Genomic DNA, 57,671 nt, shown 5'->3' with positions numbered 1-57,671 from the left:
GTTCGGGAAAGATTTTAATTGACGGAGCACTTGAGAGAAAGAGTATTGCGACAGGAAAGGTAAGTAATGTGGCAATACTTTCAAGCGGTGCTTCATACAGTGCGGATATGGAAAAAACTGTAAGAGATACCGCATATACTGCAATGCTTTTTTCACTGCCGGAATATAAACTCAAGCTGCCTGAAGATTTTAACAGAGAAAATTACAGTGAGAAGTACTATATAATAGAAGGAAATACTATAAAAAAGACTGATAAAAAGATTGAATTAAGAGAAGTCTGGGCAAAGGAAAGTGATATAGAGAGTATATTTGTAAACGGTGCTCTAAGCGATGCCATGATCAATTCTTTGCTGCTATCAAATGCCAAACTTGAGGGAAAACGACTTGTATTTTTTGACGGTTCAAGAATTTTGATAAAATATGAAAATTTTGAAAAACTCAGACAAAGAGGTTTGATATTTTCATGTATTGAGGCAATAAATATAGTGGCGATTACAATAAATCCTTTTTCAGCCTACGGACATCACTATGACAGTGAAAAATTTCTGGAATATATGCAAAAGTGTACAGATTTACCGGTTATAAATATTGAAAGCAAGCATAGGGGGTAGCATGGAATTTTGGCAAAGAGAAAATATCGGCTTTGAATATATAAAAAGCAAGATGTTGCCTGCCACTCCTTTCGGAGCGGAGCTTATAAAAAACATAACTCCGTTTGGAAGGGGTGAAGAGGATTTACTGAATGAAGAACTTGAAAATCTGAATAAACTGTATCAAAAATATGATACCGTCAAATCAGATGTTAATGCCATAAGAAGAATTTTTATGCAAATAAAAGATGTGAGGGGCTCCGTTAAATTCGGCAGAGATAATACATTGTCTGATATAGAGCTCTTTGAGATAAAAACACTTTTGATGCATATGGAAAAACTTAAACCTCTTATCGAAAGAGTATCAAAAGAAATAGGATTAACAGGTTTTAATATAGAGTCTGTAAGTGAGGCGGTGGATATACTTGATCCCGATAAAAGAAGAATACCTACATTTGCAATCTATGACGACTATTCGGATGAACTGAAAGCAATCAGAAGAAAAAAACGTGATATAGAAATTAAAATGCAGGAGAGCGATAAAGCTTTCGAAGAACTTAAGGAAAAAAGACTTGCCGCAACTGTGGAGGAAGAAAGAGAAGAAAGAAAGATAAGAGAAGTTCTTTCTGCAAACTTAAGGCCGTATTTTGACAATGTAATAAAGAATATAGATGTAATCGGAAGATTTGATTTACTTTTGGAAAAATACAGAGCGGCAAAACTCTATCCCTCCTGTCTTCCGAAGATTACGGAGGATATACTTATACTGGAAGATACGATAAATCCTTATATATGTGATATACTTGAAGAAAAGGGACTGAAATTCACACCGGTAAGCATAGATATGACAATAGGAACAACAGTACTTACAGGTGCAAATATGGGCGGAAAGAGTGTTACATTAAAGACGGTAGCGCTTAATACATATCTTGCATTATGTGGATTCTTTGCATATGCAAATGTTGCAAGTATTCCTTTATTTGATGAAATAGTTATAATATCCGAAGAGTCACAGTCGGTAGATAAGGGATTATCAAGCTTCGGCGCACAGATAGTGGAGCTTAAAAATCTTTTGAATGAGATAGAAGGTAAATATATATTTGCAATATTGGATGAGTTTGCAAGAGGAACAAATCCTAAGGAAGGTGAGAGTATAGTAAGAGGACTTGTAGCTCTTTTAAATAAAAAAAGAGCAATAAGTCTTTTGGTAACACATTTTGATCATGTTGCGGAGCTTTCAGGAAGTCACTATCAGGTAAGGGGCTTACAGGGAGCTTCGGAAGAGAGAATATACAAAGCACTTCTTACAAAATCAAGTGATGATGCAAAAATCACGGCGATAGCGGAGTTTATGAACTACGGTATTTTCAAAGTAAAAAAGCAGGCACAGCCTCCGAAAGAAGCACTGATGATTTGCAGACTTTTGGGATTGCAGGAAGAAATTATGGATATTTTAGTTGAAATTAATTAGAAAGGCAGGCTTATGCCACTTACTGTAAGAGACATCATTGAGAACAACTTCTTCCCGGGAACGGAACTTATAACAGGAAGAGAGAGTGCGGGAAATATAATCAGCTGGGTAAATGTTCAGGAAATTTTGGACTCCGTTGATATGGTTGGAAGCGGTGAACTTCTTATAACGACCGGATTTGATCTGGCCGACTATACAAGATATTTTAATTTAATAAAGAGACTGAAAGCCAAGGGAGTGGTCGGGCTTATGGTACAGACAGGATATTATGTTGAGAGTATACCTGTTTACATACTTGAGTCTGCCAGAAAATATAAATTTCCGGTACTTGAATTGCCTGCAAGTTTTTCCTTTTCGGAAGTTTTAAAGACATTGATAAGTGAAATAAACAGAGAGTCGGTACTCGGAAATCAAAGCTATCTGGACTATAATTATTTTTACCCGAAGCTGAAAAAGAAACTTAAAGAAAGTCTCCTTCGAGGCATCGGAAATGAAAATGAGATTGCAGTTTTGACGGTTTCGTCGGTAAATGTATATAATGAAGTAGGACCTGATATAAAGGAGGCCTTTGAAAATATAAATTCTTTGGTGGTATTCAGCTGTGATACATATATTTGTCATTTTGAAAAGGGAGTACAAATGACATTTTGTATAGGTCTTGAGAGTATGACAAAGCTTAAGGATTTGTTGGCTGAAATACAGGTATTACTTATAAGACTCTCAAATAAGATAGGATTGAATCTTTTTGTTGCGGCAGATATGCTTTCAGATGACAACGGACTTGACATTTCGATGAAGCATTGTATGGAGGCGCTTCAAACCTTGCACAGTGTAAGAGCCATACGTGGTACATGCCTGTATGATCATATGTCGTTTCTTAAAAAGTTATATTCAATATACAGAACAAATACACTCTATTCAAAGGAGAATAAGGTATTAAGGCTGCTCCTTGATAAAGACAGAGAGTCGGACAGTGATTATATAAAGACTATAAGATTTTTCCTGGAGGAAAACGGAAATGTAACAAGAGCCGCCAAAAGACTTTTTATACACAGGCATACCCTTATAAATCGAATGGACAGTATTAAGGATTTGACGGGCTTTAACTTTGATGATTACTATGAGAGACTGGATTTGTCCATGGCCTTGATACTTAATGATTATTTTGATTGATATTTTAAGAGGATAAAGATATAGATTACATAAGAAAATACATGTGGTCTATATCTTTTTTTGTGCAAATATACATTTTGTCCACTAACTTGTATTTTTTTATATACATTTAGTCAGTAATAAAAATATTAATTTTATTGTAATATACATACATAAAAAAGGATAAGAAGACTTATCTACGTGAGGAGGAAAAATATGGTTAAATCAACTATCAGACTTCGTATGAGCGCTCATGATGCACATTATGGCGGTGAATTGGTGGACGGAGCAAGAATGCTTGGTTTATTCGGAGATGTGGCAACAGAGCTTTTGATTATCAATGACGGTGACGAGGGACTTTTCAAAGCTTATGACAGTGTAGAGTTTTTGGCACCTGTTCATGCAGGAGATTTCATCGAAGCAACAGGTGAGATAGTTTCTGTAGGAAATACATCAAGAAAGATGGTATTTGAGGCAAGAAAAGTTATTACACCGAGAACAGATATAAATGATTCCGCATGTGATGTTTTGGAAGAGCCTGTAGTTGTATGCAGAGCAAGCGGAACCTGTGTAGTATTAAAAGACAGACAAAGAAACAATAAATAGAGAATATATTATGGATAAACTTATTATTACGGCATGTATATGCGGTGCCGAGGTTACAAAGGAACAAAACCCGAATGTGCCTTATACTGTGGAAGAGATTGTAAGAGAAGCAAAGTCCGCTTATGATGCGGGAGCAGCTATTATACATCTTCATGTAAGAGAGGATGACGGCACTCCTACACAGAGCGCGGAAAGATTTAAAGAATGTATTGACGCTATAAAGAAAGAATTACCTGATGTTATCATTCAGCCTTCAACAGGCGGAGCGGTGGGAATGAGCAATGAAGAGAGGCTGGCACCTACCTTGCTTCGTCCGGAGATGGCAACACTTGATTGCGGAACATGTAATTTCGGCGGAGACGATATCTTTGTAAACACTGAAAATACAATTATAGAATTTGCTAACAGAATGAATGAGCTTGGTATCAAACCTGAAGTTGAGGTATTTGACAAGGGAATGGTGGATATGGCCATACGCCTCAATAAAAAAGGAATTATAAAATCACCTATGCATTTTGATTTTGTAATGGGCGTAAACGGCGGTATCTCGGGAACTGCAAGAGATTTAAACTTTATGGTTGAGAGTATACCTGCAGGCTCCACATGGACAGCATCGGGAGTCGGCAGAGCGGAATTTCCTATGGTGACCATGGCTATACTTATGGGCGGCAATGCAAGAGTGGGATTTGAAGATAATGTATATCTAAGTAAAGGTGTTATGGCAAAGTCAAACGGTGAACTTGTAGAAAAGGTCGTAAGACTTGCAAAGGAGCTTGGCAGAGAGATAGCAACACCGGCTGAAGCAAGAGAAATATTGGGTTTGAAATAATGGAGGACTTATGTTAAAGGGAAACAAGTACGGTATTCACAGAGTTATTGAACCACAGGGAGTTTTAACTCAGGCGGCAAAGAAGATAGACAATGATATGACAAAGAGATATTCAAATGAGATTATCTGTGATGTTATTTCATTAAATATTGACTCCGCATCATTTACACAGATTGAAGAAGCTTGCAATAAAGATGTTGAGAAAATCGGACAGATGATTCTTGATATAGTAAATGAAAGAGGAAAAATGCAAAATCCTGTAACCGGTTCAGGCGGTATGTTTATAGGAACAGTAAGCTATATCGGTGAAGAGCTTGATACTGATATCAAGGTTGGAGATAAGATTGCATCTTTGGTATCACTTTCAATGACACCTTTAAAGATTGATAAGATAAAGGCTATTCATCCTGAAATCGACAGAGTGGATATCGAAGGACAGGCAGTATTATTTGAAAGTGCATTATATGCAAAACTTCCTGAAGATCTTCCTGAGCCGCTTGCACTTGCAGCTTTGGATGTAGCAGGAGCTCCTGCACAGACAGCAAAGCTTGTACAGTCGGGACAGAGTGTACTGGTACTTGGAGGAGCCGGAAAGAGCGGAATGCTTGTTTGCTATGAGGCAATGAAGAGAGTAGGACCTACAGGTAAGGTAGTTGCTATGGACTACAGCAAAGAAGGTGTGGAAGAGTTAAAGAAGATGGGACTTTGCCATGAAGCATTCCTGGCAAGTGCCGCACTTCCTGTAGAAGTACTTGATAAGGCTTTGGAGCTTAATGACGGAAGAGAATATGATGTTTCAATATGCTGCGTAAATGTAAATAACTGTGAGATGAGCGCGATCCTTCCTGTTCGTGACGGCGGATGTGTATACTTCTTCTCAATGGCTACAAGCTTTACAAAGGCTGCACTGGGAGCAGAGGGTGTAGGAAAAGATATTGATATGATCATAGGAAACGGATATACAAAGGGACATGACAAGATAACATTGCAGGAAATTCGTGAAAATCCGGCAATCAGAGAAGTTTTTGAGAAAAAATACGTGTAATTTACAGTATGTAAGGGGAAATAAAGATGAGAAACAGTAGAGAAAACGGATTGTTCGTAGACGTTCCCGATAATGAGTGGAACGACTGGAAATGGCAGCTTAGAAACAGAATAACAAATGTAGAGAGTTTAAAAAAGTATGTAAAGCTTACAGAAAAAGAAGAAGAAGGTGTAAAGAGATGTCTGGAAAACCTTAGAATGGCTATCACACCATACTATCTTTCACTTATCGATCTTGAGGATGAGAACGACCCTGTAAGAAAGCAGGCAATACCTACAGTATCCGAGCTTCATATAGCTGAAGCGGATCTTGCGGATCCTTTACATGAGGATACGGATTCACCTGTACACGGTCTTACACACAGATATCCCGACAGAGTTTTATTCCTTGTAACAGACCAGTGCTCCATGTATTGCAGACATTGTACAAGAAGAAGATTTGCAGGACAAAACGATACAAGTGTACCTACATCACAGGTGGATGCATGTCTTGACTATATCAGAAGACATCCTGAGGTAAGAGATGTACTGCTCTCAGGCGGTGATGCACTGCTTATCAGCGATGAAAAGCTTGAATACATTATCTCAGAGCTTAGAAAGATAGAGCATGTTGAGATAGTAAGAATCGGTTCAAGAACACCTGTTGTTATGCCGCAAAGAATTACACCTGAGCTTGTAAATATGCTAAAGATGTATCATCCGATCTGGCTCAATACACATTTCAATCATCCGAGCGAAATTACAAAAGAGTCCGCAGAGGCTTGTGCAAGACTTGCTGATGCAGGTATTCCTCTTGGAAACCAGACAGTACTTTTGGCAGGAGTAAATGACTGCGTACATATAATGACCGACCTCGTTCATGAGCTTGTAAAGATAAGAGTAAGACCTTACTACATTTATCAATGTGACCTTTCACAGGGACTTGAGCATTTCAGAACACCTGTATCAAAGGGTATCGAGATAATAGAAGGACTTAGAGGTCATACTTCAGGATACTGTGTACCTACATTCGTAGTTGATGCACCGGGAGGTGGCGGAAAGACACCTGTTATGCCGAATTATGTTATTTCACAGAGCCCCGGAAAGGTTATACTCAGAAACTATGAAGGTGTTATCACAACATATACGGAGCCTGAGCATTATAAGAACAATTGCAATTGTGATATTTGCAGGGGAAAGAAAGAAAAGCATTTAGGAGGAGTGGCAGCTCTTGAACAGGGACTTGCCATGACAATTGAACCGGCTGATTTGGCCAGATTCAGAAGATCACATGATAAGAAATAGGAGATATACACATGAGTAAACTTGGACTTGATAAAAGTTTAATCTCTAAAGCCAGAAGCAGTGCTAAGAATGTTGCACTGGATGTCCAAGCCTTTATTGATGATCATACTACAGTAGCTGTAGAGAGAACGGTATGCAGACTTTTGGGGATTGACGGAGTAAACAGCGTGGAAGTACCGCTGCCAAATGTGGTGGTTGATCACCTTGTAGAAAATAAACTTCTTCCGATGGGTGCGGCATTTATGCTTGGAAACGCAATGCTTGAACTGTCACTTTCGCCTATTGAGATAGCACAGGGGATTGATAAGGGTGAGATAGATTTATCAAAACTTAAGATTCATTCATCTAAAGAGATAGAAGAAGCAATTGCACCTGTAGCAAAAGCTATGGTGGAAAGAATCCAAAAAAATGTCGACAAGAGAAATGAATATCTCGGAAAATTTGGAGACAAGGTAGGACCTTATATATATCTTATAGTTGCGACAGGAAATATATATGAGGATATAACACAGGCCGTGGCTGCGGCAAAGCAGGGTGCAGACATAATCGCCGTTATAAGAACTACAGGACAGAGCCTTCTTGACTATGTTCCATACGGTGCCACTACCGAAGGATTCGGTGGAACATATGCGACACAGGAAAACTTCAGACTGATGAGAAAAGCTTTGGATGAGGTTGGAGAGAAAGAAAACAGATATATCAGACTTTGCAACTACTGTTCAGGACTTTGTATGCCTGAGATAGCCGCAATGGGTGCGATGGAAAGACTTGATGTAATGCTCAATGACGCACTCTACGGAATTCTTTTCAGAGATATAAATATGCAAAGAACTCTGGTTGACCAGTATTTTTCAAGAGTTATAAACGGATTTGCAGGAGTTATTATAAATACCGGTGAGGACAACTACCTTACTACGGCAGATGCTATAGAAGAAGCACATACAGTACTTGCATCACAGTTTTTAAATGAGCAGTTTGCTATAGAAGCAGGTCTTCCGCCTGCACAGCAGGGACTTGGACATGCTTTTGAGATATCACCTGATGCTGAAAACGGATTTTTATTTGAGCTGGCACAGGCACAGATGGCAAGAGAAATCTTCCCGAAGGCACCTCTTAAGTACATGCCTCCTACAAAGTTTATGACAGGAAATATTTTCCGTGGTCATGTACAGGATGCACTCTTTAATATGGTAACCATACTTACAAGTCAAAAGATACATCTTCTGGGAATGATGACAGAGGCTATACATACACCGTTTATGTCCGACAGAGCACTTGCAATAGAGAATGCACAGTATATCTTCAGAACAATGAAGGACTTTGGAGATGAGATAGAGTTTAAAGAGGACGGTATTATAAGAAACAGAGCAAATGAAGTTTTAAATAAGGCGGCAACACTGCTCTCAGAGATAGAAACAAACGGACTGTTTGCTACACTTGAAAAGGGAACTTTTGCGGATATAAAGAGACCTTTTAACGGAGGTAAGGGATTAGACGGAGTAGTTGTTAAAGATAATGTATACTTCAACCCATTTATTCCTCTTATGAAAAAGGAGGTGAAAGATGAGTAGCGGTTTATATAATCTTAATAAGGTTGAGTTTGATAAGACTCTGGACCTTACAAAGCTTAAAGCCTATGGAGATACCATGAATGACGGCAAGGTTCAGATCAGTTTCACACTTCCTGTCAAGAACGATGAGAGAGGTGAAGAAGCTGCAAGAATACTTGCAAAGAAGATGGGACTTTCAGATGTGAATATCGCACACAGAATGTCACTTGATGTTGAGTTTACATTTTACGTGGTTTATGGTAGTCTGGTACATAGTGTCGATTATACAAATATTCATGTACAAACTGTCGAAGAGGAGACTATGAGCATGGAGGAAGTTAATGAATTCATCAAAGAAAACTTCCACAGAAAAATAGTAGTGGTAGGAGCTTCTACCGGTACCGATGCTCATACTGTAGGTATAGATGCTATAATGAACAGAAAAGGATTTGCCGGACATTACGGACTTGAAAGATATGAGATGATCGAAGCTTATAACCTCGGTTCACAGGTTACAAACGAGGAGTTCATAGAGAAGGCAAGAGAGTTAAAGGCAGATGTACTTCTGGTTTCACAGACGGTTACACAAAAAGATATTCATATAAAGAATCTTACAAATCTTGTGGAGCTTTTGGAAGCCGAAGAGCTTAGAGATAAATATGTACTTATCTGCGGAGGTGCAAGAATCACACATGAGCTGGCTAAAGAGCTCGGCTATGATGCAGGATTCGGAACAGGTAAGTTTGCAGACGATGTAGCTACATTTGCGGTTACTGAGATGTTAAGAAGAGGCTTAGGTAAGTAAAGGAGATTTTATGACAGGACTTGTTCATGTATACGAAGGCGACGGTAAAGGAAAGACAACTGCGGCGGTAGGCTTGGCAGTAAGATGTGCAGGTAGTGGCAGAAAAGTCCTGTTTTCACAATTTTTAAAAAGTGATACTTCAAACGAGCTTAAGGTTTTAAAAAATATAGAAAACATTGAACTGTATACAAAGAAAAACAGTTTCGGTTTTACATTCAATATGACTGATGAAGAAAAGGTTCTTGCTAAAGAGTTTTTCACCAATCATTTAAAAGAAATTATTCATCTGGCTATCGATAAGCAGTTTGATATGGTAGTAATGGATGAGATAATAGATGCTTATAACCTTAATATGGTGGAGCATGATGTACTCACAGATTTTTTAAAATCCCGCCCGAAAAATCTGGAAGTGGTTATGACCGGAAGAAATCCTAAGGATGAGATAGTAGAACTTGCTGATTATCTGACACACTTTCAAAAGGTAAAGCATCCGTTTGACAAGGGTATAAGAGCCCGTGTCGGTATAGAAATGTAAAGAGAGGAAAAGGTATGAATAGTGGTAATGACACTTATAATCCCGGGTTTTTTAGAAATAAAAAATCATACTTGCTATGTTTAGCGATTTTCATTTTAGTTATGTGTCCGATGATAGTGTACGGAGCGGAAGCTGAAGCACCGAAGCCTGCGCTGTACGCAACATTCTGGTCACTTGTACCACCACTTGTAGCTATTGTACTTGCTCTTATAAGTAAAGAAGTATATAGCTCACTTGCAATCGGAGTTATATTCGGAGGTCTTTTGGCATCAGGATTTAACTTTGAAGGAACAATGAAGACCATTTTTGAAAAAGGATTTGTTTCAGTTTTATCAAGTGCCTATAATGTAGGTATTTTGATCTTCCTTGTTATTTTGGGAATGGTTGTTGCTCTTATGAATAAGACCGGCGGCTCTGATGCTTTCGGTAAATGGGCATCAAAAAGAATTAAGACCAGAGTGGGAGCACAGCTTACATCCATTCTTCTCGGCTGTCTTATATTCATCGACGACTATTTCAACTGTCTTACAGTAGGTAGCGTTATGAGACCTGTTACAGATAAGCACCAGGTTTCAAGAGCAAAGCTCGCTTATTTGATAGATGCTACAGCTGCTCCTGTATGTATTATTTCACCTATTTCATCCTGGGCTGCTGCCGTTACAGGATTCGTTGACGGTGAAGACGGATTTGCACTCTTTGTAAAGGCAATTCCTTTTAACTATTACGCACTCCTTACAATCGTAATGATGCTTGTTATTACACTTTGGAAGTTTGACTTCGGTCCTATGAAACTCCATGAAGAGAATGCAATGAAGGGCGATCTCTTTACAACAGGAGAAGAGAAGTTTGAAGACCTTGACAGAGGAGAGCATAAAGACGGTAATCTTATAGATATGCTTTTCCCTATCGTTTCATTGATTATTTGTTGTGTTATCGGAATGCTCTATACAGGTGGAATATTCAGCGGTGCGGGCATCGTTGAAGCTTTCTCAAACTGTGACGCTTCAGTAGGACTTTCAATGGGTAGCTTTATAGCACTTATTATCACATTGGTATTCTACATTGTAAGAAGATCACTTAAGTTCTCAGAATGTATGGATTGTTTACCTGCAGGATTTAAGGCAATGGTACCTGCAATTCTTATCCTTACATTTGCATGGTCATTAAAGTCTATCACAGATGTACTTGGAGCAAAGGAATTTGTTGCTACAATGATGGAGCACTCTGCAGCAGGAATGCAATTACTCCTTCCGGCAATCATATTTGTAGTAGCTGTATGTCTGGCTTTCTCAACAGGAACATCATGGGGAACATTCGGTATCCTTATACCTATAGTTGTTGCCGTATTTGCAGGAAAAGATTCACAGATGATGATCATTTCAATCTCAGCATGTATGGCAGGTGCTGTTTGTGGTGATCACTGCTCACCTATATCAGATACTACCATCATGGCGAGTGCAGGAGCACAGTCAAATCATATCAACCATGTAAATACACAGTTACCATATGCAATGTTGGTTGCAGCGGTATCATTCGTAAGCTATATAATAGCGGCTTTTGTAAAGAATGTCGTTATATCACTTATAATAGCTGTAGCATTGATGGTTGGAGTACTCTTTATAATAAAGAAAGTTACATATAAAGAAGATTCAGTAAAAGCTGTTTAATTAATATGAAGGCACTCCCGACCGAAAGGTCGGGAGTGTTTTTTAATTTTATATTAATATAAAGAGCATAATATTGACATAAAAAACATGCCTGTATATAATCGGCATATAAAGTTTGTTGAAAAGAAATATTATAAAATAGTCCTTTGTGTGAAAAATGTAGGTATGTGTAAGTAAGGACAAAATAAAGATCCAAAGTATATAATTGTATTCTATAGTTTTATAAACTATTAGAAAATATATTTTTTAGCTGTATCACTTTCTTTTTCATAGATATCTAAGTAGTGACTTGTTTTAGTTACTAAGTAAGATATAGGCATGAATAAGTAAGGCAGGTAGGGCTGAAAGGAGTACTTATGAAGAAACTATTTTTATTAACAGCTGCTTTTTCTGTGATTATGTGCTTTAATGCATTTGCTTTTACGTCAAGCAATCCTGATGTCACAATAAAAAGTGGAGATACGGGAAGGACTTACACTTGGACCTCACCGCTTGGAACAGAGATAACCATGCCGGTTATTACGAAAGATGCTGTTCTTAGTATGAATAGAGGTGACTCAGATTATATGGATACATATTTCTATGATCCTTCAGGGGCAATTAATAAAGAAAATAATGTTGTTATGTTTAACTACAAAAAATCAGCTTTTGCGTATTCTACATTGCTTCTGGAAAGAGCAACAGAGTATTCACCACTTACAATACGCAGTTATAATATTGGTGATCCTACATTAAAATTAAATAGAAGTCCATATAAAGGATATACAGGACAGGATGTTATAATATCTTTTTCCAAGTATTCAGGTAGTAACCAGGTACTCGGATATGATTTTGAGGGAAGCTACTTCAATGAAAAAAATGCAAATAGAGTGGGTTACTTTTATGTAGATATGGGTTCATCTACAAATACATCATCTCAGGGTTGGGAAAACACTGATAGAGGATGGAAATATAAAGAGTCTAACGGAAGCTATGTAACTAATACATGGAAACAGGTTGACGGTATATGGTACTTCTTTGACGGAGAAGGGCATATTGCTACAAGTTGGAGACAAATAGACGGAGCATGGTACTTCTTTAATGCAAGCGGAGCAATGCTTACAGGTTGGGTACAGTCAGGAAATGATTGGTACTATATGAGCCCGTCAGGAGCAATGCTAAGCAATACCACTACCGCAGACGGCTATAGACTTGATGCTTCAGGAAGATGGGTAAAATAATTATATACCTTATATTTAGGTGAAATATAAAATTATCGGGAGCAGGAGAAGAAAAGCTTCTCCTGCTCTTTTAATATAATCGGGAGGAAGCCGTTTAGGCGAAATTAAGAAGATGAAAAATGTAAAAAAAATGTTGCTTATTGGTGTATTGGCCACAGCAAGTATTATCGGAAGCGGATGTGGTAAGTCTGATACAAGTACAGGAAGTACTGCAACCGGTGAAACTACTGCAAAAGAAAGTAAGGTTGAAGAAACTACACAAAAGCCTGCAAAGAAAAAAGAATTTGAATATGGTAAGACGCTTGGGACTATAGGCGGAATGGATCTTATGGCAGACCGTGAGTTTCCTAAGGCTGGGTATTTTCCTGCAGGTGCCGGTAGTATATTAGGCTTTGAAGAGAATAAGGGTGAACTTGCTTCCTGTTCTTATCAACGTGAATGTACTGATAAAACATCTGCGGAAGAAATATGGCATGTAGAATACAGTGAGGATCTGGAAAAAATACCTGGAATATTAAAAGGGTTGAAGGGTGTATGGGAGGATTTTTTAGCTGATGGAAGAATGTTTTACATGTACTCTGCACAGCAATATGAAGTGATTGTAGATAATACTGAAAAGGTTACCTATAACGGTGTAGATTTTATAAAGGAGGAAGGCCATATAGATGTAACAAAAAAGGATCCTTCCGATACTGATCACCCTGAACTGGTAAGGGGCAGATATATAGCATATTATTATTTCAGTCCTAAGGGTGCCGGTTCAAATCCTGCCGATGACCTTAATGGCTATGGAATGGGAATGGCAATATGGTGTTTAAGACCTGTAGATATGTCGGATGAAGCTGAAGCAAAGACTATGGAAGAGAACTATGAAAAGCTGAAAAAATCAACAACAGCTTCCATGGAGACATTGATAAGCTTAGATGAGTACTGGAAGATTCATAAAAAAGCCTATTAAAATATTCCGGATAAATAGTCTTGATTTAAACAGTTTTATCTGACCACACTAAGGAGCAAACATACTTATGATTTTTTTGCGGCGTATATAGCACTTCTAAGTATGATGAATGTATACAGGGCATATACTTGTATACAAAATGCTATAGATCAGACTGCAAAGCAGGTGTCCGAATATGCTTATATAGCAAAGAAACTTGGAGTACATAATATAAAATAAAAATATCCTGACAAATACAAGGCATTATAGCTTTGTGGTTTTGTCAGGATATTTTTTAAATAACATTTTGTAATATTCTCATAAATTGATAGTTTAGATTATAATTCAAAACTTTTCTTTTGAAATCTATATTATAGGATTTAATATAAATAAACAAATCAGTGGGTGATTGTAAATCAAAAGCAATATACTCAAAGTTTTCTCTCAAATCTCTGTCAGACTGTTTAGATAATTTTATTTCATATATCATAGACCATAATCTTTTCGAATGTCTGCAAAGACTTCATTCACATTTTTCGTTCTTCCGGCTTGCATATCCGCATATCCTTTTTCCAATTCATCATTGAAATGTGATTCTGCCTTTAAATTCTCCTCATAACTCTTATCCGCATCAAGTCCGAAAGCTTTAAAAACCTTTCTTTTGAGTTCTATGTGATCGGGATTTTTCAAATCAGGTACATTCTTTTTATTGTATTTCTCCCAGAACGGAGAATTGGATTTTGCTTCGATACATTCTTTTAATTTATAAGTATCTATTACAAAACCGATGCCTTCTCTTCTAAGAGTCTGAGGACCTATGTTTAATTCCTTGATAAGCTTCAGATAATCGGACAGAGGAATTTCTTTATAAATAAGTCCATACTGCAAATATGCAATATCGGGATCTGTAGCGCTTATACTTTCGCTGACTGAAATAAACATATCATTTTCTTCCGGACTCAAAGGTAAATTTCCTAAAATAACGGCTTCACCATAGTAAAAAATATTATCCATAACAGCCTGTGAAGGCAGAGCATGGCACTTTGATAATTCTGCCAAATCAATATTTTTAGTATCACTTATCTTATGATAGACTTTGATTATTAAAGGCTTTCCCATAAGATGTGCTAAGCCGTAATTTTTATTTTTCTTGAAATTTTCATCCTTGTGCAGCTTGGCGACATCAAGTAAAATTCTGCCAAATCCCCACTCTCTTCTTGAGAGTTTAAAAGCAAAGAAATCACCTTCTTTGAATTTGCAATGTTTTCTTTTTGTGTTTTTAAATTCTTCTATTTCTTTTAAATCTTCTTCAGTAGTTTCCTCTATCCATTTATCCAGCCATTTTTTCAGATCATCAATTGTGATATTTTCACTTTCCGGAAAACTTTCCGAATAGTAAGTCCTTTGTGTGGTATAATTTGCAATAATTACCTGAGCTGTAGAAAAGGTAAAATAAGTTCCAAATGGTGAAAAAGATTGAACTGCGGTATAATTAAACTTTTTGATTTTACCTCTTTTAGTTTTTGGAAGTATCATTGTACGGTTTTCTGCCGTCTTTTCATTTAGTTCAGATTCATGATAATAGTTTTCACTGACTGTTATCTCTTTTTTAATAGTATCACCTTCAAAATAGTGATAAATATTGTCATCAAACTTTACAAGTTCCCAGTGCTCTTCTACAGGAATAAGTCCAAGATATTTTCTTTGTTCATTAGTAAGTTCAAATATTAATTTCATTTCATCCTCCGTATTTACCTGTATTATAGCATATTAATAGATTGTAGAATGCAAAATAGGCAATATAAAAACGCTCAACAATGTAATTGTATAGCATAATTTACTGTACTAATCTAGCGTTACATGTCAAAAATTATTAAGGTTTCCTTACGCCGGAGCGTAGTTTTTTAGAAGTTAGCACCAAAATTTACAATATATTTTTATATAGTATAGACAATGAATTAAGGTATGAGAAAAAAACATTCACAAAGATGAGTAAGCTATATTGACACTAAACCGTTAGGCCGATATAATCGTGGCATAAAGTTTTTTGCAAATTGTAGTTATTACGTAGAATGGATTAGATATAATTGTATATTATGTTTAAAGGAGAGCAGCATGAACGATTTGGAACGAAAAGCTTTTTTATATCAAGCGAGAGAATACATATCTAAATATTTCGATTAAGCAGGTTAAAGGACGAAGAGCTTTATTCAAAAATAGAAAAGCTGGTCAGTGAGCAATTGGGCGATGTCTATATTTCAATCAGAGAAAGAGTAAATTTAACAGATGAGCTTTATTCATCAATAAGAGGTCTGGGGCTTCTTGATATGATCATAAAGGATGATGATATTACGGAGGTCATGATAAACGGTACAGACGAGATTTTCATTGAGAGAAACGGAAAGATTGAAAGATTAAATCAGAGTTTTGACAGCCAAAGAAAACTGGAAGATATAATACAGCGTATTGTAGGAAGAGCCGGTAGAGAGGTAAATCAATCAAATCCTATTGTAGATACAAGGCTTCCGGACGGATCAAGAGTGAGCGTGGTTTTACCTCCGGTAGCATTAAAAGGGCCTACTTTAACTATTCGTAAATTCTCAAAGACACCTATGACGGTGGAGCAACTCATAAAATATAAATCCATTACACCACAAATAGCCAAGGTTTTAGAAACATTGGTAAAAGCAAAATACAATATATTTATAAGCGGAGGCACAGGAAGCGGTAAAACCACTTTTCTAAATGCCTTATCAAACTATATCCCGAAGACGGAAAGAGTAATCACGATAGAAGACTCTGCAGAACTTCAAATAGTCGGTATAGAAAATCTTGTAAAACTTGAGACTAGGAATTCAAACTCTTCAGGAAAGGGAATGATTACAATCAGAGATCTTATAAAGACATCTCTAAGAATGAGACCTGAAAGGATAATAGTCGGTGAGGTAAGAGGTGCCGAGACACTTGATATGTTGCAGGCAATGAATACCGGACATGCCGGTTCACTTTCCACAGGACATGCCAATTCTACAAAAGATATGCTTAGCAGAATGGAGACTATGGTACTTATGGGTGCTGAAGGTCTACCTCTTGAAGCTATAAGGCAGCAGATATCTTCGGCGGTGGATATAATTATACATCTTTCAAGGCTTAGAGATCATAGTAGAAAGACTATGGAAATATCGGAGGTTATGGGATTAAAAGACGGTGAGATAGAACTGAATCCCCTGTATGTATTTGAGGAAAGTGAAGAAAGCACCATGGATAAGGTGGTAGGTGAGCTTAAGAGAACAAAGAATCCTTTAAAGAATACATTCAAACTAAAGCTCATGGGATATAAAGGAGTTATTTAATGATAAAAAGAATACTGAAGAGTAAGTCGGATACTTATATAGAAAATCACGGTCTTATGGGAAATGCCGATGACTATCATGTATATCACATGAGATTGGTAGATTATCTTGTCGGATTTTCAATTGGTTTTGCACTTGGTTTTGTAGTAATAATGGTCTTCTTTAGAATATTTGGCGTTTCTTTAATATCGGGAATTATCTGTGGAATCCCTGCTATACATTTTTTTAGAAAATACAGAAAAGAAAAAAGGCAAAGAGACTTGCTTGTTGAGTTTAGAGATCTGCTTGAGGCACTTACAACATCTTATTCTTCCGGAAAGAATACTATGGAGGCATTTGCGGAAAGTTATCAAGATTTACTAAGTCTTTACGGTGAAAAATCCGATATTGTAAATGAAACCAGAATAATAATAGCCGGGATGACAAATAATATAATTATCGAAGACTTACTAAAGGACTTTGCGGACAGATGCGGACTTGATGATGTTGCAAGCTTTGCGGCTACATTTGAGTCGGGACTTAGACAGGGCGGAGATATCAAGCAGGTTGTATGGGACAGCAGAAAGATAATCAATGACAAGATAGAAATTGAGATGGAAATAAAGACCATTCTTACTGAAAAGGAAAATGAATTAAACATTATGATGGTAATGCCTATTGTAATAATGATTGCACTTAGCGGAATGGGAACTATGTCAGCGGCGGCAAATACGGTTTTTACAGTAATGGTAAAGATATTTGCAATAGGATTGTTTGCAGGGGCCTATATGATGGGAAGAAGAATAGTGAATATAAGGATGTAAAAATATGATAGTAATGATATTGGTAACAATATTTGCATTGTTTGTACTTTACTTACATTTAAGATTCAGTAAAAAGTTTAAAGATGTATTATCGGGAATACCTGAGGGTGAGTATCCGTTGTCTGACATATATTATATCGGATTTGGACTTATGGAGCTGATACATTTTGATATGAACAGTAAAAATTCAAGAGGAAAGATCAAGCTTATTTCGGAAATATACGGAAAACAATACGGACCTTATTATTTTTATATACTGCGAGGCGGACAGATTACATTTGGAATAGTGCTAACTTTACTTATGTTTATGATAACGGGAATAAGCGGAAATTTTAAACTGGTAATAGCCGGAGTGGCGGTAAGCGCAATGATGATATGGTATTTGGATGAATTGTTAAATGACAAGATAAACTCAAGAAGGGATGAGCTTTTAAGGGATTATCCGGGAATGCTCTCAAAGCTTACATTGCTTGTAAATGCAGGTGTGCCTATAAGAGAGGCATGGATGAAGGTGGCAGCTACAAATGAAGGTATTTTATATCAGGAAATGCGAAACACCGCCTTGGAGCTGAGTAATGGAATTCAAGAGGTGGAAGCTTATAAGACTTTCGGAGAGAGATGCTCTATAAAGTCTCTTAGAAAGTTTTCAACGATGATGATACAGAATCTGCAAAAAGGAAGCGGTGAAGTGGTTGTTTTTCTTAGAGATATGAGCAATGAAGCTTGGGAAGAGAAAAAGCATGAAGTAAAAAGAAAGGGTGAAAAGGCAAGCAGTAAATTGATAATGCCGATAGGTCTTATATTTTTAGGAGTACTCATTTTGATAATGGTGCCTATGTTTGCCGGTCTCAGATTTTGATGTTTGAGCTGAAAGTCGACTAAAGCTTTTACATAACTAAAACTTTCAAAGAGAGGAGAAACAAGATGGAAAAAATGTTTGAACTTATTGATCTGTTTTTTATTACACAGACAATGAAACTTAACGGAGCTGTTGAAGCTTTTAAGAAAGAAGAGCGTGGAGCATCCGATATGGTTGCGGTTATGGTACTTATAGTTATCATAATAGCACTTGCAACTTTATTTCACGACAGGCTAAAGGATATAGTCGGTCAAATATTGGATAAACTTAGCGGTTTCGTCAGTACTAACAGTACACCATAAAATATTTAGCTGAGGAGGAGATATGCGAGGTGAAAACAATCGTGGTACTTTGATGGTAGAAGCGGCAATAATATATCCTTTATTCATATTTACTATAATTGCAATGCTTATCTTGGGGCTTTTAAAGCTTGAGCAGACTTTGGTACAGTTTGCCGGTGCAAAGATTGCTTCGCAAGCCGCAAGAGACGGAGCATATCCGGGATACGAAAAATATCTAGCGCCGATAAGTAGCGGTATAGATATAGACGTAATGAGTTTTCCGGGTACGGACGGAGTTGACAGTTATTATAAGGAGAGAGAACTCTACGCAGGTTTTTTCAGAAGTAAGGATGAAATCGGAGACGGTTTTGAAGAAAAACTGAATACGCTTTTATATAAATATACCATGGTTAGCGGTTTGAGTGTAGATTCCGATATAGAGTTCACCGGAATAATAACACCTACAGTAAAAGTCAATATCAAGTACGGCATTAAATTGCCTGCCGGATTGGGTAAGGCACTTAAAAGTGTAGGTGTTCCGGAAAAAATTGAGCTTAAGGAATCAAGTTATGCATTCTCCTCCAATGCAACGGAATTTGTCAGAGACATCGATCTGGGAGCGGATCTAATAGATTTCCTTTTAGAGAGATTCAACTTAAAGGAAAGGGTCGATGTCTATGTAAATAAATTAAAGACATTAAGAGATAAACTGGGTGGAACAGGCAGGTGACAATATGAAAATCTTTTATAACAAACATGGTTCACTGACCATATTTATGTCACTTATCTTAACAGTGGTTATAATATTTACCACTGTTTTGGTTGATGGTGGCAGAATAATACTTGCCGGAAATATAGTATCGGGTGCCGGAGATATGGCACTCAATGCAGGATTGACATATTATAATTCGGTATTACAGGATACATACGGACTGTTTGCCATTTCTAAGAATATGACTGAGTTACGAAATAATCTGGAAGTATATTTTGATGCTACATTAAAAAGCAACGGCCTGCATGATCAAGGCCTGGTAAAAGAGCTTGTTGATATTGCATTATCAGGAAGCGGTGGAAACGAAATTTCAGATATTATGCAAATGAAGCTGACTGACGGAAGTTTTGAGGTAAGTCAGGCGGCAGGTGCAAATCTTTCCAATGCAAATGTGCTTAGGGCACAGGTGCTTGATTATATGAAATTCAGAGCACCGGCGGTGATAGGGTATGGATTTTTAGAGAAGATGAATATCTTAAAATCATTACCTGACCAACAAAAGGTATTGGAAAATAAAAGAGATTATGAAAAAAAACTAAAGGACATTCAAGATCTTTGCTTAAGAATATATGCTCTTTCAAGAGAATATGAGGATTATTTGATAAATCCGACAGGAAATTTTAAGACTCCAAAGGAGATAAAGGATGATATTTATGTCTTGGGAGACAATAATTTTCAATATGCCACAAGAGATGCACTGGCATATGTACAGGTGGAAAAGCTGTCAAAACTTGAACAGGATAAATATTGGCATAGCAGTAACAATGATGCACAGGGTGGTGATATTCATTATTCAATGGAAAATTTTGAAAATGATATAAGTGAATTGAAAACAGACTTTCATATGGTTACAAGTTCTTTGTCATATGGAGATTGGATGTCAACGCCAAGAGGGAATGCCACTTTAGAGTACAATAGATTCGGCAATTATGTGAATTATTATAATCGGTATAAGACTGAGGTATATGAATTTCAAACTGTAGTTAAAAGGTTTAATCTTGCACAGGAGCATTACGAAAGTGAGAAAATAAGAATAAACGGTGAAATTGCAAGATATATAAGTAAAAGTGATGAAGAGAATGACTACAGCTCGGAAATTACAAGATTAGAAAATGAATTAAGTGAGTTGGAAGATGATTGGAAAAATATCAAGGAATGGTATGATAAAAAGTTTGTAGGTGATTGGGCACAAACAGGCGTAAATGAGATTGTACCTGACAATTACGGCAGTTCGGAACTCTCAAGCGCACCTCTAGGTCCAAACTATAATGTAAACAATTTGAGAGATAAGTACATGAAAGATCTTAGAAATGATATTAAACTTCTTGCTACACCTCAAATGAGGACTGCAAGAGAGTACTATCTGTGGTTTACAGGGCTTAAGGAGAAAGCTGAAGGTGTTCGAGGTGAGCTGTTAAAACTTAAAACATCGGCTAAGGAACTGAAAGATATAGCCAATAACTGGGATATCAATATCGGCAATATGGCGGAGTCGGGTGTAAAAAATGATATGCGTCAGGACTATAATACCAAGACAAAGGCTGTTATTGAAGGTTATGTCACTGAAATGACAAAAATATTTGAGAGATCTATAGATTATTCAAATAAGGTTATAGCAAATCTTGAAAAATATGAATATGCGGGAATACATCCGGCTACTTCAGATGATACGGATGACGGTTGGGTAAACAGCATAATATCATATGTATCCGGATTGACAAACACGGATACATTGACTACAAACAGTGAAATTGAGTCAAAGCAGGAAGCATTACATACATTGGGAGCTTATATTCCTACAGAAGACAGCAGACTTGTATTCCTGGATTTTGAGAACAGTATTCCTTCCAAGATACAAAAGGTGGTTGAAACTACCGAAGAGGAAAAGGGATATAAAGTAGTTGATTCAGAATTTGGATATATAAATCCAAGACTGCGAAACTATATTGGAGTAGAGTGCTATGATATGGATTCAGTAACTTCCGGTATGACAGATACAGACGGAAAGTACTATGTAGATCCGCTTTTTGCATTTCTTGAAAGAAACAGTGTTGCGACAAAACCTGAAGGTGATTCGGAGCAGAAAAACAAGAGAGATGAGATGATTAACGGCTCACATGTTGATAATACTCCGGAACCTGTGCAAATAAGTCCGGTAAGAATAGCTGATGTAATGAATATAGGTGCTCAGGCGGCACAGATAATGAATTCAAATACAATGGAAACACTTCAAAGCGGTGGTGATAAGAAATTGGCTGACAATGCTTTGAAGGCCTCAAAAGAAGCTGTTTCGGGATTTGACAGAATCGGAGACATATTGGTAGGTGGAAGAGATAAGCTTTATCTTATGGCATATACCACTACAATGTTCAGCTGCTATACAACAAACAGGGAAGAGGGCGGTATCACAAATGAAAAGACTTTGTCGGGAGTGCCTTTCAGTGAAAAGAACAATGAAGCTTACAGAGCTGAGCAGGAGTATATACTTCTTGGTAATCCTAAATTGAATGAAAATGTGTCCGGTGTACAAACAAGAATATTCGGTATAAGACTTTTGTTAAATTTAATATATGCGTATACAAGTGACAGTGCTCTAAGAAATGAGACATTTGCAATGGCTACGGCTATTGCAGGCTGGACAGGATTCGGAGTTCCGATAGTTCAGAATGTATTACTGATTGCGGCGGCATTGACTGAAAGTGCGTTGGATATCAATGACTTGGTGTCGGGAAAGTCGGTACCGCTTTATAAAAATCCGAATGTATGGAGATCAAGATTCAGCGGTATGGCTCAAGCTGTTGCACAGACTGCGGCGAGTCAGCTTTATAAGAAGATGAATGAGTATACGGATGATATGAAAGAGGATTTTAATGATACTTTGGATATATATGTGACAGATATGGTGGACACATCTACTGAAACGATTATTACATCCATTCAAACTCCAATACAGGAAAAGATAGTGTGGTGTGTAGCTCAAGTTGGTGATGCAAGAGACGGGTTGGAAGACAGACTTAGAGCGGCAATCAAAGATACCTTTGATCAAATGCAGGCCGATATAGAAGCTGAGGTAGATACGGGAGGCTTGGTAGCTAAGGCTAAACTTGAGGCATTTAAGGCTATAAATACCGGTGAAAATCAGGATGAACTTGTGAGCTATATTATGGACGCTATGGGTATTACAAAGGATAATATTAATGAAGTAACGGAAAATGTAAATAATAATATACAAAGGTTTTTTGAAGAAAGAAAAAAAAGATTAGAGAATAAAATAAATTCTGTAATAGATAAAAGTAAACTTAAAGAAAAGTTGAAAACAAGTGTTGGGGACGCTTTGGATGCTGCTAACAGTAATGCACAGGAAGCAATAAATAACAAGATAAATGAGTTCAATAAAGAATTTGAAGGTGCAGGTGGAGATGCTCTTAGTATAGGAGGGGGAAAGGATAAACTTGAGCTGAACGGTTTTGATAAGACGAAGGCAAGCACTTTTAATATGAGCTACAGAGATTATCTTATGGTTTTTCTGGCTATACAGTATTTATTGGATGAGCAGAGTGTGATTTGTAGAATGGGGAATCTGATACAGACAAATGCAAGTAAGGAAGGTTCACTCTACTACGCAGGAGAGGGATTTTCCATGCAGGAAGCCACAGTTCTTTTACAGGTAGAAGCTAAGACACAGATAAAACCTGTATTTATACATTTGGATGCTTTTAATTTAAAAAACGAAAAATTCAATTTAAAAGGGGAATTTGGATATCCTATAGATTATAAAGGTGTATTGGGATATTAAAAGGAGGTTGGCTATATGCCGGAAAAGATTATGCAGAATATAAAGAGAATTGTATTTATAGGAATATTAGCTACAGCAAGTATTATCGGAAGTGGATGTAAAAAGTCCGATACAGTAGCAGGCAGTGCGACAAGTGTTGAAAGTACGGCTAATGAGAGTAAGGTTGAAGAAACTACAAAATCACAGACAAAGAAAAAAACATTTAAAAGAGCAGAAACACTTGGGACTATAGGTTGGATAGACTTGGAAGATGATGAAAGCTTTCCAAAAGCCGGTTTTATACCTACAGGTGGACTTACACTTGGATTCGATGAAAATAAAGGTGAGCTTGCATCATGCTTTTTTGATAGAACATGTGTACAAAAATCTGATGCAGAAGAAATCTGGTATATAGATTATAGCGAGGATCTTAATGAGATACCTAGTTTACTAAAAGGTCTTACAAGCATTTGGGATTCTTTTTTAGAGGATAGAAGAATGTACTTTATGTTTTCTTCACAGCAATATGAAGTGGTAGTAGATAATACAGAGAAGGTTACCTATGGTGGTGTTGACTTTATAAAAGAAGAAGGACATATAGACGTAACGAGAAAGGACCCTGCTAATACAAATTATCCGGAACTGATAAGAGGAGGATATATTGCTTACTACTATTTCAGTCCTAAAGATGCAGGACAGTTGGAATCCGATACTATGCAAGGCTATGGAATGGGAATGGCGGTATGGGGTGTAAGACCTGTTGATATGTCAGATGCAGAAGAAGCCAAGACTATGGAAGAAAACTATGAAAAGCTTAAAAAGGCTGCGGAATCTTCTATGAAAACTTTTTCAAGTCAAGAAGAATATAGGAGTTTGGGTAAGTAGATTAAATATACTCCTTCAAAATGACCACACTAAGGAGCAAACTAATGGATAGATACAGGCAAAGAGGTTTTATTACGGTAGAAGCAAGTCTTATACTTATGATTTTTATTTCATCGTATATTGCCATTTTAAGTATGATTAATGTTTACAGGGCATATACAAGTATACAAAATGCTATAGATCAAACTGCGAAGCAGGTGTCCGAGTATGCTTATATAGCAAAGAAACTTGGAGTACACAATATAGGACAGGGTGTATCGAGTGAGGCGGGTGAATTTACCGATAAAACAAAGAAAATGCTTAATACCGTACAGGTGTTTTTCAATGCCAGTGCAAACGGTCTGGAAAATGCAACTGATGTGACTTCAAATATATTGGATGAAGGAACAGAGCAATATCCTGAAGATATATTATCTCAAATGAACAGTGTGGGACAGAGTGCACAGGAGATATATGATGCAGGACAGGCCATGCATACTTCCGTTACCGACTATTTTTCTGATGAAAAAGCAATTTTTAACGGAATATTGGCGGTTATAAAAGACGGTGCATATGATGCTGTGAAGTTGGCTGTTGCAATGCCTATAAGCAGAGCCGTTACAAATAAGTACTTACAGAGTTTTCCAAACGGATATTTGGAAAAGTTGGGAGTACAGGGTGGAAAAAACGGGATAAACTATTGGGGCTCGAGTTTCTTTCTGGATATGCAAAGCATTGAAATAAGTGCCACATATAAGATGAGAATACCGTTACCGTTTATAGATAAATTTGATTTTATATTGAAAAATACCGCATCCACCAGAGCTTGGATTGGAGACGGAAGCTTTAATGAGCCCAATGAGGCCGGAGGAGCCGTTGCAGGTGCGGCACTTGAAGACGGTGCTGATGAAATACCGGGTGAAGAAGACAATTTTGATAATGTAACTCCGGCAGTAACACCGAGCAACAGGCTGAATATACCGGCTTCAGTGTGGGATAAGAGTACCAAAGATAGAGGCGAGGAGATAAGCAATTACAATAATACAGTTGTAAAGAGAAATCTGGATTCAAGTATATACAAAAGTATAAGTATTTTTAATGAAGAAGAGAGATATATAGCCAGAACTCATAGTATGGATACCGATTTAATAGAGTATCAGGACGGTAAGAAATTTTTAAGTGCTATAAAAAAAGATATGAAAAGACTTAAAAACTTCAGTTGGGAAGGTGATATTACATCTGATAAATATAATAAAAAGTATTATTATCTGGTGGTAAAAAACAAAGAATTGAGCATTGATCAGCAAAAGGCAATAATCCTTGCAATGGAATATGCAAGAGAAAACGGCATGGAGTTGAAATTATATACGACAGAATAGGAGATACAGGTGATGGTGAACTTGATTTTTTGCGTAGTTTTTATGTTGATAACATATGCTGTTACACTGTATATGTACAAGAAAAGGTATGGCAATATTTATTCAAGGCAAAATGTATTTTTGATAATTACATATTTGATTATAGGAATTGCTATAGGCATCTTATATAGGATATATGCTTATGATATTTTTAAATCATTTAAGGCTTTGACTGTGATATCCGTCTCCTTAATAATTGCAGGAATTGATTACAGAGAAAAGATAATACCGAATGAGGCGGTTGTATTTATATTGGGAATTTCCTGTATATTTATTTTGATAAATGTATTTACAAATACAATTGAGGCATTGGCTATATTTATAGATTCTGCTGTAGCAATGATTATCGGTAGTGGACTTTTTGCCATAAGTAAGGCAATCAGTAAAAACGGTGTCGGAATGGGGGATATAAAGCTTGTAGGAGCATTGGGATTTTACTTGAGAACTTATACTTTGATGGGAGTATTGATAGTATCACTTGTATCCATTGCATTATACGGTCTGTTTAAGGTGTTTACCAAAAAAGCAACTACAAAGGATGAAATACCTTTTGCACCTTTTATTGCTTTCAGTGTAACCGCTTGTATGTTACTGGGATTTTAGGAGCTGTATATGACAATGAAAAAAATATTGGTACCTGTAATAATCTTACTGTTGGTACTTGGCTGGGGAAATATAATAGGCGGCAACGCAAGTGAACGTAAAAAATACAATGAATACATGTCAAAAGCCAAAGCTTTGGATGAAAAAGAAATTTATATAGATGCTCTTGATCAGTATAAAAAAGCACTTGAATTTACCAAAGATAAGCTTCCGGTGGAAGAGGCAATTCTTGATGATTATCTCAATTTAAAGAAATATAAGGACTTTGAAAAGCAGGGAAGTATGATCTTGGAAAATTATAATTATCCGAGAGTAATTACAAAAAAGGTCATCGATTACTATATGGAAAGAAAGCAAAGTGCCAATGCTCTAAAAGTTGCAAATGCTTATCTGGAAAGACAACCTAATGATGGTGATTTTTTGGAATTGCAGGGTAAGCTTAGAGGAATATATACCGAAATTTACTTTGCCGGAGCTTCTATAGATGAGTACTATAACGGATTTTATGTATTCACAAATGATGATAAAAAGGGCCTGATGAAGTCGGACGGCAGTGAAAAGATAAAGTCTCAATATGATGATATATTACCATATGGTAAGGAGCCCAATTATGCCGCCGTTTGTAAAGACGGTGATTGGTACTATATAGAAAAAAACGGATACAAGAAGCTTTTGCCTGACTTTAAAGTGGATTCACTTGGTGTATTTGGAAACAAGCTGGCTCCTTATAAGACAGGAGAAAAGTATTCTTATATAGACGAGTATGCAAAAAAAGCCACCGAGTTGACTTATGATTTTGCAGGGGGATTTGCAAATAAGAGGGCTGCGGTAAAAAAAGAAGGCAAATGGGCTGTTATCAAAAATGATTTTTCACAGGTTACTGATTTTATATATGATGATGTGATAATGGATGACTTCGGATTTGCGACTTCACAGAATGTATATATTGCAAAGCTTGACGGTAAGTATCATATTTTTGATTTGGACGGAAATATGAAGGGAAGCGAAAGCTTTGATGATGCAAAAGCATTTGTATCGGATGATATGGCAGCAGTTAAAATGAATAATAAATGGTGTTTTGCAAATAAGAACGGTGAAGTTGAGTTAATGACCGAATATAAGAATGCAAAATCTTTTTCAAACGGTTTTGCTGCCGTATATGACGGGAAAAAGTGGGGATATATTAATAAAAAAGCCACAGTAGTTATTGATTTCGGGTTTAGTGAAGCAGGATGCTTTAACAGTAGCGGTGTGGCAGCTGTGAAGAAGGAAACTTGGAAATTTATTAAGCTTGTAGAATAGGAGGTTTTTAATGAAAATCAGACTGGCTTTAATAGACACAGATGAGGATTACAGAAAAAGATTGTCGGATTTTTATATTAAAAATTATCAGGACAGAATAGAAATATTGACATTTTCTTCAGTAGATTCATTTGAAAATAACAGAGGTAACAAGTCTATAGATGTTATGCTTGTATCTGAAAATATAGAAGATGACTTATCATCATACAGTGAAAAGATGAGTATGGCATACCTCTCTGACAGGGATTTGATAGAGAGAAAAAACAATATAAGGACAATCAATAAATTCAAGAAGCCTGAAAATATATATAAGGAAATATTGAATGTATTGGCAGACGGTTCAAACGGTGATATTGCATATAAATTTAATGACGGAAATAATACTTTGGTTGAGGTGTTTATGCCGGTAAACGGAGGGGCGGGAGCTACTTCTCTTGCCATAGCCTATGCAAAGAGATTGGCAAGGCGAGGAATACCGACACTCTATTTGAATTTTGAAATACTTAATTCATCCGATATTTTCTTAAACGGAGAGGGAAATGTCGGCTTTGATGAAATCATATATGCAATAAAGAGTAAAAAGCAAAGTGTTTCATTAAAGATAGAAAGCAGTGTTTTAAAGACAAGTGAAGGGCTGAATTTCTTCAATAAATCAAGGACGGCTCTGGATATGCTTGAACTTAGTGATGAAGATATATCGGTACTTATTAAAGAAATAAAGGGAATGGGTAAGTACAGACATATAATTATAGACTGTAATTTCGATCCCGGAAGCAGATTGAATACTTTTTCAAAGTTTGCATATAAGATAGTGTTTGTTTTCGATGATACAAAGCAGGGAATCAAGAAAATGTCCGAGTTAAATGAGGCATTACATATTATGGAAAATAATGGAGCTATTGATATAACAAATAAAATAACTCTTATATGCAATAAGGTAAAAGATATTAATAATATTTCAATTCCACAAAACTTGTCTGTAAGAGACTTTGTAAAAAATTATAGTGCAGATGGCAATGATTTGACTGAGATACTGTCAAAGGTTTCATTTTTGGAAAATTTGAGATAGGAGGCCCATATGTTTAAGAGTAATGAGACTGAAAAGGATATTGAGCTTATATATTATGTTGCTGAAAATGAAAAAATTGATAATGTAAGCATAGGTATAATGAGAAATAATGATATTAAAGGCTTGCTTCCCATAGATATAATCATGCATGATTCAATGACGGAGTTTAAATATAAAACTGAAAAGTTAAAAAATCTGGATGAATATTTGAGCGAAGAACTCACAAAGGAAGATTTGCTGAATGTATTTGAGAACATTTGTAAAGCTTTAACGGATATAGAAGAATATATGCTTGGTGAAGCACAGTTGGTTTTGGAAAATAAATATATTTTTACAGACAACGGAAATATAAAAATGATACTTCTGCCTTTGTATGACAGAAGAAATAATTTAAGCATACTCGAATTCTTTAAAAATTTACTGCTTTATATGATGGTTAAAAATAATAAGGCTGCAAATTTTGCGGCAGATGTAAGTAGGCAACTCTCAGATGAAGAATCATTTTCTATCGAAAAATTCTTACAATTAATATCCCAAATAAAACAAAAAAAACATATTGAAAACTTCGATATCATAAAGCCGGAAATCAAATCCGAGTTTAAAGAAAGAAGGGTATACAATATTGAGGAGCAACTCGAACAGTTAACTCTTGATAATACCGGTTACAGCAGCGGAACACAGATTCCGGTAAATATGCAATCCCATGTAAATACTTTCAATTCTGTTAATAATAAACCCCTATCAAATATTGAATTGGATATGAAACCGGTAAATTCAGAAAAGAAAAAGGGGTTGTTTAGCTTTGGAAAGGTTGAAAAGAAAGAGGAAATTTCAAAAACTCGGGAAAATGATTACCATAAACAAAGCAGTTTTCTTATTCCGGGTAGAGAAGAACCGGTAAATATAGCTACAGTCAGCCGTAAAGAATCCAATGAAAAAAAAGGATTTTCTCTTTTTGGGAAAAAGAAGGAAAAAGAAGTTTACGTTGTTGATAACAAGACGGAAGCATCAAAATTACACTCAAATAATTTTGCGGAAACAACTGTTTTACAAAATTCAGACCGCTTTGCTGAGACGACATTACTTGGACTTTCTGTAAACGTATTAAACGCATTTCTGATATGGAAGAGAACAGGTGAAAAAATTCTTATAGATAAGTCAAGCTTTAGAATCGGAAGAGAAAAAAGCTATGTTGATTTTTGTATAAATGACAATTCTTCAGTCGGTAGGAATCATGCGGAAATTGTAAGAAAAGACGGATCATTTTTTATAAGAGACTTGAAGTCACTGAATTTTACAATGGTAAACGGTGAAAAAGTATCATCAAGTGTTGAAGTTGAACTTTGGGATAATGACATTATAAGTTTATCAAATGAAGAATTTGAATTTCACATGGTATAAAATATGAATTATTTTTTGGCGGCACAAACCGAAGTCGGATTAAAAAAGAGTTGTAATCAGGACAGTGTAATATTAAAGAGAGCCAAATTTAAAGGTGAGGAAGTCTGTATAGGCATAATTTGTGACGGAATGGGTGGACTTTCCTGTGGTGAGTTGGCCAGCAAGAGCATAGCGGAAGCATTTTCAGACTGGTTTTTGTACAGTTACAGTAAATATGAAAATATCTGGGATGAAAGCAGAATGAGGGAAGATATAGGAAGTATCATAAGTTCTGAAAATGAGGGATTGCTCTATTATGGGAAAGAGCATGGAATATATCTCGGTACAACAATAACAGCTTTTCTTTTGGCGGGAAACAGATTTTTTGTATGGCATGTAGGAGACAGCAGATTATATAAAATATCTTCATCTAAAATAGAGAGACTTACAAATGACCATACAGTTATTGCAAAAGAGGTGGCAGAGGGAAGACTTACAGAAAAAGAAGCAAAAAATGATCCGAAAAGAAATGTACTTTTGCAATGTATCGGAGCATCAGAACGGGTAAAGCCTGATATGTTTTGCGGAGAAGTGAAAAAAGGCGATATTTTACTGCTTTGCAGCGACGGATTCAGGCATGAGATATCTGAAAAAGAGATGTTGAGTTTACTTGGCAGATGCGAAAGTAATAAACTTAATGAGATGATTAAGAGGCTGATATCATTGAATCTTAGGAGAAATGAACAGGATAATATATCGGCGGCATTGGTCAAAGTTCAATAATAGGGGTAATATGTTGGAAATAGGCAGCCTTTTAGACGGAAAGTATAAGATTTTAAATAAAATCGGACAGGGCGGTATGAGTGTTGTTTATTTGGCGATGAATGAAAAGGCAAATAAACAATGGGCCATAAAGGAGATGCGAAAAGAGAAAAACAAAAATTATGAGATTATGAAACAAAGTCTTATAACTGAAACGAATCTCTTGAAAGAATTAAAGCATCCTTACCTGCCAAGTATCGCAGATATAATTGAAAATGACGATACCATAATAATAGTAATGGATTATGTGGAGGGTAGGCCTTTATCCGATATTTTGTCTGAGGAAGGAGTTATAGAAGAAGATAAAGTGGCGGATTATGCAATACAGCTTTGTGATGTGCTGGATTACTTGCATTCGCAGAATCCTCCGATAATATACAGAGATTTGAAGCCGGCAAATATTATGTTAAGACCTGACGGTAAAATCACTTTGATAGATTTCGGAACGGCAAGAAAATACAACTACGACAGTGTATCGGATACAACCTGCCTCGGTACTATAGGGTATGCCGCACCTGAGCAGTTTGCGGGAGAGACTTTAAGACAAACAGATGCCAGGACGGATATATATAATCTTGGTGCAACTATGTATCATCTTCTTACCGGTGTGAATCCTTCAGAGCCGCCATATGAGCTTTATCCGATAAGAAGATGGGATGAGAGTTTGTCAAACGGTCTTGAAAAGATAATTCTCAGAGCCACAAGAAAAGATCCTGACAAAAGATTTAACGATTGTAAAGAAATGTCATATGCACTGCAACATTTCAGAGATTTGGATGATTCATACATAGCAACACAAAAAAAGAAAATATATTTGTTTGCGGTAAGCCTTATTCTCTCTTTTACATTTTTCTCTATGGCTATTGTTGTAAACGGAATGGAGAAAAGGGAAATCTCAAAGGTATATAACAATTATTTATCTGAAGCGGCTCTTAAAATTGCTTCAGCAGGAAGTGAGAATGTAGTTGATTCTGATATTTTAAAACTTTTCCGAGATGCGATAAATATATCCCCAAACAGTACGGAAGCATATATAAGAATGCTTGATTATTACTGTGATCTTGGGCAGACAAGGAACGGACTTATGGCGATTTCTGCAATGATTGCATCGGGAACAGGTGATTTGGGTAATAATGACGATCTTATGATGAGAATGGGACAGATTTATTTTCTCGGCAACAGTAAGGATACAGAGTTTGATATTGACTATGGAACGGCCGCAAGATATTTTGACAAAGTAAATATAAAGAAATATCCACAGGCAAAATATTATTCTTCTTTAGCAAGATCCTTATCGGAAATAGGTACGGACTGGAACATTATAGTCAAAGATATGAAAAATGTTGATGAGTACCTGAATACAGAAGTAAATGAGGAAGAAAAGGTCGAAATATATATTACATTGTCAAAGATTTACAGAGCAAATGCTTTTGCCATACAGAAGGTGGGTGAAAAACCTTTTGATAAAGCGATAGAACTTTTAAATAAAGCCGGTGAGATATTAAACAGCTCCTATATAGACAAGGATTTAAAAGAAAAATATTTACCGGAATTGTATTTCGGATTTGCGGATGCCTACTATAGAAGAGCAAATATTGAACCGGATGAAAAAGAATCAAGAAATGATTTATATGAAGCAGTATCATATTATGAAAGATTTCTGATATTCGCTACGCCTGAACAGACGGTTTTATTTAAAAACAGGGTAGGAGATATTCATAGATCTCTTGGGGAATACAAAAGGGCAGCTGAAGAGTACGAAGATATTATAGAAAAATATCCTGAAGATGCTACGGCTTATATAAGTCTTGCGACTATGTTGTTGATAGATATGAAAGACGTGAATACATCAGCTATGATTTATATGAAGGCGGGGGAATTACCTGATATAGAATTTAATTCCAACTTCGTTTCTTTAAAGAATAAATTGAAAAATATCGGAGGTATCTGATGCATAGAATACTATATTTTAGCGGGTTTTTTTCAGGTGTCATCATGTTGTTTATAAGTATTTTGTTGTGGTTTAAAATGGGAGTAAGAAAGGCATTTAGTGATATTTTAAGTTATGGTTCAAAGAAAAAGTGGGTAGTGGATCAGAAGATGCAAAACACAACCATGCCTCTTAGAAAAATAAACTCAAGGAAATTACCGGCAAAAAGAGGAACACATGATTTCGTTAAAAATAATAAAGATATGGATGAAACAATTCTTTTAGAAAATTATCATGGTCAGATTCTAAATAATCACAATAAAAATACAAATTTTGAAATTATCGAAGAAATTAATTTAATTGCGGGAGGCAGATAGTATTATGAATATTAGAGGCATAGAAAAAAAGTTAATTGCAGTAATCATTTGTTTTTGTTTTTTATTTCAAATTATTTTCAGATCTTTTATTATTGATTCCATGGCAGAGTCTACAAACATTTTGATAGGATTGATTTTCAGAGACGGTGAAGGATACCATATCAGGAATGTTTCATCATTCTTAGATTCGGAAGGGAAGTTAACCCTGCCTACACCAAAAGATTTGGGTGATACAAATGATGAAAGTTATTTTAACTGGAGTCCTGTTTTGGTAGAAAATTCTTTTGAAAATATAAAGAATGTTATTTTAAACAGTGGGAATATTGAGATAGAAGATTATGATGTTTCAAGACCTCCGACTCTTGCTACATCATCTGTTGCGACTTCTTCAATTGCAACATATTCAAACACAAATAGAGATGATTTGGTAATCAGAACAGGCTTTTCAAATTTAAGTGATACTGAAAGTAGAAATGCAAGTATTACTCTTTATAGAAGCAATGTATACTTTGAGATAGGACGCAGTGTACAGATCACAAGGACAAACAGCTTAAACACGGTTAATACAGATATGAGAAGGTTTGTTTCAAAAAACGGTAATAAGAATCAGATATTCTTTTTGGCGGCTCAGCCTGTTATAGAGCCCGAAGTACCACATGAAGTACATGAAAATATACAGCTTACAGAAAGATCGAGAATGTCAAACAGCATTACTGTAGTTACCATAGATACGAACAGGAGCAATACGGAAGATACAGGTGCAGGAAGAACAGATAGTGCCCGAAGAACGGATAGCGTCGGCAGTAATGTAAATACCGACAGAAATATATCCGGTTCAGTGATAAGAAATAATATTACACACAGAGATATTGTAGATAATAATACAAGCCAAACTACTGAGACGGAAATACAAGACACGCCTCAACCTGTTCAAACAGGAGAAGTAACAGATGTATCAAATGAAGTGCCGCAATTTTTCCAACCTGTCGGAAATGGAAATGCCGTAAGCGAAAGAACAGATACCGGTAGAAGTATAAATAATGTCAGACATACGGTAAGCATAAACAGAGATATAGTAAATAACAGGGTGAACGGATTCTTGAATACAAGATCGACATATGTAAATGTTGACGACAACGACTTTAATGAGAATAATTATTCGGTATCGGTTTACAAAAACGTGAATGGAAAAGAAGTACTGTCAAATACAAAATATACCTGGAGTTCGGACGGTGTAAATCACAGAGCCAATATAGTGTTTGATGATGACGGAGAGTACAGAATCACAGTTGTTAAAAACAATCCGGGTTCAGAGTCGGAACGAGTAAGATTTGAAGAAAAACTTAATGTTGATGCTACAGCACCGTATATTACTATTACCGGAGTGGAAGATTTGACTGCCAATGCAAGAACAGTTTCACCTGTAGTAAAATACAACGATGTAAATATAGATTTACTAAAGTCAAAGATTACTCTTACAGCCGTAGCGGACGGAAAGTCAAGAGACCTTATATATAAGGCAAGGAAACAGGACGGCGGATATATATTAAATCTTGATCCTATATATATTGACGACAATTATATACTTACCGTAACCATATATGATATGGCAGGAAATGTTACCGAGAAGAAGGTGAATTTCTCGGTAAATAAAAAAGGTGCTACATTTAAGTTTAAGCCTGAAGAACTTGTAGGACAGTATACAAACAAGCCTTTTAAACCCGGTATTGAGGTATGGAACACCGATGAAATTTCTATTGTGTCGGCAACTATAAACGGAATGGATGAGCCGTTTGAGTTTGTAAACGGTGAGTTAAAGTTCTTAAAATCAATAGATAAAGACGGAAAATATACTTTCAATCTTGAAGTAACAGATACGGCAGGAAATAAGTCTTCAATGAAGCCGGTGGAAGTTATATATGATGCTACAAAACCTGTAAGTATGATTCTGGGCGCCGAAGAAGGACAAATCTATGAAGGCAGTGTAAATATTATTTTAAGTACTGAACTTCCCGGAGATTTTATTGAATCGGTTTGGCTTGATGATAAATTACTCGATAAGAGTGAGTATACAATCAAGGATGACGGTACAATAAACTTAAGTATTTATACAGAAGGCAAGCACACCATAAAAGCACAGGGAAAGGATAAGGCAGGTAATTTAAGCGATATCGTTTCTGTAAGCTTTGAAATAAAAGCACCGCAGGCAAAACTTTTATCAGCAGGTTATATTCCTTTGGCAGTTATAACTTTAGGCATTGCATTGGGATTGGGAATAGTCTTTGTATACAAAAAGAGAGAAGAAGAATAGATGAGTGTAATGGGGCTGTTACAAAAGTGACGGCCCTTTTACTTAAAATTTATAATAAAAAACAGCCTAATAATAATATTTTTGGTATAATAGGGGGAAGAGATATGAAAGATAAGGACATAACTCAAAAGATGCTTGAAAAGTACAATGATGTATTTGCTGATATCTTAAATGTACTTTTATTTGACGGCAAAGATGTAGTTGATGAATCTTCATTGTCGGATGCACTTCCAATGAGTATGCTTAAGATAGGAAGTAATTTCAGATTACAGGAGAGAGATATTGCAAAATACTGGCAAAACAGTAAAATAAATATATCACTGTTTGGATTAGAGAACCAGACAAGACCTGATAAGTTGATGCCTCTTAGAGTGTTCGGATATGACGGTACAGAGTATGTAAATCAGACAAGAAAAGAAAACAGATATAAGGAAAAGTATCCCGTGATTACTTTAGTCTTATATCTTGGGTATGATAAAAGATGGAATTATCCTACTACACTTTTAGAAATATTGAATGTACATAATGATATAAAATCTTATGTAAATGATTTTAAGATTAACCTTTTTGAAATTGCATATCTGGACAGAGTAAAAATTGATTTATTTAAAAGTGACTTTAAAATATTGGCGGATTATCTGTATCAAATGCGAACAAAGAGAGACTATACTGCTGATAAAACTACAATTGAGCATGTTGAAGAGCTACTTTATCTGATGAGTGCAATGACAGGAGATAACAGATTTGAAGAAACTATAAATGAGCTGAAGGGAAAGGAGAATGTTAATATGTGCGAAGTACTTGATAGAGTTGAAGCAAGGGGAGTAGAGAGGGGAAGGCTTGAAGGAATAGAAAAAGGAAGACTTGAAGGAATAGAGAAAGGAAGAATCGAAGGAATAAAAAAAGGCAAGCTTGAAGGTGCTGTAACTACTCTTGCATCCTTAGTAAAAGACGGAATATTAAGTATTGAAGATGCCGCAAAAAGAGCAAATATGAGTGTTGAAGTGTTCAAAAAATATATTTATTGAAAAAGATATTTACTTATGCTAAAATGAGTTAGCATAAAGCTTGTTGTCGTAGTACGACATAGAAGGAGAATGTATATGAAGCATGTTGTTACTTTAAATGAGAAAACTCTTAAAGAGAGCTTAAAGCGTGGTGGTTGTGGCGAGTGCCAAACTTCTTGTCAGTCAGCTTGCAAGACATCTTGCACAGTTGGAAACCAGGGTTGTGAGAATCCTAACAGATAAGACGCTTGTATCAAAAACCCCCCTTCGCGGTCATAGACTGTTAAGGGGGCTTTTCATGTTGTAAAATTTGCTTCATGATAGAAAGAGGAATAATTTGTTACACCAATATAAGAATAACGGATATAATATAGTTTTAGATGTCAATTCAGGTTCTGTTCATGTAGTTGATGAGCTTATGTATGATGCAATGGAACTTGGTGAAAAGCTTATTGGAGAGATAGATGCTCCGATAAACTTAAGTGATGAGATAAAAGCTGATATTAAATCAGGTTTGAAGGATAAGTACAGTGATGAGGAAATAGATGAGGCTATATCCGATATACAGGAGCTTATAAATGCGGAAGAGCTTTATACCAAGGATACTTACGAGCTGTACATCAATGATTTTAAAGAGAGAGAAACAGTTGTAAAGGCACTCTGTCTTCATATTGCTCACGATTGTAATCTTGCATGTAAATACTGCTTTGCCGAAGAGGGAGAGTATCATGGCAGAAGAGCTCTTATGAGCTATGATGTCGGAAAGAGAGCGCTTGATTTTCTTGTAGCCAATTCCGGCAACAGGAGGAATTTGGAAGTAGACTTCTTTGGCGGTGAGCCGCTTATGAACTGGCAGGTGGTAAAAGACCTTGTAAAATACGGCAGAAGCCTGGAAGAAGCCAATAATAAGAAATTCAGATTTACAATTACTACAAACGGAATGCTTTTGAATGACGAAATTATGGAATTTTGCAATCAGGAGATGTCAAATGTAGTACTCAGCTTGGACGGCAGAAAAGAAGTTAATGATGCTATGCGTCCTACCAGAGGAGGCAAAGGCAGCTATGATGTTATAGTTCCTAAGTTTGTTAAATTTGCAGAAAGCAGAGGGACAAAGGATTACTATATCAGAGGTACTTTTACAAGAAATAATCTTGAGTTTTCAAAGGATGTATTGCATTTTGCAGACCTTGGATTTAAGCAGACAAGTATGGAGCCTGTAGTAGGTGAAGACGGTGAAGCTTATGCAATCAGAGAAGAAGATATTCCAAAGATTATGGAAGAGTATGATAAACTTGCTGTAGAGTATATCAAGAGAAAGAAGGAAGGAAGAGGATTCAATTTCTTCCACTTCAATATAGATTTAACTCAGGGACCATGTGTTGCAAAGAGACTTTCAGGATGTGGTTCGGGAACGGAATACTTGGCTGTTACACCTTGGGGTGATCTCTATCCATGTCATCAATTTGTCGGAAAAGATGAGTTTTTACTTGGAAATGTCTTTGACGGGTTGAAGAGAAAAGACATCAGTAATGAGTTTAAGCTGTGCAATGTTTACGCTAAGCCAAAGTGTAAGGATTGCTATGCAAGATTTTATTGTAGTGGAGGATGTGCGGCTAATTCTTATAGCTTCCACGGCTCTATTACAGATACGTATGATATCGGTTGCGAACTTCAAAAAAAGAGAATTGAGTGTGCAATAATGATAAAAGCAGCGTTAGCTGGGTAAAATAGGAGAAGATAATGAAGGACAATAAGCAAAAGGGCTTAGCCTCTCTGTTTATCACAGTTGTGGTTTTGGTATTTTTCGGTTTTCTTGCTTACAATGTTTTATCTGCAGGTAAGGGTAATACCGGTGCTGTAGCAACAAGTGAGACTACCATATCAAATGAGAGCGGTAAAGTGACCGGAGATGAGGCAACAGACAGTGATGTAGCTGATGAAACAGGTAAAACTTCCAAATTCAGTACAGGTAAAATAAAACTCGGACTTGATTTGGCAGGTGGTGTAAGTATTACTTACCAAACAGTTGAGCCGAATCCGTCAGATGAGGATATGGCGGACACTATCTATAAGTTGCAACAGAGAGTACAGAATTACTCAACAGAGGCTGAAGTTTACAGAGAGGGTGGCAATAGAATTAATATTGATATCCCGGGTGTATCTGATGCAAATGCAATACTTGACGAACTTGGAAAACCGGGTTCTTTGATCTTTGTAGATCCACAGGGTAATACCGTACTTACAGGTGATCAGGTGGCAACAGCCAAAGCCGGTATTATAGATAATAACGGTAACAGTGAGTATGTTGTATCACTTACATTTACAGATGAGGGTTCAAAGGCTTTTGCAGAGGCTACTGCAAGACTTATCGGACAGAGAATTGCTATTATATATGACAATGTTATTTATTCAAATCCTACAGTTCAGACTGCTATAACAGGCGGAACGGCACAGATTACAGGCATGACTTCATACGATGAAGCAAAGAATCTTGCTTCTACTATACGTATAGGTTCACTTTCTCTTGAGCTTGAAGAGCTTAGAAGTAATGTGGTAGGAGCAAAGCTTGGACAGGAAGCCATATCCACAAGTATGAAGGCTGCTGCAGTAGGATTTGTAATCCTTGCAGTATTTATGGTTGCGGTATTCTTACTTCCGGGATTTGCATCGGTACTTGCACTTTCATTATATGTTATACTTGAGATTTTACTCTTGTCTGCATTTGAAATCACACTGACATTGCCGGGTATTGCCGGTATCATACTCTCAATCGGTATGGCGGTGGATGCAAATGTTATTATCTTTACCAGAATCAAGGAAGAAATCGGACTTGGTAAGAGTGTAAATGAAGCAATTAATTTAGGATTTAAGAAGGCTTTGTCGGCTATCGTTGACGGAAATGTTACTACACTTATAGCCGCAGCTGTACTTTATCTTAGAGGTTCAGGTACTGTAAAGGGATTTGCACAGACACTTGCACTCGGTATTATACTGTCAATGTTTACAGCACTTTTTGTTACAAGATTTATAATGAAGGCTTTCTACAATATAGGGCTTGATAATCCTAAGCTTTATGGTAAGAAACTTGCGGCAAAGCCTATAAATTTTGTCGGAATGAAGAATATAACGATTGCAGTTTCAGTAGTTGTTATACTTGCAGGTATTGTCGGTGCAGGAGTAAATAAGGCAAAATATGGAGATCTGTTCAACTACGGTATAGACTTCAGAGGCGGAACATCTACAAATGTTACATTTAATGAAGATTATTCACTTGACAGAATCTCAAAAGAGGTTGTGCCTGTAGTAGAATCAGTAACAGGTGAAGCCGGAACACAGACACAAAAGGTCGAAGGTTCGAATGAGGTTATCATAAAGACACGTACTCTTTCAGTAGACGAGAGAGAGAAACTTAACAGCGCTCTTGCTCAAAATTTCGGTGTGGATGCCGAGAAGATCACAGCAGAATCAATATCAGGTGCTGTAAGTTCCGAGATGAAGAAAGATGCTGTTGTAGCTACAGTTATTGCTACAATACTTATGCTTCTTTATATCTGGTTCAGATTTAAAGACTTCAGATTTGCAACAAGTTCAGTGCTTGCGCTTGTACATGATGTTTTAGTTGTAATTGCATTCTATGCACTGCTTCGTTGGAGTGTAGGATCAACATTTATTGCATGTATCCTTACAATAGTAGGTTACTCTATAAATGCTACTATAGTAATATTTGACAGAATAAGAGAGAATAAGACATTATTGTCAAAGGCTACAAAAGAAGAGATTATAAATACAAGTGTAACTGAGACTCTTACAAGAAGTATTTATTCATCACTTACTACATTTATCATGATTTTCGTACTCTTTATAATGGGAGTTTCTTCTATCAGAGAGTTTGCATTACCGATCATGGTAGGTATCGTAGCAGGTACATATTCTTCCGTATTCTTATCAAGTATCTTCTGGTACATCTTCAGCAACAGATTTGATAAAAAAATCGAGCAGAAGAAGGAAGAGCAGAAGGCCGAAAAAGTTAAGAATAAGAAGAAAAAAGATAAAAAAGTTGAAATAAATAAAGACAGCAATGGTGCTGTAGTTTAGGTATTTTATGAAATATGAAATAAAGGCTGTGGACAATAGAGCAAAAAGCGCTACTATGGAAACAGTGCATGGTACCGTAGAGACACCGCTTTTTATGAATGTCGGAACTGTAGCCGCTATAAAAGGAGCTGTCTCGACGGATGACCTTAAGGAAATAGGTTGTCAGGTTGAGCTCTCAAACACCTATCATCTGCACGTAAGAACAGGTGACAAGCTTATAAAAGAGTTTGGAGGTTTACATGAGTTTATGCATTGGGACAGACCGATACTGACAGATTCGGGCGGCTTTCAGGTGTTTTCACTGGCTAAACTCAGAAAAATTAAGGAAGAGGGCGTCGCTTTCAATTCACATATTGACGGAAGAAAGATATTTATGGGACCTGAAGAGAGTATGCAAATACAATCAAATTTGGGCTCTACAATAGCAATGGCATTTGATGAATGTCCTCCGGCACTTGCGGAGAGAAGATACATAGAGGAATCTGTGGCACGTACTACCAGATGGTTGCAAAGATGTAAGGTGGAGATGGACAGGCTCAATTCATTGGAGGATACCATAAATAAGGAGCAGTTGCTCTTCGGTATAAACCAAGGCGGAGTTATTGACGACATCAGAATTTCACATGCAAAAGAAATAAGCGAGATGAATCTTGACGGATATGCAATAGGCGGTCTGGCTGTCGGTGAGAGCCATGAGGAGATGTACCATATACTTGATGTAACGGTTGAACATCTGCCAAAGGATAAGCCTACATATCTTATGGGTGTAGGTACCCCTATAAATATTCTTGAAGCGGTAGACAGGGGAGTGGATTTCTTTGACTGTGTATATCCGAGCAGAAATGGTAGACATGGACATGTATACACAAACTATGGGAAGCTGAACCTTTTCAACAAGAAATATGAGCTTGATAAAAGACCTATAGAAGAGGGATGTAACTGTCCGGCCTGTAGATCATATTCAAGGGGCTATATCAGACATTTGTTGAAGGCAAATGAAATGCTTGGTATGCGTCTTTGTGTATTGCACAATTTATATTTCTATAATACAATGATGAGTGAGATTCGCACAGCTATACGCGAAAATAGATATACAGAATATAAAAATAACAAAATAAGAACCATGCTTGAAGGTTCTAAATAGGAGGACTATGAATATTTTGGCAACTGCGAATGCAGGTGGTGGTTTTGGAGTAGGTGCGATTGCAATGTATGTAGTGTTTATAGGAGCTATATTTTATTTTATGGCCTATAGACCTAATAAAAAAGAAAAAGCTAAGCAGGCTGAGCTTTTTGCAAGTTTAGAAGTTGGTGATACGGTAGAGACTGCATCAGGATTTTATGGTGTATTGATTGATATTACAGATGATACTGTAATAGTGGAGTTTGGAAACAATAAAAATTGCCGTATTCCGATGAGAAAAGATGCCATTGTAAAGAACGAAAAGATGACATTATAAAATAAGACAAAATCAAAGCACATCTTCGGATGTGCTTTTTTGGAAAGGTGGATATGGATAGTTATATAGTGCTGGATTTGGAATGGAACCAAAGTCCTAACGGCAGAGAATACAGCAATAAAGATCTTCCCTTTGAAATAATAGAAATAGGAGCGGTAAAGCTTGATTCAAAGCTTAAAAAAGTCGATGAATTTCATAGAGTAATAAAGCCCACAGTTTATAAAAAGATGCATTTTAAGGTACATGAGGTGGTACAGATAGGTATCGGAGAGCTGAAGAAAAAAGGAGTTCCTTTTACAGAAGCTATAAAGGATTTCTTTGAGTTTTGTGAGCTTGACAATAAGCAAAAAAAGACCATACTCTGTACATGGGGAAATCTCGATTTGGTGGAACTTCAAAGAAATATGAAATTTTACGATGTGGAAAATAAATTTGAGTATCCTTTGTTTTACTATGATATTCAAAAGCTCTTCAACATAAGATACCCTAACGGAGAACAGGACAGGATACCTCTTGAAAGAGCTGTGAATATGCTGAATATTGAGAATAACAGACCTTTTCATCATGCTTTAGATGATGCCGTATATACAGCCAAAGTAATGCAAAATATGGATTTCGGACCTGTAAGTGAATATTATTCACTTGACTATTATCGTGTACCGAGAAGCAGTGAAGAGGAAATATATTTGCATTTTTCGGGATATTCAAAGTTTGTATCCACTCTGTTTCCTACAAAGGAAGAGGCGATAGCGGATAAGCATAATTCAGATCTTATTTGTGACAGATGCAACAGAATGTTAAAGAAAAAAATAAAATGGTTTTCAACAAATCAGAGGAATTACTACTGTGTAGGAATCTGCCCTGAACATGGAATTGTGAAGGGGAAAATAAGAGTAAGAAAAAATAATGACGGATACTATGTAATAAAGACTACAAAGGTTGTAGATACGGCAACCTTTGAAGAAATCAGAGAAAAGTACGAAGAGAGTAAGCAAAAGAGATTGATTAAGAGCAAAAGAAGGTTTTTAAAAGATTCGGAAGAGGTATAATTGAAGCAGGAAATAAAAGAAACTATTGTAAAAAAGATAGATAAAAAAGATATTGATGAATTATATGGGGACGGAGATATTAAAGAGGCCGCAATCATAATAAAAAACGGAGGCTTGGTGGCGTTTCCTACAGAAACGGTTTACGGACTGGGTGCAAATGCTCTGATGCCTGAAGCTGCAAAAAAGATATATGCGGCAAAGGGCAGACCGAGCGACAATCCGTTGATAGTGCATATTTCAAAAACGGAAGACGTAAAAGATATTGCAAATGATATACCTGAGCTGTTTTATACTTTGGCAAACAAGTTTTGGCCGGGACCTATGACTGTGGTATTAAAAAAGAAGAGCATTATACCGGATGCTACAAGCGGAGGCCTTGATACGGTTGCGATAAGACTTCCTGAGAGTAATATTGCAAGAGCTTTGATAGAAGTTGCAGGAGTACCGATAGCCGCACCGAGTGCAAATACTTCAGGCAGACCTTCTCCGACAAAAGCATCTCATGTATTTGAAGATATGAATTCCAAGATAGAAATGATAATAGACGGTGGTGAAGTCGGAATAGGTGTGGAGTCCACAATAGTGGATTTGACAGAAAATACTCCGACACTATTAAGACCCGGTGCAATTACTCTTGAAATGCTTAGAGATGTATGCGGCAATGTAAATATAGACCCTGCAATTGAGCATCTTTTATCAACAGGAGAGGCTCCTAAGGCACCGGGAATGAAATATAAGCACTACGCACCGAAGGCTGATATGAAGATGTTAAGAGGAAGTGAAAGTGCGGTATCCGATTATCTGAGGTCACAGATAATGGAATCGGATATCGATACGGCGATACTTACAGTGGATGAACATAAAAGTGTTTTATTACAGCTTATAAACGAAAATAAAAAGGATAATATAAAACTTTTGAGCCTCGGAAGTATAAAAGATATGAGCAGTATTGCCCACAACCTCTTTGATGTACTCAGAAAATGTGATGACCTTGGGGTAAAGAATATAATATCCGAGTCATTTGATGAGAGCGGTATCGGAAGAGCGGTAATGAACAGACTAAAGAAAGCTGCAGGCTTTAATATAATAGATTTATAGGTGGATTATGAGCGAAAAGAGAGAAGATTATATAAACTGGGATGAATATTTTATAGGTGTTGCAAAGCTCAGTGCAAGAAGATCAAAGGATCCGAACACTCAGGTAGGCGCCTGTATAGTAAGTGAGGATAATAAGATACTGTCTATGGGGTACAACGGATTTCCAAGAGGCTGCTCCGATGAGGATTTCCCATGGGGAAAGGAATTTGAACTTACAGATCCTTATAATGCAAAGTATCTGTATTCCACACATAGTGAGTTGAATGCAATATTAAACTACAGAGGCGGTTCTTTAGAGGGAAGTAAAATATATGTGACTTTATTTCCATGCAATGAATGTGCAAAGGCAATAATTCAGGCGGGGATAAAGACTATAATATATGAGGAGGATAAATATGCCTCAAGCCCTTCCGTAAGAGCCAGTAAAAGAATGTTGAATGCAGCAGGTGTAAGATATTATGAATATCAGCCAAGCGGAAGAAAAATAGAGATAACGGTATGATTGATAAAAGACTTGAAAGAATTTTAAAAAAGCTGGATGAAACATATGGTACGGAAAAAATAATTTATTTGGAGTATAATACTCCGTGGCAACTTCTGTTTGCAACCATACTCAGTGCTCAATGTACAGATGCCAGAGTAAATATGGTGACAAGAGATTTGTATAAAAAATATGACAGTCTGGAGAAGTTTGCCGATGCAGATTTGTCTGAAATGGAGAAAGATATACATTCCATAGGTTTTTATCATAATAAGGCTAAAAACTTGATTGCCTGTGCAAGGAAGCTTTTGACCGACTTTGGAGGAGAGGTGCCAAGCGATCTGGATGACCTTTTAACTCTTCCGGGAGTGGGCAGAAAGACCGCCAATGTAATCAGAGGAAATATATTTGATTTGCCAAGTATAGTGGTAGATACACATGTAAAAAGGATTACAAAAAAACTCGGGTTTACAGAAAGTGACGATCCGGTAAAAATAGAGTTTGAACTTATGGAGATACTTCCAAAAGATCACTGGATAGTCTGGAACACGGACTTGATAACTCTTGGCAGGACCATATGTATTGCAAGAAGAGAAAAATGTGATATTTGTTTTTTAAGAGACGACTGTCCGAGTGCCAAAGTATGATGATTTCCGATTATATAGCAATTGATCTTGAAACTACCGGAATAAGGTTGTCAAAAGATAAGATAATTGAAGTTGGACTTTTAAAAGTAAAAGATTCACAGATAATTGATACTTTCTCCTGTGTTATAAACCCGGATATGCCGGTGGATGACAAAATACTTGAATTGACAAAAATCAGTGAAAACGAGCTTGAGAATGCAAAAAGGATATATGAGGTTATAAATCATATAGTGGACTTTTGTGAAGACTATGTTCTACTGGGACATAACACAATTTTTGATTACAGCTTTGTAAAGAAAGAAGCAAACAGAGCAGGATTGGAATTTGAGAAAAGAGGTATTGATACATATAAATTATGTAAGAAGGTACTTCCGGATAATGTGAGAAAAAATCTTACTGATGCATGTGCCTACTTCGGTATTGAAAGAAAAAACTCTCACAGAGCGTTCAGTGATGCATACTATACTCATGTCTTATTTCAGGAAATTATGAAAAATTTTAAAACTCTTGAAATAAGCCCGGAAGCTATGAAGGTTAAGATAAAAAAGTTCGTTCCTATCAGAAAAAGAACAAAAGAGGACTTGCAGAAATTACTAAACTGTCATAGAATTGGATGCAAGGTAAATATTGACTTGCTTTCAGAATCCGAAGCTAAAAGGATGATGGATAAAATAAAATCAGGAAGCGTCGATTTTACCTGATAAAGCGCAAATATTACAGTCTACATTCTGTAGACTGAAAACATTTCACTAAAATCATAAAAGTATAGTTTATCCCATAAAGAAAAGAGGTTTATATGAAGAATAAGAAAAGACAGATTATATCAATAGTTATAGTTACAATTTTAGTTCTGGCTATGGTGGTACCTGTAGTAGTGTCAGCATTGTCAATATAGGTATGCCGGTCTAGAGAGGACAAGGGAAAGTTGAAGAAGAATATAGGAAATATAACTGCAGCAATGGCTGTGTTTATGGCTGTTGCAGGATTTGGAATAGGTAGTAGAGCAGGTAGTTTTGAAGTTAGAGCCGAAAAGCAGGAGGCAAAAGCTGACGATAAGAAGTCTACAGACAGTGATGCTAAAGAAGAGGAGACAACCAAAGAACAGGAGAGCACACAGGAGGCTGTAACTGAAGATGAAGGAATAAAAGCTGAGAGAAGACTGCCTGAAGGATTCAGTGTAAGCGGATTAGATGACAGCGTTAAAACAATGACTGCACTTAGTGAAGCTTTGGAAAAACTTCAGACTAAAGTTGATGAGAAGAAGTTTATCTTATCTGTAAACGGAGAGCAGATAGAGAGCAGCTTTTCGGATCTTGGTGCAAGCATAGAAAATAAAGAGTATATACTGTCTGAAGCGGGTAAATATACATCAGGAAATATGATTGAACGATTTGCAAAAAGTGCAGGTCTTATAGAAAATCCTGAAAGCATTACTCCGGATATTGAATTTAATGAAGAAGCTTTAAATGCATTTTTTAAGAGAGCCAACAGTAAGAATCCGGATGCACCTGTTAATGCAACTATAAAAAGAGTCAACGGTGCATTTGAGATAACACCTGAACATGACGGATATTCAATAGATAAGGACTCTACTGTAGACAAGCTTAAGGAAGCAATACTTAAAAGTGAAGAAGAGACAATAGAAGCACAAGTTACTAAGCAGGCCGCAGCCGTTAAGGCTGAGGATTTAAAAGATATAAAGGATGTGCTTGGTACATTTACAACCAACTACTCTTCTTCCACATCCGAGAGAGCCACAAATATTGCTGTCGGAACCGAAAAGATGGACGGTGTGCTTTTGATGCCGGGTGAAACAATATCGGGTTATGAAAGAATGCAACCGTTTACAATTAAAAACGGATATAAGATGGCAAAGGCTTATCAAAACGGATTGGTTGTAGACAGTGTCGGCGGTGGTGCATGTCAGATTGCAACAACATTATATCAGGCCGCGCTGAGAGCTGAAGTAAAAATCACAGAGAGAAAAAATCACTCAATGATAGTAGGCTATGTACAGCCAAGCGGTGATGCGGCGATTGCCGGAGATTATAAGGATATAAAGGTTACAAACAACAGAAGTACTCCTATATATGTAGAGGCTGTGACATCCGGAAGAAATGTTACATTTACTATCTGGGGTAAGGAAGACAGATCTACAAACAGAACAATTGAATTTGTTTCTGAAGTAATCAATGAAACACCTAAGGGAAAGACTTATAAAGACGATCCTTCAAAGCCTGTAGGATATGTCAGAAAGGAATCTGACGGACATAAGGGAAGAGTTTCAAAGCTTTGGAAGGTTGTAAAGGAAAACGGAGTTGAGGTAAGCAGAGAATTGGTATCAAGTGATACTTACAGAATGGCTGACGATATTTATATCAGAGGTACCAGAGTGGATGCCCCTGCTCCTACAGCCGCACCGGTAGAAAATACCGAGGGTGGCGAAACTGTGAATGATGCTCCTGCAGATAACGGACCTGCAGATAATTCTGTTGATGTCAGTCAAGGTCCGGGCTTTAATCCGAATATTAATGACGGACAGTAATGAAAAAATATATAATATTTTGCGGATATGCCGGACTTAAGGGCTCTTTGATATTGATAGAGAATTACCGTGAAGAATTAAACGGATATTTTAATAAAGTATATATAGAGAGCATAGAAAAGCATGTTAAAGAAAACGGTTATTATGGGAGATATTTATCTCCCATAAATAATGACAGACCTGAATGTGCTCCTGTAGATATAAACGGTATATTGACAGAGGTCAATGGTGAAACGCTGGATGTTTCGGAAGGTGGAATCCTAAAGGCATTATATAATTTTGCAAAGTCTCGTGGCCGCGGTTTTGAGATAGAAATAAAAAAAATAAGTACAATACAGATTTGTATTGAGATTTGTGAATATTTCGGAATAAATATATATAGACTTTTAAGCGAAGGCAAGATAGTTCTGAGTGAGGACCCTATATCTGCCTGTAAATACTTGGAGGAAAGAGGGATTGCTGCACAGGTAATAGGTTGTTTGACAGACAGCCTTGATAAGGTGATTACAGATAAGGAATCTGTAGAATATGTGAACAGGCCTTTGCAGGATGAAATTTTTAAGGTGATAAAAGATGAGAGAGAAGATATTATCAGTAATTGAAAAAAATTCCAGAATTGATATTGCGGAGTTGGCTATTTTATTGGGTGAAGATGAGGTAGCCGTTGCAAATGAGATTTCCGATATGGAAAAAGAAGGTGTGATATGCGGTTATCATACATTGATCAATTGGGAAAAAACAGCCAATGAAAAGGTGAATGCACTTATTGAAGTAAGAGTTACACCTCAAAAGGGTATGGGCTTTGATAATATTGCTGAAAGAATTTACCAATTCTCTGAAGTAAGTGCAATATATTTGATGAGTGGAGCATTTGACTTTACTGTTTTTATTGAAGGAAGAACAATGCGAGAAGTGGCACAATTTGTCTCTGATAAATTGGCACCTATGGATTCAGTGCTTTCAACCGCAACACATTTTGTACTGAAAAAATATAAAGACCATGGAACAATATTATCTGCAAAGAAAAAAGATGAGAGGCAGCTGATAACACCATGAGAAATCCATTATCAAAAACAATAACATCAATAAAACCTTCAGGTATCAGAAAGTTTTTTGATATAGTCAATACTATGGAAGATGCAATATCTCTTGGAGTTGGAGAGCCCGATTTTGATACACCTTATTTTATAAGAGATGCAGGTATATATTCTCTTGAAAAAGGAAGAACTTTTTATACATCAAACTCAGGTTTGATGGAGCTTAGAGAAGAAATAAGAAAGTATCTTATAAGAAAGCTTAATGTAGAATATAATCCGAAAGACGAAATGATCATTACAGTAGGTGGAAGTGAGGGTATTGATATTGCGCTCAGAGCTATGCTTGATGCAGGCGATGAAGTTTTGATACCACAGCCTTCATATGTTTCATATGAGCCTTGTACAATTTTGGCAGGAGGAAAACCTGTAATAATTGAACTCAAAGCCGAAGACGGTTTTAAGCTGAAAGCAAGTCAAATTTTGGAAAAAGTAACAGATAAGACAAAGATACTTATTTTACCTTTTCCGAATAATCCTACAGGATCAATACTCAATATAAATGAGTTAAAAGAGATAGCAAAAGTTTGTATAGAAAAAGATTTGTATGTAATATCCGATGAAATATACTGTGAACTTACATATGAAGGAGAACATGCTTCAATAGTTCAGGTAGAAGGAATGAAAGAAAGAACCATACTTATAAACGGTTTTTCAAAATCCTATGCCATGACGGGATGGAGACTCGGATACGCTACAGGTCCTAAGGAAATTATAGCTCAGATGACAAAGATTCATCAATATGCCATTATGTGTGCACCTACTACAAGTCAGTATGCCGCTGTTGAGGCTCTGGCGCATGGAGATGACGATGTGGCCAAGATGAGAGAGTCATACAATCAAAGAAGAAGATTTCTATTACATAAATTTGATGAACTTGGAATGACATGCTTTGAACCGCAGGGAGCATTCTATGTATTTCCGAGTATAAAAAGATTTAATATGACATCGGAAGAATTTGCAACAAGATTGTTGGAAGAGCAAAAGACCGCTATAGTTCCGGGTACGGCATTCGGTGCAAGCGGAGAGGGCTATGTCAGAGTCTCATATGCATATTCTATAGAAAGACTTAAGGAAGCAATCTCAAGAATTGAGAAGTTTGTAAGGAGTCTTTCATGAATATAGTATTACTTGAACCTGAAATACCTGCAAATACAGGCAATATCGGAAGAAGCTGTGTAGCAACGGGTACAAGACTTCATCTGATAGAGCCTCTGGGTTTTAGAATCAATGAAAAAGAGATAAGGCGCGCAGGTATGGACTATTGGAAGAATCTTGATGTTACAATATATTCCGATATAAATGACTTTTATGAAAAGAATCCTGCGGCAAGAGAGCATATGTATTTTGCAACTACAAAGGCGCATCATACATATAAAGATGTAGAGTATAAGCCGGATGATTATATAATGTTCGGTAAAGAAAGTGCAGGAATACCTGAAGAGATACTTGCAGAAAATGAAGACACATGTATACGAATACCTATGTGGGGAGATATCAGAAGTCTGAATCTGTCAAATTCGGTGGCAATTATCTTGTACGAAGCATTGTCACAAAACGGATTTGAAAAAATGCAGCTTACAGGAGAATTACACAGACTTAAATATAAATAATAAAAAAACTCCGGACCGTTTGGAATGGAGTTTTTTTATTATTTTAATTATATTAATGTTTTTCGTATAAATAGTCATCGTTTTTCTTAGGCGGTTTTTCATTTAAATTTCCGACATCGAAAGTAGTCTGATCGGAGATATCATTTTCATTATTTCCGGATTCTTCAACAGGAATATCATTTACTTCTGTACCTTCAGCAGAAACAAGTTTTGTCTGGTTGACTTCGCTGTTGTTAAATTCAACTTCTCCTTCATTCCCCGCCGTATCGGAAACATACGCCTTTATAGAGTAGGTATCAAATTCAAATGTAGCTCTGCCCTCTTCTTCATCTATTTTTGAAGGCTTTAACTTTCTGTCATCACTGTCTATTGCGTAGATGCTGTCATAGTCAATATCTGAATGTCCGTCCTCAAATGTTATATTAAGCACGCCTTTTTTCACCAACTGTGCAAATATAGTAGGTGCGGTGGAGTCGATATTATCTATTCTTTCATATATAGTCTGAGACATTGTATTCAGATTTGTAGCAACTACTTCCAGAGTACCGTTCTTTGTTGCTGTAGCCACATATGTATTACCGTTCTTTGTATATGAGAGCGGCGAGTCGTCAAGAGTCATTGTAAAACTTTGCAATGGGAAAAAGCTCTTTTGAGTCACTCTAATTTCTACAGATTTGGAATCGGAATCCGCAACTGTGGAAATTTCGAAATGAGGCTGTGAGGTTACAGCAAAAAATATGATTACATTTATGAATATAAATGCTATTATATATTTGAGTTTTGAAAACTTCCTTTTTTTAGGTTTTTCATTTACATTATTTTCATCTGCCATGGATTTTCCTCACTTTCAATTGTACAAGCAATCTTTGATTAGAATAACAGACTTAAAAAAAAACTTCAAGTTAAAAATTGACTTAAGAAAAATATAATAATTAAAGGAGTTGTTATGATAGAAAAAGCGGTGAAATTTGCGATTAAGGCACATGAGGGCCAGTTCAGAAAGGGGAGCACAATACCGTATATTACCCATCCCTTGGAGGTATGTACCATTGTATCCTTGATTACAGACAATGAAGAAGTAAGAGTAGCATCATTACTACATGATACGGTTGAAGATACTTCCGTTACCATAACCGAGATAGAAAAAGAATTCGGGAAAAAAGTAGCGGCTCTTGTAGGAAGTGAATCTGAGGATAAGTCAAAGACATGGATTGAGAGAAAGATGCATACATTAAAAACTTTGAAAGATGAATCAATAGAAGTAAAGATAATAGCTCTTGGAGATAAACTGTCAAATATCAGAAATTCCGCAAGAGATTATCTTTGCCTCGGAAACGATTTTTTACTTAGGTTTAATGAGAAAGATAAGGTAAAGCAGGCAATGTACTATTATGGTATACTTGATGCGTTGAAAGACCTGGAAGATAATGAGTTTTATAGGGAATATGAGAAACTTTGTGATTTTGTTTTTGGAGATGTTAAAGAGAAAATATGAGAGACGGTTTTATAAGAGTTGCAAGCGTATCACCTGATATCAGAGTATGTGATGTGGACTATAACAAGGAAAGTATAAAAAAGGCCATAGAAAAAGAATGGGAAAATAAAAGCAGTATCATAGTATTTCCGGAGCTTTGTCTGACAGCATATACATGTAATGATCTTTTTTTTCAAGATTCGCTTATCAGTGAAGCCAAGAAGGCATTGAAAGAAATAGTTGATTTTACAAAGGGACATAAATCTGTTATTTTTCTGGGGCTGCCTTGGGATTATAAGGGAAAGCTTTATAATGTTGTAGCGGTTATATCAAACGGATTGATGCTGGGGCTTATAAATAAAATAAATCTGCCAAATTACGGTGAGTTTTACGAGGAGAGGTATTTTAACAGGGGATTTGAAAATGCGGTATGGGTTGATCTTTTTGATGATGTAATCCCTATGGGCTCAAAGATATTGTTTGAATGTACAAATATGCCGGGACTTGTTTTGGCAGGTGAGATATGTGAGGATCTTTGGGTTGCAGATCCTCCAAGTATAGGACATGCACTTGCAGGTGCAAACATTATTGTAAATGCCTCGGCATCAAATGATATAGTCGGAAAAAAGGCATATCGTGACAGCTTGATAAGCAATCATTCAAAGAAACTTATATGCGGTTATATCTATGCAAATGCCGGAGAGGGAGAATCTACTCAGGATCTGGTATTCGGAGGACAGGGAATAATAGCGGAAAACGGTAAAATTCTGGCTGAAAGTACAAGGTTTAAAAATGAAGCCGTAAGAATTGAGATAGATGTAAACAGGCTTAATTTGGAAAGAAGAAAGCAGACTACATTTAAAATAAGAGAAGGACAGGATAGCAATCGTAAAGATTACATGGTTATGGAGTTTGAGATCGAGAATGATGAGCTTGAACTTGAGAGAAACTTCGATCCTAAGCCTTTTGTACCTGATGATATGTTAAAGAGAAATGAAAGATGCGAGGAGATACTCACAATACAGGCTCTTGGACTTAAGAAAAGACTTACGCATATCGGTTCAAAAAATGTTATTCTCGGAATTTCCGGAGGACTGGATTCAACTCTTGCACTTCTTGTATGTGCCAAGACTTATGATATGCTTGGACTTGATAAAAGCGGTATAAAGGCTGTTACAATGCCGGGATTCGGAACTACGGACAGAACATATAATAACGCCTGTGAACTTACAAAAAGCTTCGGTGCAACTTTGGAAGAGATCTCAATAGTTGAATCTATAAAGAGGCATTTTATTGATATCGGACATGATATAAATGTAAAAGATATTACTTATGAAAATGCACAGGCAAGAGAAAGAACTCAGATTCTTATGGATATTGCTAACAGAGATAACGGTATAGTCGTAGGAACAGGTGATTTGTCCGAGCTTGTGCTTGGATGGGCAACATATAACGGTGATCATATGTCAATGTATGGTGTGAATGCTTCAATTCCAAAGACTCTGGTTAGACATTTGGTAAATTACTATGCCGATACAACAGAGGATAAGAAGATAGCAAATATACTTTATGATATTCTTGATACACCTGTATCTCCTGAGCTTTTGCCGCCTGAAAACGGAAAGATAGCACAAAAGACGGAAGATTTGGTGGGACCGTATGAATTACATGATTTCTTTTTATACAATGCACTTCGCTTCGGTTTTATGCCTTCAAAGATATACAGAATGGCAAAGAAAGCATTTAAGGATATCTATGATGAAGAGACAATTTTAAAATGGTTGAATGTTTTCTACTCAAGATTCTTCTCACAGCAGTTTAAGAGATCCGCACTGCCTGACGGCCCTAAGGTCGGAAGTATTGCAATATCTCCAAGAGGTGATCTTAGAATGCCAAGTGATGCAAGTAAGGCTTTGTGGATAAAAGACCTGGAAAATATAAAAACGGATCTGTAATATGGGAGAAGCTAATGATTACTTCATCAGGAAATAAGAAGATAAAAGATCTGGCGGCACTTATAAAAAAGAGCAATGCCAGAAAAAAACATAATGCCTATATTATTGAGGGCATCAGAATGTTTAAAGAACTCAAAAAGGATGAGATATTGGACGTATTTGCAAGTGAAAGCTTTGAGGCTGAAAACGGGAAAATATTGTCCGAAATCTATCCGGAGTATGAGACGGTCAGTGACAGAATATTTGAGTCCGTATCAGATACAAAAACTCCACAGGGAGTAATGGCTGTTGTAAAAAGAAAAGAATATACGCTTGAAAAAATATTGGATAAAAGAGATACTCCACACAGTTTGCTTATTCTTGACAGCCTTCAGGATCCGGGAAATCTCGGTACCTTGGTCAGGGCCGGAGAAGGAGCGGGGATTACAGGTATTATAATGAATGAAACCACTGTGGATATCTATAATCCTAAGGTTATACGCTCTACAATGGGATCAATTTTCAGAGTTCCTTTTATTTATGTAAAGGATCTTAAAGAAGTGATACAAAAGCTTTATTCAAAAAATATTAATATTTATGCAAGCAGTCTTGAAGGGGCAATTGAATACGACGCTCCAGATTATAAAAAGGATATTGCATTTATAATAGGTAATGAGGCAGCAGGAATCTCAAAAGAAGTTTTAGATATAGTGAAAGATAAGGTCAAAATACCTATGCTTGGTGAGGTGGAGTCTTTGAATGCAGCGGTTGCAGGAAGCATACTGATGTATGAGGCTGCAAGACAAAAAAGAAAATAAATGAATTTTTATGCAGACAAATTTATATTTATATGATATACTGTTAAAATATTAAGAAAGGGGTATATTTATGAATTTATTTGGAAGACATTTTCTTACACTGAAGGATTTTTCAAGAGAAGAGATAGAATATTTGCTGGACTTGGCTGCAAAGCTTAAGGATGAGAAGAAAAAAGGTATTACCGGAGACAGATTGAAAGGCAAAAATATAGCGCTCCTGTTTGAGAAGCCTTCAACAAGGACAAGATGTGCTTTTGTTGTAGGTGCAAGAGATGAAGGAGCATTTCCTGAATATCTCGGTAAGGATGATATACAGCTTGGACATAAGGAAAGCGTTGCCGATACGGCAAGAGTTCTCGGAAGAATGTTTGACGGTATAGAGTTTAGAGGTTTTAAACATTCCACGGTGGAGGAACTTGCAAAGTATGCAGGTGTACCGGTATGGAACGGCCTTACGGATGAGTATCATCCGACACAGATTCTGGCAGACCTTCTTACTATGAAGGAACATTTCGGAAAAAATGAAGGATTGAATTTTGTTTATGTCGGTGACGGCAGAAACAATATGGCGAATTCTCTTATGATCGGAATGACAAAACTTGGAGTAAATATGACAGTTCTGGCTCCTAAATCGCTGCAACCAAGTAAGGAACTCATAAGCTTGTGTGAAGGCTATGCAAAATCCTCAGGAGCAAAACTTCTTATAAGCGATAATACGGATGCTGTTAAGGATGCGGATGTAATATATACGGATGTCTGGGCTTCAATGGGAGAAGAGGATAAAGCGAAGGAAAGAATCGAACTTTTAAGGCCGTATCAGGTAAATACGGAACTGATGAAAAAAACAGGAAAGGAAAGTACAATATTTATGCACTGTCTGCCTGCCGTAAAGGGATACGAGGTAACTGAGGATGTGTTTGAAAGCGCAAAATCAGTGGTGTTTGATGAAGCAGAAAATCGTATGCACACTATTAAGGCGGTGATGGTAGCTACATTGGGTAAAGGAGATGACAGGTAGAAGAAAGCAGGGTTTTCTTTTGTTCAGGGATGTAATGCATGTGATACTTGCGATTGTTATCATAGTGATGGTGGTATTCGCATTTCTATCACCAAATAAGTATGCAATATTTTTCCCTTTGATATTTTTATTGTTTTCAGTAAGTTGTCTGTTGGATGCAATAAAATATTTCAAAAATGAGGAACATTTAAAGTACAGTTTTATAAAAGCAATAATAATGTTTATTCTATTTTTGTTTATGCTTTTAATGTCGACTATAGGATTTTTAAATATTTAACTGATATGCACCGGAAAATAAAGTTTATTTTCGGGTGCATATTAATTTTAAGAATATAAAAACTTGATTTTTTTACCGGAGTAGTCTAATATTCTTATAGTGGTGGAGTTGTGCTTAGGTATATCCTCCGCAGATATTATAGGGATGGGATTTATTATGACTTTCAATCACAAATCGGTGCTTTTGAATGAAGTGATAGAATCTTTGAATATAAAAGCCGACGGCTGCTATGTTGACGGCACTTTAGGTGGTGGAGGACATGCCTTAGAAGTGGTTAAACGACTGGGAAGCGGTAAACTTATAGGAATCGACCAGGACGCGGATGCTGTCAAGGCTGCTACTCAAAGATTGATTGATTATAGTAATAATGTTATTATTATAAGAGACAACTATGTTAATATAGAGAATATATTGAAAAAAGAAAACATAGACAAGGTTGACGGAATATACATTGACCTTGGAGTATCTTCATATCAGCTTGATACTGCCGAGAGAGGTTTTACCTATAGATATGATGCTCCGCTTGATATGAGAATGGATGACAGAAACGAGTTAAAGGCGTCTGATATTGTAAACGACTATTCGGAGTCTGAACTTTTTCATATTATAAGAGACTATGGTGAGGACAGATTTGCAAAGAACATTGCAAAACATATTGTTGAATATAGGAATAAGAAGAGAATAGAAACCACTTTTGAGTTGGTGGATATTATAAAAGCTTCAATTCCTATGAAGATACAGGTAACGGGAGGACATCCTGCAAAGAGAACATTTCAGGCCATAAGAATTGAATTAAACAAAGAGCTTGAGGTTTTAACCGATTCATTAAATGTAATGATTGATTTATTGAAACCGGGAGGAAGGTTGTCTGTTATCACATTCCATTCTTTAGAGGACAGAATAGTAAAACAGGCATTTAAGAAAGCCGAGTCACCATGTGTTTGTCCGAAAAAATTTCCTGTCTGTGTCTGCGGGAATAAATCAAAGGGAAGAGTTATTACGAGAAAGGCGATACTGCCAAGTGAGGAGGAGTTGGAGGAAAATTCCAGATCCAAAAGTGCAAAACTTAGAGTATTTGAAAAGGGAGTCTAAATGAAAGAAACTGTTAAGAAAAAAAGGCAAGGAACGAAGAAAAAGTCAGGTACAGAGATAGAATATTATGTAGACGGTAATGTTGTAAGAAAAGTGGAAACAGCCGTTCCGAAAAAAGCACCTAAGCCTTCTGAAGGTGAAGCGGCAAAAACAAACAGAATGATAAGGAAAAACAGGGAAAGAGCATTGTCCATGGACTTCCCTTATCTTGTTGTGTTTTCAGCGGCTATGGTAGTCATGCTGTTTTTGTGTGCAAACTATATTGCAATACAGTCAAAGTTGACTTCCACTATAAAGCAGACACAAAAAAATGAATCAAATCTTGAAAAGTTAAGAAATGAAAATGATTCGCTGGAG

Annotated in this window: 54 protein-coding genes (2 of these 54 only partly in view); 52 read left to right on the top strand and 2 right to left on the bottom strand. The window is 36.5% G+C overall.

What is annotated here, in order from left to right; translation table 11 throughout:
• The 13 genes from HMPREF1135_RS06325 to HMPREF1135_RS06265 form a co-directional block, all read left to right on the top strand.
• Positions 1-611, top strand: partial view of a hypothetical protein gene (locus HMPREF1135_RS06325; protein ID WP_007593281.1) — the 3' portion only. 403 nt of this gene lie to the left of the window's left edge; only the last 611 of its 1,014 coding nucleotides appear in the window; its start codon lies off the left edge, out of view; it ends in the stop codon at positions 609-611.
• A gap of 1 nt (position 612) precedes the next feature.
• Complete coding sequence (locus HMPREF1135_RS06320; protein WP_007593278.1) at positions 613-2,061, top strand: MutS-related protein; 1,449 nt, start codon at positions 613-615, stop codon at positions 2,059-2,061.
• A gap of 12 nt (positions 2,062-2,073) precedes the next feature.
• Positions 2,074-3,234, top strand: coding sequence for a PucR family transcriptional regulator (locus HMPREF1135_RS06315; protein ID WP_007593277.1), 1,161 nt, complete (start codon positions 2,074-2,076; stop codon positions 3,232-3,234).
• 195 nt (positions 3,235-3,429) lie between these two features.
• Positions 3,430-3,819, top strand: a complete 390-nt coding sequence (locus HMPREF1135_RS06310) for a hotdog fold domain-containing protein (RefSeq protein ID WP_007593276.1) — start codon at positions 3,430-3,432, stop codon at positions 3,817-3,819.
• Positions 3,820-3,829: 10 nt separating this feature from the next.
• Positions 3,830-4,648 carry a 3-keto-5-aminohexanoate cleavage protein gene (locus HMPREF1135_RS06305; RefSeq protein ID WP_007593275.1) on the top strand — a complete coding sequence of 273 codons (819 nt, stop codon included), beginning with the start codon at positions 3,830-3,832 and terminating at the stop codon, positions 4,646-4,648.
• A 10-nt stretch (positions 4,649-4,658) separates the two neighbouring features.
• Positions 4,659-5,693 carry a hypothetical protein gene (locus HMPREF1135_RS06300; RefSeq protein ID WP_007593274.1) on the top strand — a complete coding sequence of 345 codons (1,035 nt, stop codon included), beginning with the start codon at positions 4,659-4,661 and terminating at the stop codon, positions 5,691-5,693.
• A 26-nt stretch (positions 5,694-5,719) separates the two neighbouring features.
• Positions 5,720-6,976 carry a lysine 2,3-aminomutase gene (ablA, locus tag HMPREF1135_RS06295; protein ID WP_007593273.1) on the top strand — a complete coding sequence of 419 codons (1,257 nt, stop codon included), beginning with the start codon at positions 5,720-5,722 and terminating at the stop codon, positions 6,974-6,976.
• A gap of 11 nt (positions 6,977-6,987) precedes the next feature.
• A complete protein-coding gene (locus HMPREF1135_RS06290) occupies positions 6,988-8,547 on the top strand; it encodes a lysine 5,6-aminomutase subunit alpha (protein WP_007593270.1) in 1,560 nt (519 codons plus the stop codon).
• On the top strand, positions 8,540-9,331 hold the full coding sequence (locus HMPREF1135_RS06285; protein WP_007593268.1) for an OAM dimerization domain-containing protein: 792 nt from the start codon (positions 8,540-8,542) through the stop codon (positions 9,329-9,331). Before HMPREF1135_RS06290 ends, HMPREF1135_RS06285 begins: the two co-directional genes overlap by 8 nt.
• A gap of 10 nt (positions 9,332-9,341) precedes the next feature.
• Complete coding sequence (locus tag HMPREF1135_RS06280; RefSeq protein WP_007593266.1) at positions 9,342-9,866, top strand: cob(I)yrinic acid a,c-diamide adenosyltransferase; 525 nt, start codon at positions 9,342-9,344, stop codon at positions 9,864-9,866.
• Between the two features lie 14 nt (positions 9,867-9,880).
• The gene (locus HMPREF1135_RS06275; RefSeq protein ID WP_007593260.1) at positions 9,881-11,533 is read left to right on the top strand and encodes a Na+/H+ antiporter NhaC family protein; all 1,653 of its coding nucleotides are present in this window, start codon (positions 9,881-9,883) and stop codon (positions 11,531-11,533) included.
• Positions 11,534-11,889: 356 nt separating this feature from the next.
• A complete protein-coding gene (locus tag HMPREF1135_RS06270; protein WP_007593259.1) occupies positions 11,890-12,753 on the top strand; it encodes a choline-binding protein A in 864 nt (287 codons plus the stop codon).
• 112 nt (positions 12,754-12,865) lie between these two features.
• The gene (locus HMPREF1135_RS06265) at positions 12,866-13,711 is read left to right on the top strand and encodes a hypothetical protein (protein ID WP_007593258.1); all 846 of its coding nucleotides are present in this window, start codon (positions 12,866-12,868) and stop codon (positions 13,709-13,711) included.
• Between the two features lie 465 nt (positions 13,712-14,176).
• Here the strand turns inward: HMPREF1135_RS06265 and HMPREF1135_RS06255 are convergent, their stop codons facing one another.
• The gene (locus HMPREF1135_RS06255; protein WP_007593256.1) at positions 14,177-15,427 is read right to left on the bottom strand and encodes an immunity 26/phosphotriesterase HocA family protein; all 1,251 of its coding nucleotides are present in this window, start codon (positions 15,425-15,427) and stop codon (positions 14,177-14,179) included.
• Positions 15,428-15,930: 503 nt separating this feature from the next.
• Between HMPREF1135_RS06255 and HMPREF1135_RS06250 the strand changes: the two genes are divergently transcribed.
• From HMPREF1135_RS06250 to HMPREF1135_RS06095, 32 genes are all read left to right on the top strand, one after another.
• Positions 15,931-17,043 (top strand): CpaF family protein, encoded by a 1,113-nt coding sequence (locus tag HMPREF1135_RS06250; RefSeq protein ID WP_007593242.1) that lies wholly within the window; start codon positions 15,931-15,933, stop codon positions 17,041-17,043.
• A complete protein-coding gene (locus tag HMPREF1135_RS06245; RefSeq protein ID WP_007593241.1) occupies positions 17,043-17,846 on the top strand; it encodes a type II secretion system F family protein in 804 nt (267 codons plus the stop codon). The genes HMPREF1135_RS06250 and HMPREF1135_RS06245 overlap by 1 nt, the downstream gene beginning before the upstream one ends.
• Before the next feature lie 4 nt (positions 17,847-17,850).
• Entirely contained in the window at positions 17,851-18,705 is an 855-nt protein-coding gene (locus HMPREF1135_RS06240; RefSeq protein WP_007593240.1) for a type II secretion system F family protein, read from the top strand.
• Positions 18,706-18,770: 65 nt separating this feature from the next.
• Positions 18,771-19,007, top strand: coding sequence for a Flp1 family type IVb pilin (locus HMPREF1135_RS06235; protein WP_007593238.1), 237 nt, complete (start codon positions 18,771-18,773; stop codon positions 19,005-19,007).
• A gap of 22 nt (positions 19,008-19,029) precedes the next feature.
• Positions 19,030-19,716, top strand: a complete 687-nt coding sequence (locus tag HMPREF1135_RS06230; protein ID WP_007593236.1) for a TadE/TadG family type IV pilus assembly protein — start codon at positions 19,030-19,032, stop codon at positions 19,714-19,716.
• A 4-nt stretch (positions 19,717-19,720) separates the two neighbouring features.
• Positions 19,721-23,554: a DUF5702 domain-containing protein gene (locus tag HMPREF1135_RS06225; protein ID WP_034243389.1), complete on the top strand. Its 3,834-nt coding sequence runs from the start codon at positions 19,721-19,723 to the stop codon at positions 23,552-23,554.
• A gap of 15 nt (positions 23,555-23,569) precedes the next feature.
• Positions 23,570-24,418, top strand: coding sequence for a hypothetical protein (locus tag HMPREF1135_RS06220; protein ID WP_007593233.1), 849 nt, complete (start codon positions 23,570-23,572; stop codon positions 24,416-24,418).
• Between the two features lie 44 nt (positions 24,419-24,462).
• On the top strand, positions 24,463-25,776 hold the full coding sequence (locus HMPREF1135_RS06215) for a hypothetical protein (RefSeq protein ID WP_007593231.1): 1,314 nt from the start codon (positions 24,463-24,465) through the stop codon (positions 25,774-25,776).
• A 12-nt stretch (positions 25,777-25,788) separates the two neighbouring features.
• Positions 25,789-26,418, top strand: a complete 630-nt coding sequence (locus HMPREF1135_RS06210) for a prepilin peptidase (protein WP_007593228.1) — start codon at positions 25,789-25,791, stop codon at positions 26,416-26,418.
• 9 nt (positions 26,419-26,427) lie between these two features.
• Positions 26,428-27,720, top strand: coding sequence for a WG repeat-containing protein (locus tag HMPREF1135_RS06205; RefSeq protein ID WP_007593226.1), 1,293 nt, complete (start codon positions 26,428-26,430; stop codon positions 27,718-27,720).
• 10 nt (positions 27,721-27,730) lie between these two features.
• Positions 27,731-28,789 (top strand): hypothetical protein, encoded by a 1,059-nt coding sequence (locus HMPREF1135_RS06200; protein ID WP_007593224.1) that lies wholly within the window; start codon positions 27,731-27,733, stop codon positions 28,787-28,789.
• 9 nt (positions 28,790-28,798) lie between these two features.
• Positions 28,799-30,190 carry a DUF6382 domain-containing protein gene (locus HMPREF1135_RS06195; protein WP_007593222.1) on the top strand — a complete coding sequence of 464 codons (1,392 nt, stop codon included), beginning with the start codon at positions 28,799-28,801 and terminating at the stop codon, positions 30,188-30,190.
• A gap of 3 nt (positions 30,191-30,193) precedes the next feature.
• Complete coding sequence (locus tag HMPREF1135_RS06190; protein ID WP_007593220.1) at positions 30,194-30,952, top strand: PP2C family protein-serine/threonine phosphatase; 759 nt, start codon at positions 30,194-30,196, stop codon at positions 30,950-30,952.
• A 10-nt stretch (positions 30,953-30,962) separates the two neighbouring features.
• The gene (locus HMPREF1135_RS06185) at positions 30,963-32,942 is read left to right on the top strand and encodes a serine/threonine-protein kinase (protein WP_007593219.1); all 1,980 of its coding nucleotides are present in this window, start codon (positions 30,963-30,965) and stop codon (positions 32,940-32,942) included.
• A complete protein-coding gene (locus HMPREF1135_RS06180; RefSeq protein ID WP_007593218.1) occupies positions 32,942-33,298 on the top strand; it encodes a hypothetical protein in 357 nt (118 codons plus the stop codon). The genes HMPREF1135_RS06185 and HMPREF1135_RS06180 overlap by 1 nt, the downstream gene beginning before the upstream one ends.
• 4 nt (positions 33,299-33,302) lie before the next feature.
• Positions 33,303-35,609, top strand: coding sequence for an Ig-like domain-containing protein (locus tag HMPREF1135_RS06175; RefSeq protein ID WP_007593217.1), 2,307 nt, complete (start codon positions 33,303-33,305; stop codon positions 35,607-35,609).
• Between the two features lie 104 nt (positions 35,610-35,713).
• A complete protein-coding gene (locus HMPREF1135_RS06170) occupies positions 35,714-36,637 on the top strand; it encodes an Rpn family recombination-promoting nuclease/putative transposase (RefSeq protein ID WP_007593216.1) in 924 nt (307 codons plus the stop codon).
• Between the two features lie 75 nt (positions 36,638-36,712).
• Positions 36,713-36,859, top strand: coding sequence for a six-cysteine ranthipeptide SCIFF (gene scfA, locus HMPREF1135_RS06165; RefSeq protein ID WP_007593215.1), 147 nt, complete (start codon positions 36,713-36,715; stop codon positions 36,857-36,859).
• Positions 36,860-36,953: 94 nt separating this feature from the next.
• Entirely contained in the window at positions 36,954-38,345 is a 1,392-nt protein-coding gene (gene scfB / locus HMPREF1135_RS06160) for a thioether cross-link-forming SCIFF peptide maturase (protein WP_007593207.1), read from the top strand.
• 14 nt (positions 38,346-38,359) lie between these two features.
• Entirely contained in the window at positions 38,360-40,714 is a 2,355-nt protein-coding gene (locus tag HMPREF1135_RS06155) for a protein translocase subunit SecDF (RefSeq protein WP_007593206.1), read from the top strand.
• Between the two features lie 7 nt (positions 40,715-40,721).
• A complete protein-coding gene (gene tgt / locus HMPREF1135_RS06150; RefSeq protein ID WP_007593198.1) occupies positions 40,722-41,858 on the top strand; it encodes a tRNA guanosine(34) transglycosylase Tgt in 1,137 nt (378 codons plus the stop codon).
• 7 nt (positions 41,859-41,865) lie between these two features.
• Entirely contained in the window at positions 41,866-42,174 is a 309-nt protein-coding gene (yajC, locus tag HMPREF1135_RS06145; RefSeq protein WP_007593197.1) for a preprotein translocase subunit YajC, read from the top strand.
• Positions 42,175-42,227: 53 nt separating this feature from the next.
• Positions 42,228-43,223, top strand: coding sequence for a 3'-5' exonuclease (locus HMPREF1135_RS06140; RefSeq protein ID WP_007593195.1), 996 nt, complete (start codon positions 42,228-42,230; stop codon positions 43,221-43,223).
• A complete protein-coding gene (locus HMPREF1135_RS06135; protein ID WP_007593192.1) occupies positions 43,224-44,321 on the top strand; it encodes an L-threonylcarbamoyladenylate synthase in 1,098 nt (365 codons plus the stop codon).
• Between the two features lie 7 nt (positions 44,322-44,328).
• On the top strand, positions 44,329-44,823 hold the full coding sequence (locus HMPREF1135_RS06130) for a deoxycytidylate deaminase (RefSeq protein ID WP_007593190.1): 495 nt from the start codon (positions 44,329-44,331) through the stop codon (positions 44,821-44,823).
• Positions 44,820-45,449, top strand: a complete 630-nt coding sequence (nth, locus tag HMPREF1135_RS06125; protein ID WP_007593188.1) for an endonuclease III — start codon at positions 44,820-44,822, stop codon at positions 45,447-45,449. The genes HMPREF1135_RS06130 and nth overlap by 4 nt, the downstream gene beginning before the upstream one ends.
• Positions 45,446-46,150: a 3'-5' exonuclease gene (locus HMPREF1135_RS06120; RefSeq protein WP_007593187.1), complete on the top strand. Its 705-nt coding sequence runs from the start codon at positions 45,446-45,448 to the stop codon at positions 46,148-46,150. Before nth ends, HMPREF1135_RS06120 begins: the two co-directional genes overlap by 4 nt.
• Before the next feature lie 224 nt (positions 46,151-46,374).
• A complete protein-coding gene (locus HMPREF1135_RS06115) occupies positions 46,375-47,994 on the top strand; it encodes a VanW family protein (protein WP_007593182.1) in 1,620 nt (539 codons plus the stop codon).
• Positions 47,994-48,596 carry an AIR synthase-related protein gene (locus tag HMPREF1135_RS06110; RefSeq protein WP_007593176.1) on the top strand — a complete coding sequence of 201 codons (603 nt, stop codon included), beginning with the start codon at positions 47,994-47,996 and terminating at the stop codon, positions 48,594-48,596. Before HMPREF1135_RS06115 ends, HMPREF1135_RS06110 begins: the two co-directional genes overlap by 1 nt.
• Positions 48,568-49,050: an Lrp/AsnC family transcriptional regulator gene (locus HMPREF1135_RS06105; RefSeq protein WP_007593174.1), complete on the top strand. Its 483-nt coding sequence runs from the start codon at positions 48,568-48,570 to the stop codon at positions 49,048-49,050. The genes HMPREF1135_RS06110 and HMPREF1135_RS06105 overlap by 29 nt, the downstream gene beginning before the upstream one ends.
• Complete coding sequence (locus HMPREF1135_RS06100; RefSeq protein ID WP_007593172.1) at positions 49,047-50,207, top strand: aminotransferase class I/II-fold pyridoxal phosphate-dependent enzyme; 1,161 nt, start codon at positions 49,047-49,049, stop codon at positions 50,205-50,207. The genes HMPREF1135_RS06105 and HMPREF1135_RS06100 overlap by 4 nt, the downstream gene beginning before the upstream one ends.
• On the top strand, positions 50,204-50,701 hold the full coding sequence (locus tag HMPREF1135_RS06095; RefSeq protein WP_007593169.1) for a tRNA (cytidine(34)-2'-O)-methyltransferase: 498 nt from the start codon (positions 50,204-50,206) through the stop codon (positions 50,699-50,701). Before HMPREF1135_RS06100 ends, HMPREF1135_RS06095 begins: the two co-directional genes overlap by 4 nt.
• Before the next feature lie 52 nt (positions 50,702-50,753).
• Here the strand turns inward: HMPREF1135_RS06095 and HMPREF1135_RS06090 are convergent, their stop codons facing one another.
• The gene (locus HMPREF1135_RS06090) at positions 50,754-51,533 is read right to left on the bottom strand and encodes a hypothetical protein (RefSeq protein WP_007593161.1); all 780 of its coding nucleotides are present in this window, start codon (positions 51,531-51,533) and stop codon (positions 50,754-50,756) included.
• 114 nt (positions 51,534-51,647) lie between these two features.
• Between HMPREF1135_RS06090 and HMPREF1135_RS06085 the strand changes: the two genes are divergently transcribed.
• The 7 genes from HMPREF1135_RS06085 to HMPREF1135_RS06055 form a co-directional block, all read left to right on the top strand.
• Positions 51,648-52,196 carry an HD domain-containing protein gene (locus tag HMPREF1135_RS06085; protein WP_007593159.1) on the top strand — a complete coding sequence of 183 codons (549 nt, stop codon included), beginning with the start codon at positions 51,648-51,650 and terminating at the stop codon, positions 52,194-52,196.
• Entirely contained in the window at positions 52,193-54,130 is a 1,938-nt protein-coding gene (locus HMPREF1135_RS06080; protein ID WP_007593157.1) for an NAD(+) synthase, read from the top strand. Before HMPREF1135_RS06085 ends, HMPREF1135_RS06080 begins: the two co-directional genes overlap by 4 nt.
• 14 nt (positions 54,131-54,144) lie before the next feature.
• Complete coding sequence (locus HMPREF1135_RS06075) at positions 54,145-54,927, top strand: TrmH family RNA methyltransferase (RefSeq protein ID WP_007593155.1); 783 nt, start codon at positions 54,145-54,147, stop codon at positions 54,925-54,927.
• 70 nt (positions 54,928-54,997) lie between these two features.
• The gene (gene argF, locus HMPREF1135_RS06070; protein ID WP_007593153.1) at positions 54,998-55,945 is read left to right on the top strand and encodes an ornithine carbamoyltransferase; all 948 of its coding nucleotides are present in this window, start codon (positions 54,998-55,000) and stop codon (positions 55,943-55,945) included.
• Complete coding sequence (locus HMPREF1135_RS06065; RefSeq protein ID WP_034242966.1) at positions 55,935-56,222, top strand: hypothetical protein; 288 nt, start codon at positions 55,935-55,937, stop codon at positions 56,220-56,222. The genes argF and HMPREF1135_RS06065 overlap by 11 nt, the downstream gene beginning before the upstream one ends.
• A gap of 156 nt (positions 56,223-56,378) precedes the next feature.
• Positions 56,379-57,314 (top strand): 16S rRNA (cytosine(1402)-N(4))-methyltransferase RsmH, encoded by a 936-nt coding sequence (gene rsmH / locus HMPREF1135_RS06060; protein ID WP_007593149.1) that lies wholly within the window; start codon positions 56,379-56,381, stop codon positions 57,312-57,314.
• On the top strand, positions 57,315-57,671 hold the 5' portion of the coding sequence (locus HMPREF1135_RS06055; protein WP_007593147.1) for a hypothetical protein. Its footprint extends 150 nt past the window's final position; 357 of the gene's 507 nt are visible here — the first part of the coding sequence; it begins with the start codon at positions 57,315-57,317; its stop codon lies off the right edge, out of view. It begins immediately after the preceding gene.

It is taken from the genome of Lachnoanaerobaculum sp. OBRC5-5 (assembly GCF_000296385.1).
GTDB lineage: Bacteria > Bacillota > Clostridia > Lachnospirales > Lachnospiraceae > Lachnoanaerobaculum.
The sequence above is the reverse complement of the archived record's forward strand: the minus strand, read 5'-3'. Positions and strand labels throughout refer to the sequence as shown.

Excerpts from the sequence above, each read along its gene's own strand:
- HMPREF1135_RS06245 (WP_007593241.1), top strand. The coding sequence starts at position 17,043 with ATGATAAAAAGAATACTGAAGAGTAAGTCGGATACTTATATAGAAAAT.
- HMPREF1135_RS06140 (WP_007593195.1), top strand. The coding sequence starts at position 42,228 with ATGGATAGTTATATAGTGCTGGATTTGGAATGGAACCAAAGTCCTAAC.
- HMPREF1135_RS06310 (WP_007593276.1), top strand. The coding sequence starts at position 3,430 with ATGGTTAAATCAACTATCAGACTTCGTATGAGCGCTCATGATGCACAT.
- HMPREF1135_RS06270 (WP_007593259.1), top strand. The coding sequence starts at position 11,890 with ATGAAGAAACTATTTTTATTAACAGCTGCTTTTTCTGTGATTATGTGC.
- HMPREF1135_RS06080 (WP_007593157.1), top strand. The coding sequence starts at position 52,193 with ATGAGAGACGGTTTTATAAGAGTTGCAAGCGTATCACCTGATATCAGA.
- HMPREF1135_RS06120 (WP_007593187.1), top strand. The coding sequence starts at position 45,446 with ATGATGATTTCCGATTATATAGCAATTGATCTTGAAACTACCGGAATA.
- HMPREF1135_RS06255 (WP_007593256.1), bottom strand. The coding sequence starts at position 15,427 with ATGAAATTAATATTTGAACTTACTAATGAACAAAGAAAATATCTTGGA.
- HMPREF1135_RS06185 (WP_007593219.1), top strand. The coding sequence starts at position 30,963 with ATGTTGGAAATAGGCAGCCTTTTAGACGGAAAGTATAAGATTTTAAAT.
- yajC (WP_007593197.1), top strand. The coding sequence starts at position 41,866 with ATGAATATTTTGGCAACTGCGAATGCAGGTGGTGGTTTTGGAGTAGGT.
- HMPREF1135_RS06285 (WP_007593268.1), top strand. The coding sequence starts at position 8,540 with ATGAGTAGCGGTTTATATAATCTTAATAAGGTTGAGTTTGATAAGACT.
- HMPREF1135_RS06300 (WP_007593274.1), top strand. The coding sequence starts at position 4,659 with ATGTTAAAGGGAAACAAGTACGGTATTCACAGAGTTATTGAACCACAG.
- rsmH (WP_007593149.1), top strand. The coding sequence starts at position 56,379 with ATGACTTTCAATCACAAATCGGTGCTTTTGAATGAAGTGATAGAATCT.
- tgt (WP_007593198.1), top strand. The coding sequence starts at position 40,722 with ATGAAATATGAAATAAAGGCTGTGGACAATAGAGCAAAAAGCGCTACT.
- HMPREF1135_RS06225 (WP_034243389.1), top strand. The coding sequence starts at position 19,721 with ATGAAAATCTTTTATAACAAACATGGTTCACTGACCATATTTATGTCA.
- HMPREF1135_RS06265 (WP_007593258.1), top strand. The coding sequence starts at position 12,866 with ATGAAAAATGTAAAAAAAATGTTGCTTATTGGTGTATTGGCCACAGCA.
- HMPREF1135_RS06100 (WP_007593172.1), top strand. The coding sequence starts at position 49,047 with ATGAGAAATCCATTATCAAAAACAATAACATCAATAAAACCTTCAGGT.
- HMPREF1135_RS06200 (WP_007593224.1), top strand. The coding sequence starts at position 27,731 with ATGAAAATCAGACTGGCTTTAATAGACACAGATGAGGATTACAGAAAA.
- HMPREF1135_RS06230 (WP_007593236.1), top strand. The coding sequence starts at position 19,030 with ATGCGAGGTGAAAACAATCGTGGTACTTTGATGGTAGAAGCGGCAATA.
- HMPREF1135_RS06105 (WP_007593174.1), top strand. The coding sequence starts at position 48,568 with ATGAGAGAGAAGATATTATCAGTAATTGAAAAAAATTCCAGAATTGAT.
- HMPREF1135_RS06195 (WP_007593222.1), top strand. The coding sequence starts at position 28,799 with ATGTTTAAGAGTAATGAGACTGAAAAGGATATTGAGCTTATATATTAT.
- HMPREF1135_RS06275 (WP_007593260.1), top strand. The coding sequence starts at position 9,881 with ATGAATAGTGGTAATGACACTTATAATCCCGGGTTTTTTAGAAATAAA.
- HMPREF1135_RS06240 (WP_007593240.1), top strand. The coding sequence starts at position 17,851 with ATGATAGTAATGATATTGGTAACAATATTTGCATTGTTTGTACTTTAC.
- HMPREF1135_RS06130 (WP_007593190.1), top strand. The coding sequence starts at position 44,329 with ATGAGCGAAAAGAGAGAAGATTATATAAACTGGGATGAATATTTTATA.
- HMPREF1135_RS06320 (WP_007593278.1), top strand. The coding sequence starts at position 613 with ATGGAATTTTGGCAAAGAGAAAATATCGGCTTTGAATATATAAAAAGC.
- nth (WP_007593188.1), top strand. The coding sequence starts at position 44,820 with ATGATTGATAAAAGACTTGAAAGAATTTTAAAAAAGCTGGATGAAACA.
- HMPREF1135_RS06090 (WP_007593161.1), bottom strand. The coding sequence starts at position 51,533 with ATGGCAGATGAAAATAATGTAAATGAAAAACCTAAAAAAAGGAAGTTT.
- HMPREF1135_RS06180 (WP_007593218.1), top strand. The coding sequence starts at position 32,942 with ATGCATAGAATACTATATTTTAGCGGGTTTTTTTCAGGTGTCATCATG.
- HMPREF1135_RS06065 (WP_034242966.1), top strand. The coding sequence starts at position 55,935 with ATGACAGGTAGAAGAAAGCAGGGTTTTCTTTTGTTCAGGGATGTAATG.
- ablA (WP_007593273.1), top strand. The coding sequence starts at position 5,720 with ATGAGAAACAGTAGAGAAAACGGATTGTTCGTAGACGTTCCCGATAAT.
- HMPREF1135_RS06215 (WP_007593231.1), top strand. The coding sequence starts at position 24,463 with ATGGATAGATACAGGCAAAGAGGTTTTATTACGGTAGAAGCAAGTCTT.
- HMPREF1135_RS06175 (WP_007593217.1), top strand. The coding sequence starts at position 33,303 with ATGAATATTAGAGGCATAGAAAAAAAGTTAATTGCAGTAATCATTTGT.
- HMPREF1135_RS06210 (WP_007593228.1), top strand. The coding sequence starts at position 25,789 with ATGGTGAACTTGATTTTTTGCGTAGTTTTTATGTTGATAACATATGCT.
- HMPREF1135_RS06290 (WP_007593270.1), top strand. The coding sequence starts at position 6,988 with ATGAGTAAACTTGGACTTGATAAAAGTTTAATCTCTAAAGCCAGAAGC.
- HMPREF1135_RS06170 (WP_007593216.1), top strand. The coding sequence starts at position 35,714 with ATGAAAGATAAGGACATAACTCAAAAGATGCTTGAAAAGTACAATGAT.
- HMPREF1135_RS06315 (WP_007593277.1), top strand. The coding sequence starts at position 2,074 with ATGCCACTTACTGTAAGAGACATCATTGAGAACAACTTCTTCCCGGGA.
- HMPREF1135_RS06095 (WP_007593169.1), top strand. The coding sequence starts at position 50,204 with ATGAATATAGTATTACTTGAACCTGAAATACCTGCAAATACAGGCAAT.
- HMPREF1135_RS06235 (WP_007593238.1), top strand. The coding sequence starts at position 18,771 with ATGGAAAAAATGTTTGAACTTATTGATCTGTTTTTTATTACACAGACA.
- HMPREF1135_RS06280 (WP_007593266.1), top strand. The coding sequence starts at position 9,342 with ATGACAGGACTTGTTCATGTATACGAAGGCGACGGTAAAGGAAAGACA.
- HMPREF1135_RS06155 (WP_007593206.1), top strand. The coding sequence starts at position 38,360 with ATGAAGGACAATAAGCAAAAGGGCTTAGCCTCTCTGTTTATCACAGTT.
- scfA (WP_007593215.1), top strand. The coding sequence starts at position 36,713 with ATGAAGCATGTTGTTACTTTAAATGAGAAAACTCTTAAAGAGAGCTTA.
- HMPREF1135_RS06205 (WP_007593226.1), top strand. The coding sequence starts at position 26,428 with ATGACAATGAAAAAAATATTGGTACCTGTAATAATCTTACTGTTGGTA.
- HMPREF1135_RS06220 (WP_007593233.1), top strand. The coding sequence starts at position 23,570 with ATGCCGGAAAAGATTATGCAGAATATAAAGAGAATTGTATTTATAGGA.
- HMPREF1135_RS06190 (WP_007593220.1), top strand. The coding sequence starts at position 30,194 with ATGAATTATTTTTTGGCGGCACAAACCGAAGTCGGATTAAAAAAGAGT.
- HMPREF1135_RS06075 (WP_007593155.1), top strand. The coding sequence starts at position 54,145 with ATGATTACTTCATCAGGAAATAAGAAGATAAAAGATCTGGCGGCACTT.
- HMPREF1135_RS06110 (WP_007593176.1), top strand. The coding sequence starts at position 47,994 with ATGAAAAAATATATAATATTTTGCGGATATGCCGGACTTAAGGGCTCT.
- HMPREF1135_RS06085 (WP_007593159.1), top strand. The coding sequence starts at position 51,648 with ATGATAGAAAAAGCGGTGAAATTTGCGATTAAGGCACATGAGGGCCAG.
- HMPREF1135_RS06305 (WP_007593275.1), top strand. The coding sequence starts at position 3,830 with ATGGATAAACTTATTATTACGGCATGTATATGCGGTGCCGAGGTTACA.
- argF (WP_007593153.1), top strand. The coding sequence starts at position 54,998 with ATGAATTTATTTGGAAGACATTTTCTTACACTGAAGGATTTTTCAAGA.